This is a genomic window from Tumebacillus algifaecis, assembly GCF_002243515.1.
Classification (GTDB): domain Bacteria; phylum Bacillota; class Bacilli; order Tumebacillales; family Tumebacillaceae; genus Tumebacillus_A; species Tumebacillus_A algifaecis.
Genome location: NZ_CP022657.1, coordinates 1,238,755 through 1,295,816 on the forward strand (window position 1 = coordinate 1,238,755; position 57,062 = coordinate 1,295,816).

Annotated in this window: 54 protein-coding genes, 7 tRNA genes and 1 pseudogene (1 of these 62 running past the window's edge); 46 read left to right on the forward strand and 16 right to left on the reverse strand. The window is 52.7% G+C overall.

Translation table 11 applies throughout. The features are described 5' to 3' along the window. Positions 1-504 precede the first annotated feature (504 nt). The 10 genes from CIG75_RS05590 (at position 505) to CIG75_RS05635 (ending at position 10,318) form a co-directional block, all read left to right on the forward strand. Positions 505-1,434, forward strand: a complete 930-nt coding sequence (locus tag CIG75_RS05590) for an ABC transporter permease (protein WP_094235773.1) — start codon at positions 505-507, stop codon at positions 1,432-1,434. Between the two features lie 3 nt (positions 1,435-1,437). After that, on the forward strand, positions 1,438-2,352 hold the full coding sequence (locus CIG75_RS05595; RefSeq protein ID WP_094235774.1) for an ABC transporter permease: 915 nt from the start codon (positions 1,438-1,440) through the stop codon (positions 2,350-2,352). A 14-nt stretch (positions 2,353-2,366) separates the two neighbouring features. Then, the gene (locus tag CIG75_RS05600) at positions 2,367-3,398 is read left to right on the forward strand and encodes an ABC transporter ATP-binding protein (protein ID WP_094235775.1); all 1,032 of its coding nucleotides are present in this window, start codon (positions 2,367-2,369) and stop codon (positions 3,396-3,398) included. Then, complete coding sequence (locus CIG75_RS05605; RefSeq protein WP_094235776.1) at positions 3,391-4,389, forward strand: ABC transporter ATP-binding protein; 999 nt, start codon at positions 3,391-3,393, stop codon at positions 4,387-4,389. The genes CIG75_RS05600 and CIG75_RS05605 overlap by 8 nt, the downstream gene beginning before the upstream one ends. Positions 4,390-4,483: 94 nt before the next feature. After that, on the forward strand, positions 4,484-7,147 hold the full coding sequence (gene polA / locus CIG75_RS05610) for a DNA polymerase I (protein ID WP_094235777.1): 2,664 nt from the start codon (positions 4,484-4,486) through the stop codon (positions 7,145-7,147). Between the two features lie 79 nt (positions 7,148-7,226). Further along, positions 7,227-8,063: a DNA-formamidopyrimidine glycosylase gene (gene mutM / locus CIG75_RS05615; RefSeq protein WP_094235778.1), complete on the forward strand. Its 837-nt coding sequence runs from the start codon at positions 7,227-7,229 to the stop codon at positions 8,061-8,063. A 75-nt stretch (positions 8,064-8,138) separates the two neighbouring features. Then, positions 8,139-8,819, forward strand: coding sequence for a sporulation membrane protein YtaF (ytaF, locus tag CIG75_RS05620; protein ID WP_094235779.1), 681 nt, complete (start codon positions 8,139-8,141; stop codon positions 8,817-8,819). Between the two features lie 42 nt (positions 8,820-8,861). Beyond that, the gene (coaE, locus tag CIG75_RS05625) at positions 8,862-9,467 is read left to right on the forward strand and encodes a dephospho-CoA kinase (RefSeq protein ID WP_094235780.1); all 606 of its coding nucleotides are present in this window, start codon (positions 8,862-8,864) and stop codon (positions 9,465-9,467) included. After that, a complete protein-coding gene (locus tag CIG75_RS05630) occupies positions 9,464-10,054 on the forward strand; it encodes a lytic transglycosylase domain-containing protein (RefSeq protein ID WP_227874368.1) in 591 nt (196 codons plus the stop codon). Before coaE ends, CIG75_RS05630 begins: the two co-directional genes overlap by 4 nt. A gap of 54 nt (positions 10,055-10,108) precedes the next feature. After that, positions 10,109-10,318 (forward strand): hypothetical protein, encoded by a 210-nt coding sequence (locus CIG75_RS05635; RefSeq protein WP_094235781.1) that lies wholly within the window; start codon positions 10,109-10,111, stop codon positions 10,316-10,318. 71 nt (positions 10,319-10,389) lie between these two features. On the opposite strand, the gene hpt is transcribed toward CIG75_RS05635, so the two are convergent. Beyond that, the gene (hpt, locus tag CIG75_RS05640; RefSeq protein WP_094235782.1) at positions 10,390-10,923 is read right to left on the reverse strand and encodes a hypoxanthine phosphoribosyltransferase; all 534 of its coding nucleotides are present in this window, start codon (positions 10,921-10,923) and stop codon (positions 10,390-10,392) included. A gap of 132 nt (positions 10,924-11,055) precedes the next feature. After that, the gene (locus CIG75_RS05645) at positions 11,056-11,739 is read right to left on the reverse strand and encodes an ADP-heptose synthase (RefSeq protein WP_193791332.1); all 684 of its coding nucleotides are present in this window, start codon (positions 11,737-11,739) and stop codon (positions 11,056-11,058) included. Positions 11,740-11,874: 135 nt separating this feature from the next. Between CIG75_RS05645 and CIG75_RS05650 the strand changes: the two genes are divergently transcribed. After that, on the forward strand, positions 11,875-12,906 hold the full coding sequence (locus tag CIG75_RS05650; RefSeq protein ID WP_094235783.1) for a 23S rRNA (cytidine(2498)-2'-O)-methyltransferase RlmM: 1,032 nt from the start codon (positions 11,875-11,877) through the stop codon (positions 12,904-12,906). Positions 12,907-13,000: 94 nt separating this feature from the next. On the opposite strand, the gene sda is transcribed toward CIG75_RS05650, so the two are convergent. Continuing rightward, the gene (gene sda / locus CIG75_RS21600; RefSeq protein WP_094235784.1) at positions 13,001-13,141 is read right to left on the reverse strand and encodes a sporulation histidine kinase inhibitor Sda; all 141 of its coding nucleotides are present in this window, start codon (positions 13,139-13,141) and stop codon (positions 13,001-13,003) included. Positions 13,142-13,619: 478 nt separating this feature from the next. Here sda and CIG75_RS05660 point away from each other — a divergent pair, with 478 nt between their 5' ends. From CIG75_RS05660 to CIG75_RS05680, 5 genes are all read left to right on the forward strand, one after another. Continuing rightward, complete coding sequence (locus tag CIG75_RS05660) at positions 13,620-14,771, forward strand: citrate/2-methylcitrate synthase (RefSeq protein ID WP_094235785.1); 1,152 nt, start codon at positions 13,620-13,622, stop codon at positions 14,769-14,771. Between the two features lie 80 nt (positions 14,772-14,851). After that, positions 14,852-15,265 carry a hypothetical protein gene (locus CIG75_RS05665; RefSeq protein ID WP_094235786.1) on the forward strand — a complete coding sequence of 138 codons (414 nt, stop codon included), beginning with the start codon at positions 14,852-14,854 and terminating at the stop codon, positions 15,263-15,265. Between the two features lie 79 nt (positions 15,266-15,344). Continuing rightward, the gene (locus tag CIG75_RS05670) at positions 15,345-15,974 is read left to right on the forward strand and encodes a CBS domain-containing protein (protein ID WP_094235787.1); all 630 of its coding nucleotides are present in this window, start codon (positions 15,345-15,347) and stop codon (positions 15,972-15,974) included. Between the two features lie 110 nt (positions 15,975-16,084). Continuing rightward, positions 16,085-16,870 carry an N-acetylmuramoyl-L-alanine amidase gene (locus CIG75_RS05675; protein ID WP_172844417.1) on the forward strand — a complete coding sequence of 262 codons (786 nt, stop codon included), beginning with the start codon at positions 16,085-16,087 and terminating at the stop codon, positions 16,868-16,870. A gap of 8 nt (positions 16,871-16,878) precedes the next feature. Next, positions 16,879-17,268 carry a phage holin family protein gene (locus CIG75_RS05680; RefSeq protein WP_094235789.1) on the forward strand — a complete coding sequence of 130 codons (390 nt, stop codon included), beginning with the start codon at positions 16,879-16,881 and terminating at the stop codon, positions 17,266-17,268. A 27-nt stretch (positions 17,269-17,295) separates the two neighbouring features. Here CIG75_RS05680 and CIG75_RS05685 read toward each other — a convergent pair whose 3' ends face one another. The 4 genes from CIG75_RS05685 to CIG75_RS05700 form a co-directional block, all read right to left on the reverse strand. Next, positions 17,296-17,787 (reverse strand): VanZ family protein, encoded by a 492-nt coding sequence (locus CIG75_RS05685; RefSeq protein WP_094235790.1) that lies wholly within the window; start codon positions 17,785-17,787, stop codon positions 17,296-17,298. Positions 17,788-17,888: 101 nt separating this feature from the next. Continuing rightward, positions 17,889-18,323 (reverse strand): CBS domain-containing protein, encoded by a 435-nt coding sequence (locus tag CIG75_RS05690; protein ID WP_094235791.1) that lies wholly within the window; start codon positions 18,321-18,323, stop codon positions 17,889-17,891. Between the two features lie 93 nt (positions 18,324-18,416). Then, positions 18,417-18,848, reverse strand: a complete 432-nt coding sequence (locus tag CIG75_RS05695) for a CBS domain-containing protein (protein ID WP_094235792.1) — start codon at positions 18,846-18,848, stop codon at positions 18,417-18,419. Between the two features lie 97 nt (positions 18,849-18,945). After that, the gene (locus CIG75_RS05700) at positions 18,946-19,293 is read right to left on the reverse strand and encodes a DUF4383 domain-containing protein (protein ID WP_094235793.1); all 348 of its coding nucleotides are present in this window, start codon (positions 19,291-19,293) and stop codon (positions 18,946-18,948) included. Between the two features lie 164 nt (positions 19,294-19,457). On the opposite strand from CIG75_RS05700, the gene CIG75_RS05705 reads away from it, so the two are divergent. From CIG75_RS05705 to CIG75_RS05725, 4 genes are all read left to right on the forward strand, one after another. Then, a complete protein-coding gene (locus CIG75_RS05705; protein WP_094235794.1) occupies positions 19,458-19,871 on the forward strand; it encodes a hypothetical protein in 414 nt (137 codons plus the stop codon). A gap of 32 nt (positions 19,872-19,903) precedes the next feature. Then, positions 19,904-22,549 (forward strand): 1,4-alpha-glucan branching protein domain-containing protein, encoded by a 2,646-nt coding sequence (locus tag CIG75_RS05710; protein ID WP_407701285.1) that lies wholly within the window; start codon positions 19,904-19,906, stop codon positions 22,547-22,549. A gap of 118 nt (positions 22,550-22,667) precedes the next feature. Then, on the forward strand, positions 22,668-25,097 hold the full coding sequence (locus CIG75_RS05720) for a sugar phosphate nucleotidyltransferase (RefSeq protein WP_094235796.1): 2,430 nt from the start codon (positions 22,668-22,670) through the stop codon (positions 25,095-25,097). Continuing rightward, positions 25,097-27,085 carry a glycoside hydrolase family 15 protein gene (locus tag CIG75_RS05725; RefSeq protein WP_094235797.1) on the forward strand — a complete coding sequence of 663 codons (1,989 nt, stop codon included), beginning with the start codon at positions 25,097-25,099 and terminating at the stop codon, positions 27,083-27,085. The genes CIG75_RS05720 and CIG75_RS05725 overlap by 1 nt, the downstream gene beginning before the upstream one ends. A 42-nt stretch (positions 27,086-27,127) precedes the next feature. Here the strand turns inward: CIG75_RS05725 and CIG75_RS05730 are convergent, their stop codons facing one another. The 3 genes from CIG75_RS05730 to CIG75_RS05740 all read right to left on the reverse strand — a co-directional run bounded on the left by CIG75_RS05730 (position 27,128) and on the right by CIG75_RS05740 (position 32,193). Beyond that, positions 27,128-29,239 (reverse strand): S-layer homology domain-containing protein, encoded by a 2,112-nt coding sequence (locus tag CIG75_RS05730; protein ID WP_094235798.1) that lies wholly within the window; start codon positions 29,237-29,239, stop codon positions 27,128-27,130. 113 nt (positions 29,240-29,352) lie between these two features. Further along, positions 29,353-30,639, reverse strand: a complete 1,287-nt coding sequence (locus tag CIG75_RS05735; protein WP_172844418.1) for a helix-turn-helix domain-containing protein — start codon at positions 30,637-30,639, stop codon at positions 29,353-29,355. A 207-nt stretch (positions 30,640-30,846) separates the two neighbouring features. Further along, the gene (locus CIG75_RS05740) at positions 30,847-32,193 is read right to left on the reverse strand and encodes a PIG-L deacetylase family protein (RefSeq protein ID WP_157729408.1); all 1,347 of its coding nucleotides are present in this window, start codon (positions 32,191-32,193) and stop codon (positions 30,847-30,849) included. 117 nt (positions 32,194-32,310) lie between these two features. Between CIG75_RS05740 and CIG75_RS05745 the strand changes: the two genes are divergently transcribed. Then, positions 32,311-32,595, forward strand: coding sequence for a DUF3905 domain-containing protein (locus CIG75_RS05745; RefSeq protein ID WP_094238349.1), 285 nt, complete (start codon positions 32,311-32,313; stop codon positions 32,593-32,595). Between the two features lie 114 nt (positions 32,596-32,709). Here the strand turns inward: CIG75_RS05745 and CIG75_RS05750 are convergent, their stop codons facing one another. Next, complete coding sequence (locus tag CIG75_RS05750) at positions 32,710-33,738, reverse strand: M23 family metallopeptidase (RefSeq protein ID WP_227874369.1); 1,029 nt, start codon at positions 33,736-33,738, stop codon at positions 32,710-32,712. 292 nt (positions 33,739-34,030) lie between these two features. Here CIG75_RS05750 and CIG75_RS05755 point away from each other — a divergent pair, with 292 nt between their 5' ends. The 5 genes from CIG75_RS05755 to CIG75_RS05775 all read left to right on the forward strand — a co-directional run bounded on the left by CIG75_RS05755 (position 34,031) and on the right by CIG75_RS05775 (position 37,690). Next, positions 34,031-34,654, forward strand: coding sequence for a DUF47 domain-containing protein (locus tag CIG75_RS05755; RefSeq protein WP_157729409.1), 624 nt, complete (start codon positions 34,031-34,033; stop codon positions 34,652-34,654). Beyond that, positions 34,647-35,651 (forward strand): inorganic phosphate transporter, encoded by a 1,005-nt coding sequence (locus tag CIG75_RS05760; RefSeq protein ID WP_094235802.1) that lies wholly within the window; start codon positions 34,647-34,649, stop codon positions 35,649-35,651. Before CIG75_RS05755 ends, CIG75_RS05760 begins: the two co-directional genes overlap by 8 nt. A 137-nt stretch (positions 35,652-35,788) precedes the next feature. After that, complete coding sequence (locus CIG75_RS05765) at positions 35,789-36,961, forward strand: hypothetical protein (protein ID WP_094235803.1); 1,173 nt, start codon at positions 35,789-35,791, stop codon at positions 36,959-36,961. Between the two features lie 117 nt (positions 36,962-37,078). After that, positions 37,079-37,378 carry a hypothetical protein gene (locus CIG75_RS05770; RefSeq protein ID WP_094235804.1) on the forward strand — a complete coding sequence of 100 codons (300 nt, stop codon included), beginning with the start codon at positions 37,079-37,081 and terminating at the stop codon, positions 37,376-37,378. 45 nt (positions 37,379-37,423) lie between these two features. Beyond that, entirely contained in the window at positions 37,424-37,690 is a 267-nt protein-coding gene (locus tag CIG75_RS05775; protein ID WP_094235805.1) for a DUF2621 family protein, read from the forward strand. Positions 37,691-37,744: 54 nt separating this feature from the next. On the opposite strand, the gene CIG75_RS05780 is transcribed toward CIG75_RS05775, so the two are convergent. Further along, entirely contained in the window at positions 37,745-38,371 is a 627-nt protein-coding gene (locus CIG75_RS05780) for a hypothetical protein (RefSeq protein ID WP_094235806.1), read from the reverse strand. A 237-nt stretch (positions 38,372-38,608) separates the two neighbouring features. Between CIG75_RS05780 and CIG75_RS05785 the strand changes: the two genes are divergently transcribed. Further along, positions 38,609-39,805: an iron-containing alcohol dehydrogenase gene (locus CIG75_RS05785; protein ID WP_094235807.1), complete on the forward strand. Its 1,197-nt coding sequence runs from the start codon at positions 38,609-38,611 to the stop codon at positions 39,803-39,805. A 189-nt stretch (positions 39,806-39,994) separates the two neighbouring features. On the opposite strand, the gene CIG75_RS05790 is transcribed toward CIG75_RS05785, so the two are convergent. Both CIG75_RS05790 and CIG75_RS05795 read right to left on the reverse strand, forming a co-directional pair. Further along, positions 39,995-41,206 carry an alanyl-tRNA editing protein gene (locus tag CIG75_RS05790; protein WP_094235808.1) on the reverse strand — a complete coding sequence of 404 codons (1,212 nt, stop codon included), beginning with the start codon at positions 41,204-41,206 and terminating at the stop codon, positions 39,995-39,997. Between the two features lie 21 nt (positions 41,207-41,227). Further along, positions 41,228-42,412, reverse strand: a complete 1,185-nt coding sequence (locus CIG75_RS05795; RefSeq protein ID WP_094235809.1) for an aminotransferase class I/II-fold pyridoxal phosphate-dependent enzyme — start codon at positions 42,410-42,412, stop codon at positions 41,228-41,230. A gap of 199 nt (positions 42,413-42,611) precedes the next feature. Here CIG75_RS05795 and CIG75_RS05800 point away from each other — a divergent pair, with 199 nt between their 5' ends. The 17 genes from CIG75_RS05800 to CIG75_RS05880 all read left to right on the forward strand — a co-directional run bounded on the left by CIG75_RS05800 (position 42,612) and on the right by CIG75_RS05880 (position 52,663). Beyond that, positions 42,612-43,394, forward strand: coding sequence for an enoyl-CoA hydratase/isomerase family protein (locus CIG75_RS05800; RefSeq protein ID WP_094235810.1), 783 nt, complete (start codon positions 42,612-42,614; stop codon positions 43,392-43,394). Between the two features lie 7 nt (positions 43,395-43,401). Continuing rightward, a complete protein-coding gene (locus CIG75_RS05805; RefSeq protein ID WP_157729410.1) occupies positions 43,402-44,463 on the forward strand; it encodes a DNA double-strand break repair nuclease NurA in 1,062 nt (353 codons plus the stop codon). Positions 44,464-44,465: 2 nt separating this feature from the next. Next, a complete protein-coding gene (locus CIG75_RS05810; protein WP_094235812.1) occupies positions 44,466-46,334 on the forward strand; it encodes an ATP-binding protein in 1,869 nt (622 codons plus the stop codon). 18 nt (positions 46,335-46,352) lie between these two features. After that, on the forward strand, positions 46,353-46,907 hold the full coding sequence (locus CIG75_RS05815; protein WP_094235813.1) for a GNAT family N-acetyltransferase: 555 nt from the start codon (positions 46,353-46,355) through the stop codon (positions 46,905-46,907). A gap of 3 nt (positions 46,908-46,910) precedes the next feature. After that, positions 46,911-47,690, forward strand: coding sequence for a TIGR00266 family protein (locus CIG75_RS05820; protein WP_094235814.1), 780 nt, complete (start codon positions 46,911-46,913; stop codon positions 47,688-47,690). A gap of 144 nt (positions 47,691-47,834) precedes the next feature. Continuing rightward, positions 47,835-48,824, forward strand: a complete 990-nt coding sequence (locus tag CIG75_RS05825) for a metallophosphoesterase family protein (protein ID WP_094235815.1) — start codon at positions 47,835-47,837, stop codon at positions 48,822-48,824. Then, positions 48,821-50,443, forward strand: a complete 1,623-nt coding sequence (locus CIG75_RS05830) for an AAA family ATPase (protein WP_094235816.1) — start codon at positions 48,821-48,823, stop codon at positions 50,441-50,443. Before CIG75_RS05825 ends, CIG75_RS05830 begins: the two co-directional genes overlap by 4 nt. Next, positions 50,421-50,678 carry a hypothetical protein gene (locus CIG75_RS05835; RefSeq protein ID WP_094235817.1) on the forward strand — a complete coding sequence of 86 codons (258 nt, stop codon included), beginning with the start codon at positions 50,421-50,423 and terminating at the stop codon, positions 50,676-50,678. The genes CIG75_RS05830 and CIG75_RS05835 overlap by 23 nt, the downstream gene beginning before the upstream one ends. A 10-nt stretch (positions 50,679-50,688) precedes the next feature. Next, a complete protein-coding gene (locus tag CIG75_RS05840; protein ID WP_094235818.1) occupies positions 50,689-51,360 on the forward strand; it encodes an ATPase in 672 nt (223 codons plus the stop codon). 29 nt (positions 51,361-51,389) lie between these two features. Then, a complete protein-coding gene (speD, locus tag CIG75_RS05845) occupies positions 51,390-51,776 on the forward strand; it encodes an adenosylmethionine decarboxylase (RefSeq protein ID WP_094235819.1) in 387 nt (128 codons plus the stop codon). A 159-nt stretch (positions 51,777-51,935) separates the two neighbouring features. After that, positions 51,936-52,010, forward strand: a tRNA-Ala gene (locus tag CIG75_RS05850). 53 nt (positions 52,011-52,063) lie between these two features. Beyond that, positions 52,064-52,139 (forward strand) — tRNA-Val (locus tag CIG75_RS05855). A gap of 5 nt (positions 52,140-52,144) precedes the next feature. After that, positions 52,145-52,221, forward strand: a tRNA-Asp gene (locus CIG75_RS05860). A 15-nt stretch (positions 52,222-52,236) separates the two neighbouring features. Then, positions 52,237-52,312, forward strand: a tRNA-Phe gene (locus CIG75_RS05865). 109 nt (positions 52,313-52,421) lie between these two features. Continuing rightward, positions 52,422-52,496 (forward strand) — tRNA-Gly (locus tag CIG75_RS05870). 15 nt (positions 52,497-52,511) lie between these two features. Beyond that, positions 52,512-52,585 (forward strand) — tRNA-Cys (locus tag CIG75_RS05875). A 3-nt stretch (positions 52,586-52,588) separates the two neighbouring features. Then, a tRNA-Val gene (locus CIG75_RS05880) sits at positions 52,589-52,663 on the forward strand. A 689-nt stretch (positions 52,664-53,352) separates the two neighbouring features. On the opposite strand, the gene CIG75_RS05890 is transcribed toward CIG75_RS05880, so the two are convergent. After that, positions 53,353-54,003, reverse strand: coding sequence for a polymorphic toxin type 44 domain-containing protein (locus tag CIG75_RS05890; protein ID WP_094235821.1), 651 nt, complete (start codon positions 54,001-54,003; stop codon positions 53,353-53,355). Positions 54,004-54,162: 159 nt separating this feature from the next. Between CIG75_RS05890 and CIG75_RS05895 the strand changes: the two genes are divergently transcribed. Continuing rightward, positions 54,163-54,531 carry a DUF5412 domain-containing protein gene (locus CIG75_RS05895; RefSeq protein WP_157729411.1) on the forward strand — a complete coding sequence of 123 codons (369 nt, stop codon included), beginning with the start codon at positions 54,163-54,165 and terminating at the stop codon, positions 54,529-54,531. A 568-nt stretch (positions 54,532-55,099) separates the two neighbouring features. On the opposite strand, the pseudogene CIG75_RS05905 reads toward CIG75_RS05895, so the two are convergent. Next, positions 55,100-56,344: pseudogene (locus CIG75_RS05905) on the reverse strand (helix-turn-helix domain-containing protein); the annotation flags it as partial. Between the two features lie 232 nt (positions 56,345-56,576). Here CIG75_RS05905 and CIG75_RS05910 point away from each other — a divergent pair. Continuing rightward, on the forward strand, positions 56,577-57,062 hold the start of the coding sequence (locus CIG75_RS05910) for a helix-turn-helix domain-containing protein (protein WP_157729412.1). 804 nt of this gene lie beyond the right edge of the window; 486 of the gene's 1,290 nt are visible here — the first part of the coding sequence; its start codon is at positions 56,577-56,579; its stop codon lies beyond the right edge, outside the window.

The window sequence follows — 57,062 nt, forward strand, 5'->3', positions numbered from 1 at the left end:
TAGTCTTACAGCAAAGATTCAGAATCTAGAAGTTATTCCAAAATGACCTCCGAATCTCTTGCATAATCGGCTCGATGCACTCGTAATTTTACTAGTGGACGAGTGAGGCAGATTAGACTATAATTTTTTATGAATAATCTGTCTTTTAAAGTAGTTTGAATAATTCCTTTTGGGTATTAGGCTGGTGCCTTACCATAAATATTACTGCCACTTACATGAAATGACGCAAAGGGGGAACCGGGGAAGTAGGAGTGAGTGAGGCCCTGACCGAACGGATGTTGAGCGCAACATGTACGAAACCGCTTCCATGAAGGCTGGCTCCGCGGGACTGGGAAAATGTAACAAGGTTCTCTGAAAGGCTGAGAGCTCAGGCGCTGGGGGTGCCGAGTCTCGCAATTGCCAGCAAAACGCCACTAGCAAAAAGACAGAGATGCAAGTAGACTAATAGCTGTATCTCAACCAAAACCACAAATATCAAAAAAAATTTCTTTGGGAGGTGTGGTTGTGCTTCGTTTTATCCTCCGTCGTGTTGTTTACGGTTTGATCACCCTTTGGGTAATCGTTTCTCTGACCTTTATCTTGATGCATAACCTTCCGGGCGATCCGTTCGCTGCTTCTGAACGTTTGAATGACGCCACTAAAGCGATCCTGTTGAAACACTATGGTCTGGATGACCCGATTTGGGTTCAATATGGACGCTACCTGCAAAACATCGTGAGTGGTGACTTAGGTGTATCCTTCTTCTATCCAACACGTACAGTTAATGAAATCATTGGACAGACGTTCCCGACGTCAGCTCAACTCGGGCTTTACTCGATCGTTGTCGCGATCACCATCGGTTTGACCCTTGGTATCGTCGCAGCGCTGAACCACAACAAAGGCTTAGACTACTTTGCAATGTTTACAGCGATCGTCGGTGTCTCCGTTCCGGCCTTCGTAATCGGTCCGTTGCTCTCGTACTACATCGGGGTGCAGCTCGGATGGTTGCCGCCGGCACTGTGGAAAGGTCCATCATATGTCATCTTGCCGACTATTACGCTCGCCTTTGGTACATTGGCTACCATGGCACGTATGATGCGTACTTCCATGCTTGATGTCGTCAACCAAGACTACATCAAGACCGCACGTTCGAAAGGTCTTTCCCGCATTACGATCGTTGTCAAGCACACCGTTCGTAACGCAATTCTGCCGATCATCACGATCTTGGGCCCGCTCACCGTCAACATCATGACCGGTACCCTCGTCGTTGAACAGATCTTCGCAGTTCCAGGCATGGGTAAACACTTTGTAAACTCTATCACGACGAATGACTACACGATGATCATGGGTATGACGATCTTCTACTCGGGTCTGCTCATTCTCGCTATCATCGTGACAGATATCCTTTACGGGGTTGTCGATCCGCGTATCCGTCTGGCGAAAGGTGGGAAGTAAACGATGCAACCTGTTACTCAAGACAAGTTTAAACTGGCCAATAAGCAATCGGATGCAGAGCGTGTCGTTCGTCCTTCCGTTTCCTACTGGGCAGATGCATGGCGCCGCCTGAAGAAAAACAAAGTGGCGATGATCGGCTTGGTTCTTTTGACCCTGCTTGCTATATTGGCAATCGCTGGTCCGGAAATCCAACCGTACCATTATCAAGAGCAAGACCTCTCTGTTCGTAACCAATCCCCGACGCTGGATCATTGGTTCGGCACTGACGATTTTGGTCGTGACCAATGGGTTCGCGTATGGTGGGGCGTTCGTATTTCGTTGTTTATCGGTATCGTCGCAGCATCTCTCGACTTTGTAATCGGTATTTTGTATGGCGGTATTTCCGCTTACTTTGGCGGTCGTATCGACGATGTGATGCAGCGTTTTGTTGAGATCGTATACGGTATTCCTTACCTCATCTTGATCATCTTGTTGATCATGGTCATGGGGCCAGGTATATTCACCATCATTTTGGCAATGGCTTCTGTCGGTTGGGTCGGTATGGCCCGTCTTGTACGCGGCCAGATTCTGTCCCTGAAAGAGCAAGAGTACGTGCTTGCCGCTCGTACGCTTGGTGCTAGCCCGTGGCGCATCATCCTGCGTCACTTGATCCCGAACGCACTGGGGATCATCATCGTTCAAATCACGTTTACCGTTCCAGGTGCGATCTTCGCGGAAGCATTCCTGTCCTTCATCGGTCTGGGGATTAAAGTTCCGCTCGCATCTCTCGGTTCTCTGGTAAACGACGGCGTGCAATCGATGCGTAACTTCCCGTTCCGTCTGATCTGCCCGTCCCTCGTCTTCGCGTGCATCATGCTGTCCTTCAACCTGTTGGGTGACGGATTGCGCGACGCTCTCGACCCGAGACTTCGTAAATAAGGAGGGTAATGCCCATGAACAACATCTTGGAAGTCAAAGACTTAAAGGTATCGTTCCACACCTATGCTGGTGAAGTTCAAGCCGTACGTGGCGTTACCTTCAACTTGAAAAAAGGTGAATGCCTTGCGATCGTGGGTGAGTCCGGTTGCGGTAAATCTGTAACCTCGCAAGCGATCATGCGCCTGATTCAAACCCCGCCAGGTGAGATCAAAGCAGATTCGCAGATCTTGTTTGACGGTAAAACTGACATCGTTAAGTTGACCGATAGAGAAATGGAGAACGTTCGTGGTTCGGAGATGGGCATGATCTTCCAAGACCCGATGACTTCTCTGAACCCGACCATGAAAGTTGGCTCTCAGATTGCGGAAGGTCTGATCAAACACCAAGGTCTGTCCCGTCAAGCAGCTCGTGAGCGTGCGATTGAAATGTTGCGCCTCGTTGGGATTCCGAACCCGGAATCTCGCGTGGAGCAATATCCGCATCAATTTTCCGGCGGTATGCGTCAGCGTGTCATGATCGCAATCGCGCTGGCGTGCAACCCGAAGCTTTTGATCGCCGACGAGCCGACCACCGCGCTCGACGTTACGATTCAGGCTCAGATCCTCGACCTGATGCGCGATCTGCAAGAGAAAACCGGTGCTTCGATCATCATCATCACCCATGACTTGGGCGTTGTTGCTGACGTAGCGCAAAAAGTTGTCGTTATGTACGCTGGTAAAGTTGTAGAGAACGGCCTGATCGACGATGTCTTCTACAACCCGCAACATCCGTACACTTGGGGTCTGTTGCGTTCCGTTCCGCGTCTGGACAGCTCGAAAGATGAAGATCTCATCCCGATCGAAGGCACACCGCCCGATTTGATCGCACCGCCGAAAGGATGCGCATTCGCACCGCGCTGCCCGTACGCGATGGAGATCTGCATGGAACAGGATCCGGAAATGACGAAGCTCGACCAAAACCATTCAGCTGCTTGCTGGCTTCTCCACCCGAACGCTCCTAAAGTTGAACGTCCAGTAGAAGTAGGGGGAGGTCACCACAATGGCTAATGCTACAACCACCGCTGCAAACTCGACCCAAACGGGTACGGATACCATTCTTGAGGTCAAAAACCTCTCGAAACATTTTGACTTGGGCCGCGGTACGATTCTGAAGGCTGTTGATAACGTGTCCTTCTCGATCAAGCGTGGTGAAACTTTCGGTCTGGTAGGCGAATCAGGTTGCGGTAAGTCCACCACCGGACGTACGATCATCCGTCTGTATGATGCAACTCAAGGTACCGTTAAGTTCAACGGCAAAGATGTGCACAAAGTGCAAGGTCGCGACTTGAAGCAATTCAACCGCGACATGCAGATGATCTTCCAAGACCCGTATGCATCGCTCAACCCGCGGATGACTGTCGGCGACATCATCGGTGAAGGTATCGACATTCACAAGTTGCTCTCCGGCCGTCAACGCCTGGATCGCATCTACGAACTGTTGCGTACCGTTGGTTTGAACGAAGAACACGCATCTCGTTTCCCGCATGAATTCTCCGGCGGTCAACGTCAGCGTATCGGTATCGCACGCTCTTTGGCGATCGAACCGCAGTTCATCATTGCGGACGAACCGATCTCCGCACTGGACGTGTCGATCCAAGCACAGGTTGTTAACCTGATGAAGAAATTGCAAGAAGAGCGCGGTTTGACCTACCTCTTCATCGCGCATGACTTGGCGATGGTTAAGCACATTTCTGACCGGATCGGCGTTATGTACCTCGGCTCACTCGTCGAAGTGACTGAGGCAACCGAACTGTATCGCAAGCCGATGCATCCGTACACGGAAGCACTGCTTTCTGCAATCCCGATTCCGGACCCGGAAATCGAGCGCACCCGTGAACGCATCATCCTGGAAGGCGACGTTCCGTCTCCGGTTAACCCGCCGTCCGGTTGCCGTTTCCGTACGCGTTGCCCGAAAGCAATGCCGGAATGCGCACAGATCACTCCGGAACTGAAAGAAGTTGAGCCGGGCCACCATGTGGCTTGCCTGCTCTACAGCTAAGTTCCGTTCTCAAGAAGCACACCTTCGGGTGTGCTTTTTTACTTTTCATTATGCTACAATAAACGGAGTACAAACCTTCTGACGAGGTGGAGACATGACCGATAAAAAGAAATTAGTTCTCATCGATGGGAACTCCATTACATACCGAGCTTTTTTTGCCCTGCCGCCGTTGTCGAACAGCAAAGGGCAGTATACGAATGCTGCTTATGGTTTTACGACGATGCTTCTGAAGTTGCTACAGGACGAGCAGCCGACGCATCTGATGGTCGCTTTCGATAAAGGGAAGGCGACCGTCCGTCAACAGATCTACGCGGAATATAAAGGAACGCGCGAGAAGACACCAGGCGAGCTTCGCGAGCAATTCCCGATTGTGCGCGAGATTCTGGACAGTTTTGGTATTCCTTATGTAGAAGTTGAAGGACACGAAGCTGATGATATTATCGGTACGATCACCCAAGAAGCGGAGCAGATCGGGTACGATTCGCTGGTCGTAACAGGAGATAAGGATTTGTTGCAGCTTGTCTCCGATCGGGTAACGACGATGTTGACTCGCAAAGGAATTTCCGAGACCGAGAAGTATACAGAAAAAGAAATTCAGGAGCGTTACGGTCTGACCCCTCTGCAGATCATCGATCTGAAAGGATTGATGGGCGATACGTCCGACAACATTCCAGGCATTCCAGGTGTGGGGGAGAAGACCGCACTGAAACTGCTAGCGCAATATCCGACTGTAGAAGAAGTGCTGGCTCATGTCGATGAGGCACCGGGCAAGAAATTGCAAGAAAAACTGCGGGAGCACGCCGACTCGGCACGACTTTCCAAACAATTAGCGACAATTAACCGTGCTGTCCCTCTCGACATCGACTTTGAGTCCTACCGCTTCGAATCCTATGATGCGGGCAAAGTGCGCGAGATCTTTAAGGCGCTTGAATTCAAGTCTTTGCTCGACCGACTGCCCGAGGGCGGTAGTGAATCGGAACTGGTGGAACAAGAGCCGGCTGTAAAACAAGAAGCGGTGACGACGCAGATCATCGCTGCAGATGAGCTCGCAGGCATCATCGAGAAGCTTCCAGCAACGGTTGGCTTCTATCTCGACTTGGAAGGCAACTACCAGTTCGGTGATCTGCACGGGCTGGCCATTGCGACCCAAGAGGCAGCATGGTATCTTCCGTTTGACAAAACGCTACCAGCCGAGCTTGGCGCACTTTTTCAAGACCAGACCAAAACAAAGGTCTTTTATGACGTGAAGGCAGTTTGCACCGCACTAAAAAAACACGACATCGACTTGGATCACAACGTGTTCTGTACCTTGCTCGGTTCCTATTTGCTTTCGCCGTCTGAAGGTACACCCGATCTGTTTGAGGTGATCGAACACCATAGTGGCTGGAGGCTCTCCCCGCTACCGAAAGGCACCGCGAAAAAGCCGGTGGAGATCAGTCTCGAAGAGCGTGCGAATTTGGCGGGCGCTGTGGCTGCTGCGAATGTGCACATCGCGGAGAAAGTGGGAGAAGCGCTGGAAGCAGGAGACTTAATGGCGCTGTATCGTGACCTTGAACTGCCTTTGTCCTTCGTGTTGGCCGACATGGAGGGGCTGGGTGTCCGAATCGACACCTCAGAATTGAGGGAGATCGGGGAGAATTTAAAAGAGCGCATCGAAGCGTTGCAAAAAGAAATCTATGAGTTGGCTGGTAGCGAGTTCAATCTCAACTCTCCCAAGCAACTTGGTGAAGTGCTATTTGATAAATTGGGGCTACCAGCATCGAAGAAGACCAAAACAGGTTATTCGACCTCGGCAGACGTGTTGGAAAAATTGGCCGAGCATTCCCCAGTTGTGCAGAAAATTCTCGAGTACCGCCATCTGGGCAAGCTCCAGTCTACCTACGTGGAAGGCTTGCTGAATGCTGCTCGTCAAAACGGAGACATCTTCCGTGTCCATACACAATTTAACCAAGCGCTGACGGCGACTGGACGTCTGTCCTCGACCGAACCGAATTTGCAAAACATCCCGATCCGCACAGAAGAAGGACGCCGCCTGCGCCATGTTTTCGTGCCGACCGATCCGGAATGGAAAATCCTTGCGGCCGACTACTCGCAGATCGAGTTGCGCATCTTGGCCCATATTTCGGGTGACGAAAACATGATCGATGCGTTCGTCCACGACGAAGATATCCATACTCGCACGGCGACACAGGTGTTTGAAGTCACGCCTGAAGAGGTTGATTCGAACATGCGGCGAGCAGCGAAAGCGGTCAACTTTGGGATCGTGTACGGGATTTCTGACTTTGGGTTGTCGCAAAACTTGAACATCCCGCGCAAGCAAGCGGGGCAGTTCATTGCCAGCTATTTTGAAAAATTTCCTGGCGTGAAGCGCTATATGGAAGATGTGGTCGATCAGGCGCGCCGGGATGAGTATGTTACCACCTTGCTCGGTCGCAAGCGTCATCTGCCCGACATTAACGCATCCAATTTCAACATGCGAAGCTTTGCTGAGCGCACGGCGATGAATACGCCGATTCAAGGAACGGCTGCCGATGTGATCAAAAAAGCGATGGTCAATATCCACAAAGAAATGCAAGAGCGGAGCCTGCGCGCCAACATGCTGCTGCAGGTGCACGATGAACTGATCTTCGAATGCCCGCCCGAAGAGATCGAGGAACTGAAAGAACTGGTGCGTCGTGAAATGGAGCAGGTGACGGCGCTTTCCGTGCCGCTGAAGGCGGATCTCAACGTCGGTGATACTTGGTATGAAGCGAAATAATGCTGCTCGCGTTCAAGGTCGTGCCCCACGATGGGTCCGATCTGAAACGACAGGGCAGATTGAGAAAGGATGAAACAGTTTGCCGGAATTGCCAGAGGTTGAGACGGTGCGCCGTGGGCTGCAGTCGCTGGTCTTAGGCAAGACGATCGACCATGTGACGGTCAGTCTACCGCGCATCATACGGATGCCCGACGATGTGCAGCAATTTGCCTTGATGATACAAGGGCATACCATCGATGCGGTGGAGCGTCGTGGCAAGTACCTATTGCTCGACATCGGGCCGTACACGTTAGTCTCGCACTTGCGGATGGAAGGCCGCTACGGCGTCTACCGCTCTGAGGAGCCCATAGAAAAGCATACGCACGTCATCTTCCACTTTACCGATGGCATGGAACTGCGCTACAAAGATGTGCGTCAGTTTGGCACGATGGATTTGTTGCCGCGCGGGGAGTACGCCTTGTTGCCAGGGCTTGCTGCGCTCGGACCCGAGCCGCTCGACGCAACGTTTACGGTGGACGTGCTCAGACAGGCTTTGCATAAGCGCCGTAGCGGAAAAATAAAAGTATTGTTGCTCGACCAGACATTTGTTGCGGGGCTTGGCAATATCTATGTAGATGAGGTGCTGTTTCGATCGGGCATCCATCCCGAAGCGAACGGCCCGAGCCTGCAAGAGGAGCAAATTGTCCGCCTGCACGATGCGATCGTAGCGGTGCTCACCCAGTCTGTTGAACTGGGCGGCTCCTCCGTCAAATCGTATGTGAACGGCTATGGACAAGAAGGTGGCATGCAGCATCAACACAAAGTCTACGGTCTCGAAGAAACGCCGTGCCCGAACTGCGGCACCGAGATCGCGAAGTCCCGTGTTGGTGGACGAGGCACGCACTTTTGCCCGTCGTGCCAACCTCTGAACAACTAACAGGACAACTAGCTGAACACCCTTTCCCTCACCTGCGCATATCATGTGGGCAAATTGAGGGAAGGAGGAGTCAGCATGCTTCACTTTTTTTCGCTGCTGGTGCTTGCGTTTGCTGTCTCACTCGACGGCTTTGGCGTAGGCTTGACTTATGGACTTCGCAAAATCCGCTTTCCTTTGTGGTCGTTGCTTGTCGTAACGCTTTGTTCGGCGACGATGATTTTGATTGCAATGCAGTTGGGGGATGTGATCTCCCACTATCTGACCGATTCTTTCGCCAAAAATTTTGGCGCAGTGATTTTGATCGGTGTCGGCAGTTTTGCGATCTATAACATTTTGACCCAAAAGGAAAAGGAGCCTGTGGCGGAGGAGCAGACACCAGACGAGTCGGCCGCACCAGTTGAGGAGAAACAACACAAGACTGTTTTGCATGTGGAACTGAAGAAGGTCGGTCTGGTCATTCAAATTCTGCGTACCCCGTCGTCCGCCGATGTGGATCGTTCCGGCGATATTTCGGTCAAAGAAGCGCTAATTCTCGGTTTGGCCTTGTCGATGGACGGATTCGGGGCTGGCGTGGGAGCATCTTTGATCGGGTTTCACTCGATTTCGACCGCATTGACAATCGCGGGGATGAACCTGATGTTCATCTACTCAGGACTTCGCGTCGGGATGCGCTATGCAGATGCGAGATTGATGCGCAAGATGATGTACATTCCAGGCGCGATGCTGATTTTGATCGGTCTTTCTAAATTCTTTTGATTTCGCAAGGTACGGGGTAAGATTGGGAACAGGAGGCTCATTATGATCGTAGGTCTGACCGGCTCGATAGCAACAGGAAAAAGCACCGTTTCGCAGATGTTCGCCGATTTAGGGGCCGTCATCATCGATGCAGATAAGATCGTGCGCGAGGTACAGCAGCCTGGCAAACCGGCGTTTCAGGAGATCGTCGAGTATTTTGGTGCAGCTGTACTTTTACCAAATGGTGAACTGGATCGCGCCGCACTCGGATCGCTCGTCTTTGGCAATGAAGAGAACAGGCAAAAGCTGAACGCGATCGTGCATCCACGCGTTCGCGAGGAGCGAGACCAACAGACTGAGCGTGCCGTCGCGCTCGACCCGAATCAAGTCATCATCTGGGATATCCCACTTTTGATCGAGACGGGTATCTATCAAGAAGTGGATCGGACGATCGTTGTCTATGTAGATCGGGAGACGCAATATGAGCGTCTTCTGAAACGGGACGAGCTGTCGGCAGAAGCGGCGGAAAAACGCATCGCGGCCCAGATGCCAATCGAGGAGAAGAAGCGCTACGCTGACTTCCTGATCGACAATCGAGGCACGGTCGAGGACACGGCGCGGCAGGTGCGGGCCATCTGGGAGCAATTGAACAAGAGGTTCGATCTGTGATCTGGCCGCGTATCTCTTGGGTGCTCACGCCCAAAGCAAAACGCAAAGTTGCGATCATCCTCGGCTTGATCTTTCTGATCGTGATGGTAGTCGGCAGTGACGGATTTTGGCGCTTGCTCTATCCGATCCACCATGCAGAGACGATCCGACAGGCGGCGGAGAAAAATAACCTCGATCCGCTCCTGATCGCCTCGATCATCCGGGTGGAAAGCAAATTCCGCGCCGAAAATGTATCGAAGGTCGGTGCGGTCGGTCTGATGCAACTGATGCCGGAAACGGCAGACTGGATCGCCAAGGAGAGCGACATCCCGTATCGTGGCACGGTAGATCTTTCCGACCCCGAGACCAACATTCACATGGGTTCGTGGTACATCACCAGTCTGATCAAGCAATTTAAAGGCAATCGAGCTGCGGCGATTGCCGCTTACAACGCCGGACCGGGTCGGGTATCGCGCTGGATCAACGAAGGCGTGTGGGACGGAACGTTTGAAACTTCGGAGAAAATACCGGTCGGAGAAACGCGCCATTATATTCAACGCGTCTTTTTTTCCTACGAAAAGTACCAACAGCTCTATCCAAATTTTTAACGGCATGACTCGCTTCGCCGCGACGGACACTAGTGGCGAAAGGGGGCTGTGACGATGACCGAGCGCGAGACCTATCGGGATCGATTAGGCAATCTGCACAAGCCGTTGACGCTTGAAAACATGAACAACGATCTGCTGTCGGGGGATGCGATTGATGGTACTACTCGCGAGGAACAAGCGGAGTTTGAACGAAACCGCACGCCCGCGGCACATGAGTATCGAGATCTAGTCGAGCCCCTGCCGACGAGAAAACACAAGATTTAGTCGGTCTTGGCATTCGACACAGTGAAGAAGCCCGATCCCCTGAGGGGGATCGGGCTTCTTCAGCTACCTGACTATTCTTCTACCGTTTCACGGACGAAGATGTACGGAAGGTTGCGGGCATAATCGCCCAAGTTGAGGCCGTAGCCTGCCACAAAGAGGTCTTCGATCGTATGGCCGGTATAATCGAGCACCACGTCTGCTTGGCGGCGGGATGGTTTGTCGAGGAAGGTGCAGGTCTTCAAGCTCTTCGGATTTTTCGCGGCGAGATGGTCGAGCACACCGCGCATGGTGATGCCGGTGTCCAAGATATCATCGCAGACCAGGACGTCCTTGCCTGCGATGTCTGTGCGGATGTCGTGCACGATCTCGACGCGCCCGGCGCTCTGTTCACCGTGGCCGTAACTGGATGTAGTCAAGAAGTCTACATTCACAGGCACCGTCAGCTCCCGCACCAGGTCGGCAGTGAAGACAAAGCTACCGCGCAGCAGCGAAATTACGACGACTTCGCCGTCCTTATAATCTTGAGATAATTGTACACCAAGTTCAGCGACGCGAGATTGGATCGCTTCACGGCTAAAGAGAATTCGGTCACGAGTCATTGCCATCAGGTTTGGCCTCCTATTTACGAAGGGTTACTTGTATTTTGGCTAATTGTACCGTAGTGAAATCTTTGTGGCAACACTTCTTCAGCATTCCACAAAAAAAGCTCGGACACACAAGGAAGTGTGCAGAGCTTTTCATTGAATCAAGGAGATGACGAACAACACTAAGATCAGGCCAAATCCACCGAGCACCCACGGTAGCATCCGGTTGGAAGTGGGCTCGATCGCTCGCTCTTCAGAAGCGCTCAAGGCTCCATCCTGCGCTTCAAACGTATTGACAGGCGCCTGTACCAATACAGGATCATCCTCCAAGGCGAGTTCTTCGAGACCGGGCTCATCGACCAAGAAGCCAAAGTCGGCTACATCAAGGACTGTGATGTCGATCCGCGCTTCTACGATCCGTTGCTGAAGCTGCAGTTGATCGGTGATCAAGGGGACCTTCTCACGGCGGGCCACTAAGATGAGCTCCGTTTCCACCGGATCGAACCCTTCCCCAAACTCTGCGTTTTCAAACGCATTGACAACGGTGAAGGTCACATTTTCGTTAAAGAGGATCGGGCGACTTTTCTGCCAAGGCATTCGCAAGGCTTTATCAAGTTTTTTGGCAACGAAGGGCTGTTCAAAAAAGAGAATCACCTTCTCCAAATTGGCCTTGACACGCTCATTTTCCCGCGGGTCGGATATGACCTCATCGCTCTCCCGCAATTCGTACAGTTCCATCACCGTTGAGTAGGGGATGATATATTCGATTGGCTCCGTCGGAAACAACAGTTCGCCAAACATTGCAAACAAGATCGGTTCAACTACAAAACGTTGCATCTAACCCCAACTCCTTTATTAAAAAAAGCATAGCGGACGATACGGTGGAGCGCAACCATTTTTCTAAGGAAAAAGTCACATGTTGTTTGCTATACTGAGAAGAATACCTAGTAGACTTATCTCGTGGAGGACCTTATGAACGTATCGCGTTTTATCGGCTCATCCAACTTTGGATTTGCCCAGTATGCTCAAGAAGAGATCAGAAGGCTGTTTCCTGGCACCAAATTCCGGTATCTCGAGCCCGGTGAAGTGTTCCTGATCGATGTCCCGGCTCGGGCCGATGAAGTGACCGCAGCCTTGCTCGAACAGGAACCGATCTTCCTACGGCACATTCAGCCGGTGCAACATGAAATTCCACTCGACAAGACAGCTGATGACTTGATGCGTCTGATCGAGTTTGTACAGGAACTGCGCCCGTTTGTTGCAGGGGAAAAAGTGGCGGTGCAGGCCCGCAAAGTGAAAGCGGGCAAGTTTGCCTACACGCCATTTGGGGTAAAAGACGCGCTCGACCCGATCTTGCAACAAGAACAAAGCGTGGAGCCAGTGGTGCGCGGCGCCGACAAGATCATCTCCGTGTACTTGTCGGATGGCACGTGCTATCTGGGCATCTCCACGCCTCATGAGAATCTATCCGATTGGAATGGGGGAATGGTGCGGTATCGCAAGGAAGAGGAGCAGGTGTCACGCGCCAAGTTCAAACTGTTGGAGGCGGAAGAAAGGTTCAATCTCGACCTTTCCCAATTTCATAATGCGCTCGACATCGGGGCGGCACCTGGTGGATGGACATCGCTGCTTTTGGAGCGGAATCTAAGCGTCACCGCGGTCGATCCAGGGCACATGCACGCCTCCCTCCTCGGTCATCCGAATCTCACGTTTCTGCAAAAGAACGCAGGGGACGTGAAGTTCGAAGAGCGGGCGTTCGATCTGCTGGTCTGCGATATGAGTTGGAGCCCGAAGCAGATGAGCAAATTGGTGGCCGAACTGTTACCTGCTGTCGAGACGGGCGGGGTTGCTGTGATCACCGTCAAACTGATGCATAAGAAGCCGTTCCAAACGGTCAAAGAAACGTTGCAAAACCTCGAACCGCAAGTGGTGCTTTTACAGGCCAAACAACTGTTTCATAACCGTGAAGAGCTGACATTATATTTAATGAAAGAAGAGCTGTAGCGAGAGCGACTTGATCATGAGAAAGGCCCATTCCCCGGTAGAACAGGCCTGCTCACCATATACGATACGTCGTTTTACTTTCGGGAACGGTAGGTTACGAAGCGATGCCGACAGAGACTGTAAGACCCCGTGCTTGGACTTCCCTGTACAAAAGGTCGATAAACTGTCGGTCCAACTTCTGTTTCACTGCATTCGTGTAAGCTTCAACAAGGTACTCATCACTCAGCAAATGCATGGTGGTTCACCTCACAGTTCTGGACTCGTACTCTACCAAACCCCGCGCGCGAGTTGGTTGTGGTTTGACTATAACATGGAAAATTGGAGCGAACAAGCGTTCCGCTTATCCACAGAACCCTGTGTACAATATGTGGGCAAGCTGTGGATTGACTGTGGAAAAGGGTGGATTTCCCATTGCATGGAAGCAGGAAAACTGTGCACAAACTTATCCACAAAATCCAATGATCACCAATTGTGCGCCAAAAATTTTTTTGGACAAATATCTCGCTTTGGAACGGGAACTCTAAGGGTGGAAAAACCAAGCAAGTAAACGCTTTCGCAAGTTTACCTGCTTCCTGAGTCGGAGAAATGAATGAAAGCCCATTCACAAAGTTAGACCAACCAGACTAATTCCTGTATAATAATTAGCATCGGATTGTTCTGGATATGTTTTGAACATATGGATTTAGCGTTATTTTTCAGGAGGTGTTTCGTCAATGTCTGAAGCAAAAGCGAAAGCTGGTCTACAAGACGTTGTTGCAGGTGATTCTTCCATCTGCCTCGTTGACGGGAAAGAAGGCCGTCTCGTCTATCAAGGATATGATATTAACGATCTTGCAGGGAAAGCTTCTTTTGAAGAAGTGGTATACCTGCTGTGGTACGGCAAGCTACCGAACGTGAGTGAGCTCTCAGCGCTCGATGCCGCGCTGAAGCAAAACCGTGAGATCCCATCCGATGTGTTGGAGCTGGTGAAGTCGCTGAGCAACTCGGCTGCCAACCCGTCCGGCATGGAGATCCTGCGCACCGCTGCTTCGTACCTGGGCGCGGTGGATCCGAACAAGGCGATGGATCGTGAAACCCACATTCAACAGGCGACCAAGCTCGTTTCGATGCTCGCTTCGATCACAGCAGCTGTCGGTCGTTTCAAACAGGGCAAAGAGTATGTTGCACCGCGCAACGACCTCGGTCATGCGGCGAACTTCCTCTACATGCTGACCGGTCAAGAAGCGGACGAACTGTCTGTTGAAGCGTTCGACGTGGCGCTCATCTTGCATGCTGACCACGAGTTTAACGCTTCGACCTTTACCGCTCGTTGTACCGTCGCTACATTGTCCGATATGTACTCCGGTGTCACTTCGGCGATTGGCGCATTGAAAGGACCGCTGCACGGAGGCGCCAACGAAGATGTGCTCCGCATGCTGATGGAGATCGATTCGGTGGAAAACGCAGCAACAGAAGTTGCGAATAAACTGGAAAACGGCGTGAAAGTGCCGGGCTTCGGTCATCGCGTCTACCGTTCCTACGACCCGCGCGGTCTGGTGCTCAAGCGTTACGCGAAGCAACTGACCGAGAAAGTGAACAACACCAAGTGGTTTGAAATGACCGAAATCACAGAAGGTGTTGTGCTGGAACACTTCGCGAAGAAGGGCAAAGACCTGAAGTACAACGTCGATCTGTACTCCGGTTCGCTCTACAACGCGATGGGCATTCCGGTAGAACTGTTCACACCGCTGTTCGTCATCTCCCGCGTGTCGGGGTGGACAGCTCATATCCTTGAGCAATATGCGAACAACCGCATCATCCGTCCGGTGGCCGATTATGTCGGTCCGGTCGATCAAAAATTCGTGCCGATTGCAGAGCGTAACTAGCCCTGTTGACCCAAGAGGCTCTCGTTGAATCGGGAGCCTTTTTATTTTTCTATTTCCTGATGAGAGGTATGAACCTACGAATGAAAAACGTATTTGATATGCTGCAAAACGATTCCAGCTTTGCCTTGCTCTTTTTCATCTACTACGCGCTTCTCCCGCTGTTCGTACAGCTCTTGATCGTATTTTTGGCGAAGCAAAAAATCTCTGTGTTGCGCTTTCTGTACGGCATCCCTGTCTTTTTGATCGGTCATCTCTATCTGGCCAATCTGTTGATCGGATTGATGACAGCAGATCCTGATGTCGTGCGCGAAGGGATGGAGTCGCTCCAGCTGCTTCTGTTTGCCGTCTCGTTTACGGCGATGATTCTGACCAGCGTCATTTTGCGGATCTTTTACAAATTGGAAGGCAAAGCTTATCTGCGCGGACTGCTCCAGTATCTCGTGGGGCTGATCGTGTTGGCGCTCGGTTTCTGGTTGATCGTTCTTCAGTTTTAATTTATTTCCATAGTTGAGAGGAAAGTTTGCAGGGCCGCCGAATAGGATAGGAGAAGAGAGAAGAAAGGGGATGTCATAGGTGTTTGTACAACAACTGAAAGTAGAAGCACATAAAGTTGTGACCATCGAACCGCAGGCGAGTCTGAAAGAGTTGCTGGCAACGCTTGATTCCTGCGGCTTCCAACATATTCCGGTTGTAGCTGACGGTGTGTTTCACGGGATGGTCGGCTACGCAGAAGTACACAAATCCTTTTTTGAAAGCGGTTACGATAAGGAGCAATTCCTGAGCGAAACGAAAGTGGAAACGATTACGGTTAACAAAAACGCGACGATCCACGAAGAGGGCAGCATCGAAGACCTGCTGAGCGCGATCGACCGTGTTCCGTTTATCGCCGTGCTCAACGATGACAACAGCTTCGCAGGCATCGTGACGCACAGCGCTAACTTTGAAATGCTGCGCGACGCGCTCGGCATGCACAAACCGGGGATTCGTTTGACCGTCTCCATGCCGGAAATGCAAGGCTCACTGCTCAAGTTTGCAGATGTCGTTCGCAAATACTCCAACATTTTCGGTCTGCTCGTCCTCGATGATGATGCGGACTTCGGATACCGCCGCGTGTCGTTCAAGGTCGCACCTGACGCTGATGTCGATGCGATCACGGAAGATCTGCGTGGCATCGGTGTGCGCGTGTTCCACGTAACTAAATAACGATGAGTAACTATCAGGCGCCCGCATTCTTCTTTGCGGGCGCTTTTTCACACCAGCAGCGCCGTTCACATATGCTAGCACGAAAATGTCCTGAAAAGGGAGTGAGGGCAGTGCCGTTAGTCGTGATTGATCCAGGGCATGGAGGCAGTGATCCAGGGGCTGTAGCAAATGGGTTTCAAGAGAAGGACCTCGTCTTGCCGGTTGCGATTTTGCTTTGCGAGGCGTTGCAACGATGCAGCATTCGCGTGATCATGACGCGAACAACAGACACCTTGCCCAATCCTAATGGGACGATCGGGCAGGATTTGGCGTATCGCGCCCGCGTGGCCAATGAGGCGAAAGCTGACTTGTTTGTGTCTTGGCACACCGACGCAGCCACCTCGGCCAGCGTGAATGGTGTCGCAGTATGGATTCATCCGGCCACACGCGGAACGACGACCCAGCAGTGGGCCGAGCGGATCGTCAACTCGATCGCACCGGCCACCGGGCAGAACAACCGGGGGGTGTATTACGGCGATTTTCAAGTGCTGCGCGATACGTCGATGAATGCGGTGCTCGTAGAATCGGGCTTCATTACCAATGCGGACGAAGCGCGCCGTATGGCGACCCGCGACCATCAGGTGGCAGCAGCAGAAAGCGCGGCGCGGGCCATTTGCGGTATCTTCAATCTACCCTATAACGCCCCCGGCAAGCCGACGCCACAGCCGCCAACTCCCGCGCCCAATCTGCCGGAAGAGTGGCCCGCGTGGGCGGATCAAGCGATTCGGCAAGTGATCGACTGGGGCGTGATGACAGGCTACGAGGATGGAACTTGGCGTCCGAATCAGCCGGTGACGCGAGCAGAGCTGGCGACGGTGCTGGTACGCTTTTACAACTTAATGCGAAGCGGGAGGTAGTAGAAGCAATGACAGAACAGATCTTAGGGATGTTGCAAGACGGCGCGTCGATCGTGCTACAAATTGCTGTCCTCGTCGGTCTGTTCCTGCTTCGAGGCTTGAAACAACGCATGGACCAATTCTATGAGGCAAAGACTTTGTTGCAGAACCGACAATTGCTTGCACAACTCGGACAGGAAGCATTCTCCTACGCGGAGACGGTGCACCAAACGGAAGATGGGCCGGCCAAGATGAATGAGGCGGTCAAATACTTGCTGAACAAATGTGATGCCCATGGAATGCAAGACGTTCCGATGAAAGACATGCTCGCTGTGATCGAAACGGCGTGGCTGGCTGACCGACGCGTCACGCGGGCAACCGTGCCTTCTGTCCGCTTGATGACCGATGAAGAACGCTGATACGAGAAACGGAAAAACTCTCTCAAACTATCTTGAGAGAGTTTTTTGTTTGGTCAGAATGACCCAGAGCACGAGCAACAACGCACCGATCGAGTCCACATACACATCGATGGCGTGCCCGGTGCGCTCTGGCACAAAGGACTGATGCAACTCGTCGGACGCAGCATAGCCTACCGCCAACAGCGCAGTCCAAAGCAAGGCGCTCCATCGCCGCATCGTCGTGGCGGCAAGCGTGCGCCAATAGAAGAGAGCAAGGATCAAGAACTCGGTCACATGCGCAGCTTTACGAATGATAAACTCGAGCATCGAGTAGGGATCTTTGTAGGAGACAAGCGCACCGTCATAATAAAATTCGAGGTTGGGCAGCAGAAAGAGCAACGTATCCTCGCTGATCAATTTTCGCAACAGCGGACGTAGATCCTGTTCGCCGTAAGCTTGTCCTGATTTGTAAAAAATGAGTGCCATCCACGCGAGGCTGAGGAAAAGCCAGAATGTGAACTTTTTGCGGTCCATCGTCATACGCCATTCCCTCCTTTAGGTAAGTGTACCTATGGATATGCAAATGGACAAGACCCAACGCTTGGGCCTTGTCCATTTTGACAGACGAGTGGAGGCTTTGATCAGTGTATTCCAGAGTGCGTCGATTCGGAGATTTCGCTCAGTGCAAAGCCCGCTGCTTCGTCCGATGCTCCTTGCACCGCAAGATCCCCGATCGCAACGATGCCGATCAGACGACCCTCTTCGACGACAGGCAGACGGCGCACCTGATGATCGGCCATCAGTTGTGCAGCCTCTTGTGCAGTTTGCTCGGGTGAGCAGGAGATCACCCCTGACGTCATGCACTCCTCGACGTGGGTCGAGTTGATATCCATGCCTTTTGCGACCGCCCGGATGACGATGTCACGGTCGGTGATGCAACCTTGGAGGTACCCGCCGTCGCGAACGATCGGCACGATCCCAACGTCGATGTCTGCCATCACTTGTGCGGCTTGTTGCAACGAATCCTCCGGCGAACAGGATTCAACGTCAGAGGTCATGAGTTCACGGATCTTCATGGAATCGCCCTCCTCATGAGTTGGAATGAAAAAGACTGCGGGAGGCATCTCCCAACAGCGTTTAGTATGCCGAAAACGCTGTGGGTTATGCCTTTACAGCTGTGGCTGGGACGGTGTGGAAATCTCGGACAGCGCAAAGCCCGCTTCATTTTCATGGATGCCAACCACCGACAAGTCGCCGATGGAGACAATGCCGACCATGTGTCCTTCCTTCACGACCGGCAGACGGCGGATTTGGTGTTCCGCCATCAGTTTAGCCGCTTCCTGTGCCGTTTCGGACGGGTTGATCGACACCAGTTTGGGGCTCATGTAGTCATTGATCTTGGCGCTTTTGATATCGACGCCTTTGGCGACCGCACGCACAACGATGTCGCGGTCGGTGATGAGGCCGCGCAGTTTGTCCCCTTCTTCCGCAATCGGGATCACACCAACGTTGAGGTCACACATCAACTTCGCTGCCTCCTGCAAGGTGTGAATTGGCTTCAAGGTGATCACTTCTTTGGTCATGAGATCACAGATCTTCATCGAGCAGCCGCCTCCTTTTTGAGTGGGATGCAAGCAAATACAAAAAGACTGCCCTAGGAGTACCGGACAGCCTTTAGTATGCGTTGCCAGCCAGCCGCTATTCGCTGGCTTTTTCTGTTGCTCCCAGCACGGCGTAAAGTCCCCATGCTCCCAAGATGACGTGAACCAAGTTTTCGGTCACCTCTAAATGATGGTAACCGAGCAGGTCGGGCAGGAAGAAGCCCAGGATCCCGAGCAACACATAGATCGTACCGAACACTTGCGCGTACAGCCGCGACCAGGTCACACTTTGACCGGCAGCGATCCCGAGCACCCCGAGGACCAAGTGAACAATGTTGTGTGTCGTATCAAATTGGATAAGTCCGAAGAGGTCATTCATGAAGAACCCGAGAAGCCCGATGAGCAGGAAAATCCAACCGGCTACACGAGCATACACCTTCGTCATTCTCGATCGTCCTCCTTGTGATAAGGTTTTGCGCAATTTCCCTCTGCGCTTACTTCACATTATGGAGGCACGCTTGACAATATACCGTTCTTTTTCAAAAGGGCCGTTCATAAAAAAATAGAGATTCATTGTCCAATCGCAGGAAGCAAAAGGAGTGGATCTCGTTGTTGCAGCAGGATCGTGATCACCTGCAAGAGCGATACCGCGATGATCGGTTGATCGCGCTTGCCCTCGACAAAAATCGTATTTGGGTGCATTGGGCGGAAGGACCAGCGGTGGAGACGATCGCTTTGCGCCAGTTTCCGAGCGACTGGAAAGCGGCTCCGCGACGGTTGCGGATCTGTGACGGCTCGAAAGTGGCGCGCATGACCACGTGCAGTGCGGACTACGGCACTGCTTTTCTGGAGGTGCTCATGCCTGGCGCGCAGGTTCGAGTGGAGTATGGAATCGAACTGAGCGGCGCGTTTCTACCACTTTATGAGACCCAGCTGCGCATGCCGGGGGCAACAGGTAGAGCCGCGTCGCGCGCGGAGCGTCCAGACTGCATCAGCTCCTATTCGATCTACCGTGTGACGTAAGGAGGTTGGGAATGAAAAAAGGATATTTGACGATGATTCTGCATGCCCATCTGCCTTATGTGCGTCATGAGGAGCGAGCGAATGCGCTGGAGGAACGATGGTTGTTTGAAGCGTTGTCAGAAACGTATTTGCCACTGCTCGCCATGTTCGAACGGTTGCGGGAGAGCGATGTGCCGTTTGCCTTTGCGCTGACTATGTCGCCGACGCTCCTTACGCTGCTCACCGATGTGGAGATGGCCGAACGGTATGTAAAACACATGAAAAAGACGATTGAGCTGACCGAAAAAGAGTTGGTGCGCACGGTGCATCAGCCGGAGATGCAAAATCTGGCTCGGATGTACTACGCCAGATACCGTGGGCTGCTCGATCAATTTGAAAGCTGTGGACGCAATGTGGTACAGCGCTTGGCCGATTTAGAAGCCAGTGGTCAGCTTGAACTGTTGACTTGCGGAGCGACACATGGGTTTCTGCCGGTCATCGGGCGTGGCGAGTTGCGCCGCGCGCAAATTGCGATCGCCTGTGCGACGCATGAGGCGATCATCGGCCGCAGACCGCGTGGGATCTGGTTGCCGGAGTGCGGGTATCTGCCCGGCATTGAACAGATGCTGGCGGAGCAGGGGCTGACCTATTTTTGCGTGGATGCGCACGCATTTGGTGAGCACTCGCTCGATCGACCATTGTTGCTAAAGGAGGCTCAAGTCTATGCGCTGGGGCGCGACCCGGAAGCGACGCAGCAGGTATGGAGCTCCATCACAGGCTATCCGGGCGACCCCGACTATCGAGAATACTACCGTGATATTGGATTTGACCTTTCCTTTGACTATGTTCGCGATTACATTCATCCCGAAGGCATCCGCGTCAACACCGGGATCAAATACCACCGGGTCACAGGCGCGGGCGAACAAAAAGAATTTTACAAACCAGAATGGGCGGCGCAAAAATGCAAGGAGCATGCGCTACATTTTATCTCCTCCAGGCTACAGCGCGTGCGCTCCAGCATAGCGAGCGCAGGAGACGAGAGACCGCCGCTGATCACAGCTCCCTATGATGCGGAGCTGTTCGGCCACTGGTGGTTTGAAGGGCCGCAGTGGCTGGAGCGAGTGGCGATCGAAATGATCGATATGGAGCTTGGGCTGATCACGCCAAGCGCCTATTTGGAACAGTTTCCAGAGGCGCTTCGGGCAACGCTTGAGATGTCCTCTTGGGGGCGGGGCGGTTATGCTGATGTGTGGCTGAATGAGACGAACGACTGGATTTATCCGCATTTACACCGCTTGGAAGAGCGATTTGCGGCGATGTTGCGCAAGGCGAAACGGATGGAAGGCGCTCCGGAGGAGTCAGGCTTTCGTCGTGCGCTCTGGCAACTGGCGCGCGAAATCTTGTTAGCCGAAGCGAGCGACTGGGCGTTCATGATGACGATGGGCACGACGACCGAATACGGGGTGCGCCGTACGACCGAGCATTTGGCACGAGCAGAACGGTTAGCCGATCTGATCGGGGCAGGTACAGTGCCAGAGCGAGTGCTTGCCGAGTGGGAAGCGGCGACCCCAATTTTCCCGGAGCTGAAACTGGGCCACTTTTTACCGGAAGAAAGCGGAGCCGTTCAGCCCAAACGGCGCGTGTTGATGCTGTCTTGGGAGTTTCCACCGCGCACCGTTGGCGGGTTGGCGCGACATGTCTATGATCTATCGCGAGCGATGGCGGCCGAAAACATCGAGGTGCATGTCGTGACGTGCCACGGGGAGGGGACGCCAGAGTATGCAGAAGTGGGAGGGGTGCATGTGCATCGCGTGCAAGCGCCCGATTATGAGCCTGACCAGTTTGTGCGATGGGCCGCCTTGCTCAACATTCGGATGGGGGCGCTGGGCGGCCGGGTCTTGGCGGAGTACGGCCCGTTCGATCTGATTCATGCCCATGATTGGTTGGCCGCCGAGTGTGCACATTTTCTGTCAGAACGGTCCGAATTGCCGCTGGTGGCCACGATTCACGCGACAGAATATGGGCGCAACGAGGGAATCCATGATCCGCTCCAAGGCCAGATTTTTGAGATTGAACGCCGTCTGGTGCAGGAGTCGGCTGTGGTGATCGTCTGCTCCGTTTACATGTTGACCGAACTTAGCGAAATCTATGGCGTGGGAGCTGACAAATTGCATGTGTTGCCAAACGGCGTTGACTTAGTCGAACTGTCGCGCGGAGTTGAGCTGTTGGCGCAAGTGAAAAACAGCACAGCGAAAACGGTGTTCTTCGTCGGGCGGCTGGTGCCGGAAAAAGGTGTACAGGTGCTGTTGGCGAGCGCGCCAGAAGTGCTCAAGCGACATCAAGAGACGAGATTTGTGATCGCAGGCAAAGGGCCGATGCTTCAGGCGCTTCGAGAGCAGGCCGAGTTTTTAGGGATCGCGGGACATGTGGACTTTCTGGGATTCGTGACAGATGAGGAGCGCAACCGACTGATTCGCGCGGCCGATGTGGCCGTTTTTCCCAGCCTCTATGAGCCGTTTGGCATCGTGGCACTGGAGGCGATGGGGTGGGAACACCGACCGTTGTTTCGCGCACGGGAGGCTTGGCGGAAATCGTGGAGCCCGGTCGCGACGGCTGGCTGGTCGAGCCAGGTGACCCAGAAAGTTTGTGCGACACGCTGTTGCAGATCTTCGCAGCTCCCAAACACTCAGCAGAGGTAGCGGCGCGGGGAAGGCAGAAGGTGATCGATTCGTACAGTTGGCCTGCCATCGCGCGGGGGACGCTTCTTGTCTATGAACAGGCCCTGCAACAGCAGGTGCAGGAAGTGAGGGAGATCGGATGAAAGCTGTCATTCTCGCGGGTGGGAAAGGAAGTAGGTTGAGGCCGTTGACCTGCAACAAACCAAAGCCGATGGTGCCTTTGCTCGGATTGCCTTGTATGGCCTATACGATCGACCTTTTGCGGCGAAGCGGCGTCGCGGAGATCGCGGTGACACTGCAATATATGCCCGATCAAATCCGCGACTATTTTGGCGATGGATCGGAGCACGGTGTGCGCATGGTCTATTTTGAAGAGACATCGCCGCTTGGCACAGCCGGGTCGGTCAAAAATGCGCAGGAATTTCTCGACGAGACGTTTCTCGTCATCTCTGGCGACGCGCTGACCGATTTTCATCTGCTCGATGCGTTGCGCGTCCATCGTGAAAAAGAGGCTTTGGCGACGATCATTTTGACCCGAGTCGAGTCCCCGCTGGAATTTGGCGTGGCGATCACCGCGGAAGACGGGCGAATTGTTCGCTTTCTTGAAAAACCGTCATGGGGGGAAGTGTTCTCCGATACGGTGAACACCGGGATCTACCTGTTTGAAAAAGAGGTGCTGGACATGATTCCGGAGGGACAGGAGTTCGATTTTTCCAAAGACCTGTTCCACAAACTTCTGCAAGAGGGGCATGACCTGTACGGCTATGTGGCCGATGGGTACTGGTCGGACATCGGCAATCTGGCGCAGTATCGCCAGACGCAGTTTGATATGCTCGACGGAAAGGTGAACTGTACGATTCCAGGTGCACAGGTTGCACCACAAGTGTGGGTCGGACAGGATGCACAACTGGCAGAAGGTGTTACGCTGGAAGGACCCTGCTATATCGGTGACGATACGACGATCGAATCGGGCGCGCACATCGGCCCCTATACGGTGCTCGGTGTTGGCAACGTGGTGAAGACAGGTGCGTCGCTGAAGCGCTCGGTGTTGTGGGATAGGGATTACATTGGCGAGGGAGTCGAACTGCGCGGGGCCACGTTGTGCTCACGAGCCAAGCTACAAAGCCATGTTGCCTGTTTCGAAGGATCGGTGATCGGGGACGCCTGCTCGCTTGGCGCCAAATCGGTCGTCAAGCCACAGGTCAAGCTGTGGCCGGGCAAAAGCGTACAGGAAGGCACGACGGCGCACACCTCGCTGATCTGGGGCGAAAAGTTGGAGAAAAGCCTGTTTGGCTTACATGGCGTGCAAGGGATTGGCAATGTGGAGATGACGCCCGATTTTGCGGGACGATTGGCGGCCGCGCTTGGTGCGACCTTGCCGTTTGGCGCACTGATCGCGATCTCGTGTGACCACGACCCGTTTTCCAGTCTGATCAAAGGCGCCCTGACGGCAGGTCTGCATTCGGCTGGGGTGAACACGGTGGGCTGTGGGATGGCGACGACGCCGATGATGCGCTATGCGGTGCGGTCGCTCAAAGCGCATGGAGGGATCCATGTCAGACGCTATGGGCCATCGACCGATGATCGCGTGTTGATCGAGATGTTCGACCAAAACGGATTGAACATCGACAAAGGCCTGGAGCGCAAAATTGAGAACGCCTATTGGCAGGAAGATTTTCGCCGGGCCAACCTGACGCAGATCGGGCGCGGTGAGATGTGGGCAGGACTGCAAGATGCTTATCTTGCCGAACTGATCAAGCAGGTCGATGCTGATCGGATAGGGCGAGAGCGGTTTCGCGTGGCGATACAGGCTGACTTGCATCCTTGGGCTAAGCTCGTGCCCGCTCTGTTGGAGCGGTTGAGTTGCCAAGTTGAGTGGATCGACACTTTCGAAGCGTCGCAGGGAGAACTGCAAAACGTCGTATCCACAGGCGGCTTCCACCTAGGCGTGCGCCTGGACGACAACGGCGAAGCGATCGCGTTGATCACCGACCGCATTCAAGTGATCGAAGCGGATCGATTGCTTGCTCTGCAAACGTTGCTACAACTGATCGCCGGCAGTAAGAAGGTGGCGGTGCCAATCACGGCCCCGACCATCGTCGAGACGCTCGCCGCAAAATTTGGCGCTCAGGCTGTGCGGACGAAAGCGAATCGGCGCGCTTTGCTGGAGCCACAGCAAGATCAACCGTTCCCGCTCCAGTTCGATGCGCTCTACACGCTGCTCAAAGTGCTTGAGACGCTCGCTTTGAGCAAATTGACGCTGTCCGAACTGGTCGCGTCGATTCCGCATTTTCATATGCTCCGTCGCGATGTGCCTTGCCCGTGGGAGGACAAAGGCCGAGTGATGCGCCTGCTGATCGAGGAGATGAAAGCGGAGACGGTGGAACTGGTCGATGGGATCAAAGTGTACAAAGAAGGGGGCTGGACCTTGATTTTGCCCGATTCGGATGAGCCGTTGTTTCGAGTGTTCGCGCAAGGCGTGACCGAACAGCGCGCTGAAGAGTTGGCCTTTTTTTATGCGAAAAAGATTCATGACTTTCAAAAGGTAAGCGTAAGGGGGCGGGAGTAATGCCACGCTCGCTGGTGATCGGCAATGGGCACATGTTTATCGGATTTGATGCTAGAACGAACATGCGCGACCTGTACTATCCGTATGTCGGACAGCTCAACCACATCGGAGGCAACCGCAATTCGCTCGGCGTCTATGTGGACGGACAATTCACTTGGTGTGACGAACCAGACTGGGTGATCACGAACTCGTATCGCTCCGGCACTTTGGTGACAGACGTGCTTGCGCATAATGAGCGACTGGGCGTGGAGCTATACATCGAGGATGCTGTACATTTTCAGAAAAACGCCTATTTAAAAAAAGTTCGGGTGCGCAACACACAGGATCGCGAGCGCGAAATACGCGTTTTTTTCACGCATGACTATAGCATCGATGAGACGGAGATCGGAGATACGGCCGTCTATGATCCGGTGCAAAACGCGGTCTATCACTACAAGCGCAATCGCTATCTGTTGATCAACGGTTTTACCCATCTGGGCGGGCTGTTCGAATATTCGACCGGGATCAAGCGTTTTCAATCGTTGCAGGGGACATGGAAGGATGCGGAGGACGGGACGCTGGAAGGAAACCCGATCGCACAAGGCTCGGTGGACAGTACGGTCTCGTTTAAGATGTTTGTGCCAGGCGGTGGGCAAGAGACGCTGTATTACTGGATCTGTGTGGGGCGCACATTTCCCGAGGTCAAGGAATTAAACGGATGGGTGCTACAGCGCTCGCCTGCGCAACTTTTTTCGGAGATCGATGCGTATTGGCGGGAGTGGTTGCGGCAAGCGGAGCAGGAGTTTGGCGATCTCGACCAAGATGTGATCGACCAGTACCAGTTGTCACTGATGCTGGTGCAGACGCTGTCAGATGCGAACGGCGCGATCATCGCCGCCAATGATACGGACATTTTGCAGTACAACCGCGACCATTATTCCTACATGTGGCCGCGCGATGGAGCGCTGATCGCTCATGCGATGAGCGAGGCAGGGTATGAGCGGATCGCCAATCGCTTTTTCCGTTTCTGTGAAGACTCGCTGACGGCAGGTGGCTTTCTGCTGCACAAATACAATCCGGACGGTTCGGTCGGTTCATCGTGGCATCCCTACTTGCAAGGAAACGAGCCACAACTGCCGATTCAGGAGGATGAGACGGGACTTGTGATCTGGGCGCTGTGGGAGCATTACCAGCGCTATGGCGATGTGGAGTTCGCTCAGTCGCTGTACACGACGCTCATTGAGCCTGCGGGCGATTTTCTGGCGGAGTATCAGTATGAGCATCTGGGACTGCCGCTCGAAAGCTATGATTTGTGGGAAGAGCGGCGCGGCATCTTTACGTTTACAGTATCGACGGTGATCGCCGGGCTACGCGCGGTGCGCAATTTTGCTCAGGTATTTGGCGATCCCAAGCGAGCGCTGAAGATGCAACAGACTGCCGAACGATTGCTCGAAGGCTTGGATCGCTATTTGTACGATCCGACGATCGGACGTTTTTTGCGCGGGGTCTATCTAGGGGAAAACGGAGAGATCATCAAAGACAAGACACTGGAATCGAGCTTGTGCGGGCTGTTTCAATTTGACATTCTCTCGCCGGACGACCCGCGCTTGCAAGCGACGATGGAGCGGGTCTGGGCAGGTCTGCGCGTCAAAACGGAGATTGGTGGGGTGGCTCGCTACACGGACGATCAGTATTTTAAGAAGTCGGATGAGATCGAAAAAGTACCGGGCAATCCGTGGGTGATTTGTACACTGTGGCAGGCGGCATGGGAGATCGAACGAGCGGAGACGGTAGAAGATTTGCACAAGGCGAAAGCGTGGTTCGATTGGGCGCTCCGTCACCGGATCGACAGCGGAGTGCTTCCCGAGCAGTTGCATCCTTTCGACGGCACACCGCTTTCGGTAGCGCCACTGACTTGGTCGCACGCGACCTTCGTGCAGGAGGTCGTGCGATATGGGCGGCGCTATAAGCAACTGACTAACAAAGCGCTCCATCACATGCAGGAGTAGAGGAATGAGAAACGTGCCGCCCCGCGATGGGACGGCACGTTTTTATTCATGGTCCAACTTGTAGAGAACGCTCACCGCTTCAGCGAGGGTGAGGTGATCTTGTGGACGGAAGCGATTGTCGTAGCCTCGCATCCAGCCCTGTTTGTCACTGAGCGCGACCGCTCCGTAAGACCAGGAAGCGATGCGGTTACGATCAGCATAGGGCAGAACGTCCTGTTGATGCGCTTTGGCATCGAGACCGGCCGCTTTGCTGATCAGGACGGCCAACTCTTCGCGCGTGATGAGATCGTCGGGGCGGAAATTCTTGTCCTTGGCAATCCAGCCGAGATGTGCGGCTGCGTTGATCGCAAAGAAGTTGGGATGATCGGTGGTCACATCCGCATACCACTCGGTCTGATCGGTGAAGGCGTTTGGTTGCAGATGACCGATCAGCAGTTCGATCAGGGTGCTGCGCTGAATGGGTGCATCGGGATGGACGTACAGCTGATCGCTTGGAAGCAGTCCTTGTTCTGCAAACCGAGTCAACGCCGCTTCCGCCCAATGGCCTGGAATATCGGCAGCGAGGCGGGCGCCATTTTTGCTCATCAGCCCGACCAGAGCACCATTTTGCGCATTGACATAGACGTACTCAGGCGTATTCTGTGCAAAGCGATAGCGCAGGCTGGGCTTGCCAATTCGCTCTCCAGCTTCGTTTTCTTCGTATCCATAATAGAGCAGAAGCGGCAGTTTCGAATAGTGAAGTTTAGCTTCTGTGGCTGTCAGAACTGGCTGTGCCGAAGAATAGGACTGCGCTTCGGAGAAGTATTGCATCACTTCGAGCACGCGCCCGGTTTCAGGGTGCAAAGTCAGTTGTAAAGAGGTGTCAGAAGCGGGCAATCCATTGACGAGATAGAGGAACTCGAACATCGTAGAATCGCGATTCGTTTGCAAGGCCAGCGCACCTGTGCGGTGCGGAAAAAGCGTTTTGGCATAGCTGACAGCCAGTTCGAGCAGGCGTTCTGACTCGATCAGGTTGAGGTCGGGCTGCTCCGTGTCGCTTGCTTCTTCCTCTTCCGATTCAGCACCAGATTCAGCGCTGGAGGCATACTGGTAATATTCGACCAATTCTGCGGTGGAGGCGTTCAAACGGATCATGTGGGTGACGATCGATTGCTCTTGCTCGCCATCTTTTGATTCGTATTTGAGGAACCACTCGCCATCCTCGTACTCCGCATATTCTGCTGGGATGTAGGTAGCGCTGGCCGGAAGCAAGTCGAGTTCGTCTACGATCGACAGCGCCTGTTCGTGGCTCAGTTCTGTTGTGAGCTGCGGTGGTGCTGTCGGGCCGCTCTTGACCAGCGGTTCGATGTTCGGAGGCACGTTGGCTGGCCAAAAGAACAGCGGTTCATTCACTAGGTCACCACTGTTGGCGTCGATGGCAAAACGATCGGTAAAGTATGGGCGGTACATCAGTTCCGGGCGGCCTTCATAATGGCTGCTGTATTCCAAGTGCATTTGGAGATTGTCGAGAAAGATCTGACGCGCTTTGTCTTCGGAGATCACACCGTCTGCACGCGGAAATTGCATGCTGGGTTCCCAACTTTTTAGATAGGAAACGACCGAACCATCCCAAGCGACCGAAACGGACAGGCCCTGATCATGAACGGGAAGGCCGTTCACCGTCCGGACAAACGTAAATTCGTATTCATAGCCCCAAGCGTAGTCTCCGTTTGCTTCAACCGTCTGCTCGAATTCGTGCGGTGCTGTAGCTTGCAAAAATTGAACGGCAGCTTGACGCGCAGCCTTGGGCGAATGGAAAGATACCTCCTCCGCAGGCTCAGGTGCCGATGCATGATAAACGATCAATTCCTCGGTCTTCGCATCGAGCGCGACGTAGATCGACTTTTCCTCCTGCATGAAGGTGAGCAACCAGACTTTCCGTGCAGGCAGATCGGAGAAGACGTCAAACTCATGCAACTCGGCCAACTCCAATTGGACATCCCGCTCGGACAGTTTCAACAGGGAGCGCGCTTTCAGGACGGCATCCGCTTCGCTCAGTTCAGCCGCTTGCTCAGCCGTTTGCGCGCTGACTGGCTGAGGTTGGAGCGGAGACGTACCGGCTAAGAGCAGGCAGGCGGCGGTGAAAACAGACAGACTCTTCAGGGGAAGGGACATCGAGGTGAACTCCTTTAAATAAAAAAATTTGGGCTGTTCTGGTTTGCAGAATCAAGCCCAATTTATCACAAAATTTTGTCGGGTGGCAATTGTTAGATTAAAAAATAATCAAGTTACAAAATGATGCCCCGCTCTTTCAAGTTTTCATTCAGCGCGTTTTTCATGTTCAACAGGCACTCATTCGCTTTGACGAAATTGTCAGCCTTCTGGTAGAGATCGGCGAGCAGGGAGTAGGTTTCTGCCAGTTCGCTGAGCAATTGGTTGTTCGAGAAGATCGCGATGGCGCGCTCCGTCGCTTGGATCGCTCGCTCTCGGTGGCCGAGCAGATCTTCGGCAACGGCGAGCGTGCGCAGGATCGGGGCTGCTTCTATCGTGGTCGCAGGCATCGTTGCCAGCGCTTTTTGACAAGTCAGTTTACATTCGTCAAGACGTTGCTCTTTCAAATATAAGCGGGCAATCTCGCCAAGTACGGAAGCCGCATCGAGCATGTAATTATGTTTTTCATACTCTTCGATGCATGCCAAAAACAGCTCGCGGGCTGTTTCGATCTGTCCTTCTTCACTTTTGAGAATGCCGTAGTTTTTCTTCACATCGATCGAAAGCTTGATATTTTTCAGCGATTCAAAGATCGCGATCGCATATTGTGAATACTCGGATGCTTTTTCATATTCTTTCATTCGTTTGTACGAAAGCCCGAGGCCGATGTAGGTAAAGCCGATCTGTTCAAAGTGGCTGCTCTTTGCCAGAAACTGATAGGCGGTTTCATAGTAGCTGAGCGCTTCTTGGAATTCCCCCAATTGATAATGAATTGTCCCCAGATTGGTCAGCACCTGCGACTGCAAGAACGGCTCCGGCTGCAACAGCAGATCGAACTGCTCAAAAGCTGTGCGCCAGTGGTAGATCGCCAGATGGTACTTCTGGCGACGCTGTTCGATCACTCCCAGTTTATTTAAAGCTTGTAGCGCCGCTGTCGGGTTCTCCTTGCTTTTGGCGATCTCCAGCACTTTGTCGAACTGTGCGACCGCCTCATCGTATCGCTCTAAATTCAAGTAGCATTCGCCAAGGTCGGACATGACTTCGACGATGTTCAAGTTGGAGGAAGGTTTTTGCAACAAGGACTCTAACAGACCGACGGCTCGTTCGAAGTTGTGGGAGGAAAGTAGCGCTTTGGCTACTTTATGGGCGCTGGTCTGCTCAAGTTGTGTTTGGATGTCGGTTAGAAAAAATTCGAGTGGCGTCTCCAATTTCTCTGCTATTGCTTCGAGCACTTTGTAAGACGGATTGGCTTTATCTGACTCGATTTGGGAGATCATGCTGGGGGTGACCAGCCCCGAACCGAGATCACTTTGCGTCAGTCCTTTCACTATGCGAAGTTCGCGAATTTTCTGCCCTAAAGACATGAAAAATACCCCCATCTGTGCTGTTTTCTAGACACATTTTACTACTTTAGGGGAGGCGAATAAAGGGCAAAGTAAACTTTATATCAATTTTTCTTATTATATAAGCAAAAAGTTTCTGAGAATAAGTAATGGTTGTGTAGGTTAGTTGTGAATGGTAATTGATGTAAAACAAATACCCAAGTTGATCATGTTTTTGACGAGAAACGCTTATAAATAAAGGCGTTGCCAAGCGGTGCGATCTACCGACTTCCCGAGGTTTACTTCCGTTTCTGTCAGCAGGCTATGATTCTTTTGGAAGGGGTAGATTGGGATTTGGAGCAGAAGTTGGTTGTGATGACTGTGCCAAGTGATACTCTGATCAATCTGACCCTTTAACTCGGGATAATTGCTAAGGCTTAATTTCTGATGTTCGAATTTAACTTCGATTTGAGACGGATCTTCCGCTTCGGCATCGGGCAGGCGCAAGCGAACGGTGAAGCGGTGTTGAGCCGTTATCGCCCGAGTTAGATCGATGCGGATTCGCAATTGCTCGGCGGTGCGAGCGAACGTCACTTTACGAATGTCAACCGCATCCTCCCCCGATTGGTCGCCCATCGGATCGACAAGTTCAACCTGTTTGCCCACATCGAGCAGCTCCGGAATTGTCGAGTCTCCGATCAAATCGTTTTTGCGGATGAAAGAGCTGAGCAGGTTTTTCATCACATCGACCTGCGAGCGGTGGGCGAAGATGGCGGAGCGCTTCTGCTCGATTTCCTCATTCTGGAGCGGTAGATGATGCCAGCGGATGCCGACATCTTGCAATCGGTCCGGTGGGCGCAACGAGCGGTACGGACGGTAGCGCCGCGGCTTGGGAAACTGGGGGTAGTGGATCAGGTAGGTCCACTCGTTTGGCTGGATGGGCAGTCCGGCCAGCGCATATTGGGTGAAGGCGGATGTCGCCCAGTGGTCGCCGTGCACGTCGTGCGGGTCAGGGTAGAGCAGGTCGGTCGGATGGAACTCGGTCAAGATGCGCCGCAAGTCATCTGTCACCGCTTGGCCGCTGTAGGGACTTCCTTTACTGTAGGAGCGTGGATACGGCACCTGTCTGTACCCGTTTAGCCCAGCATAAGGCGTCTGCCTGCTCCAATGTGTGCTCCACAGGTGTCGCAACCCGGCATCAGGATAGCCGAGAAACAAAACCTGCTGCTCCTGTAACCCGATCCGCTTGATCGCATCCAATTCCTCCGCTTGACGAACCAGCCCCAGTCGATACAGATCGGACGCTTGGGGGTGGGAGACGCGAAAGCGTTTCGCAGCAGCGCGGCGAAATCCATCGCCATTGGTCATGACGGCGATTTGCACGATACCGCCTTCTCGTAGCGTTTTTTGGATCAGAGCAACGCCCGCCAGCGACTCGTCATCAGGATGGGGGGCGATCACAAGCAGACGCTTTTGTGGGTGCGCTGGGAGCGGGGTCTGCGGTGGTGCGGCAAGTCCGGGCAGATCGAGCAGATAAAGGGAGCCCGTCAAGACGAGCAGTGGTGCCAAGCAGCGCATGATTGGCATGTTGCGCATGGGAAATCCCCCTTTCATCGCACCGAATCGAGTATTGTCAGTGTTTGAGCCTGACTGGCTTCTTATTCGGAGTAGGGAGCTTCCCTTTGGAGACACTAAGCACGGAGGTGATCCTGCATGGAGAAGGATAAGGCAATCTTGCGACGCGCCCAGGCGACCAATCGCCGCACGATCGATAATGATGCAACCAAAGCACCGTGGCGAAATACTGCGCTCGACAATTGGAGCCGTGATGTCGATCCTGCGATCATGTCCGGGGATCAATATGTCGATAACGATCATGACCTTGGCACAACGCGCCGTGAGAATCTCGAACTGCAAAATGGGACGTGGAGCCCTGTGGCGGCGCCCTTTATGCATCCGACGCACGATGCGTCGATGCGCAACGGGGAAGATGAGTAGACGATCGACCGATTAAGGTGGGGCAGCCTCTCTCTGCACGTATGGGGAGAGGCTTTTTTGCGCCCTTTTGAGCCCACAAAAAACAGCCACCAGATCGAAGGTGGCTGTTTCACATCACCGTTTCTTCTTGCGCATTTCGCGCTCCCATTTGCGCAGGTGCGGCGTCGGGTCGAACGCCCACTCGCGGGCCCCGGTATCACGGTACATCCCGTAATGCAGATGCGGAGGGAATTTGCCCGACGTGCCAGGACGACCGTATCCGCTGGCGCCGACATAGCCGATCACTTGGCCCGGCTTCACGATCGAACCGCGTTTGATCCCTTTGTCAAAACCGGCGAGGTGTGCATAGTAATGATAGATGTTGTTCAGATCGCGGATGCCGATGCGCCAGCCGCCGAAACGGTTCCAGCCGATCACCTCCACAACACCTGTGGCGGTGGACAGCACCGGGGTGCCTTGGTTGGCAAAGATGTCACAGCCTTCATGAATCCGCCGTCCACCCCAACCGCGCGGATCGCCCCATGTTGAGCGGTAGGAGTAGTTGTAGCGCTTAGGAATCGGAAACGAATTGCCATGAATATCGGTGGTGCCAGCTTCACGGAAGATGCGAGCATAGCCTGTGATTCGGTCCACGACGATGCCGTCTTGGTAATAGTCCCAGATTTTGCGACGGATCGCCTCTTCATGGGTGCCATCTGCCCCCAGCCATTTGGCCATGGCAAACAGCGCATCTTCCGGGTTGGTGCGGTCGGCCGCTTTGTCTTTGTTGCCATCCAAACCCATCCCGCCGAAAATTTTGATCGTCACCGGGTTGTTGTCTTCCTGCTTCGGATTGACCGGCCCGCTCCATTTTTCGGTCGGGACCTCAATTTGAATGGCAGATTTGTTCGGGATGTCTTTGTTTTTCTTCCAATGAATTCCCATTTCGTACTGGTTGACCGCAGCGAGGTAGTACCAGGGTACCTTCGTCACTTTTTCCACATGATGAAGCACAGGCATTTCATCTTGTAATTGGGCGGACGTTGCGAGTTCCAATGTCTGTTCAGCCGTCGGGTCTTCCTGGACAGCGCCTGCTCCCGGCACGGGGAGCAGAGCAAGCGACAGTAGCAATCCTGCGAACAATCGGGTTCGCTTTCTGATCATGGGATGCTCACCTCGAATGTGGGAGTTCATGCACAGTTTTTATGGTCGCAGGTAGTGTTTCCAAGAATGCAGGCAGGCATCACAGGGAACTCTTTCCGTAGAGGCTTTTCGTTTTCGTCGAAATGGTGACCTAAATGTTAAGATTGTGTAAAAGTCTCGTTTTTCGTTCGTTCTTGTCTTGTCAAACGTCTGGGACAGGATGATAATGAGAAAGGTTTTACGAAGGCGTTACATTCTCTCTATCAAATTTGCGAAAACTAACTTGACCTTTTTACAAGGAGGCATCTTCGTTATGTTGCGTTTTGGACCGAAAAACGATGTTTTTTTCGACCTGCTGGAACAGGAAGCGAACAACTTGTACAGCGGCGCGAAGGCATTTCTCGAGCTGATGGAAAATTACACCGATGTGGAAAAGAAATTTGATGCCATTCAAGAAATCGAGCACAAAGGCGATGCGATCACCCGTCAAATCATGGAAAAGTTAAACTCTTCCTTCATCACGCCGATAGAGCGCGATGACATTTCGGCATTGGCCTTTACGATCGACGAAGTGCTCGACATCATCACCGGTGTAGCAGACCGCTGCGTGCTCTATCGAATCGGTTCGGTAACGCCCGAAATGCTCGCGCTCTCCAAAGCGATGGAAGGTGCAACCTCCGTACTCGTCAAGCTGATTCACGCGTTGCGTGAACTAAAATATGAGCGGATTAAAGAACTGACCAAGCGCATGAAACAATGGGAGTTGGAGTCTGACCAGATCTACCGCCGCGCGGTGGCGAAACTGCTCAACGATGAACAGGTGAACCCGATCCACGTGATCAAATGGAAAGAGATCTACGAGAAGTTGGAAGACGGTGTGGATTTCTGTGAAGACGTGTCCAATTTGGTAGAAGGAGTCGTCTTGAAAAATGCTTGACGGCAGCCTGTTACTGATCATTACCGTTGTGATTCTGGCTTTGGCGTTCGATTATATCAACGGGTTTCACGATACGGCAAACGCCATCGCCACCTCGATCTCGACCAGAGCGTTGACTCCGCGCATGGCGATCGTGCTCGCTGCATCGATGAACTTGATTGGTGCCCTGACCTTTACCGGGGTGGCGAAGACGATCGGGAAAGGGATTGCTGACCCGTTTGTGCTCAACAACGGGATGTGGATCGTCGTGGCCGCGATGTTGTCGGCGATCATCTGGAACTTGGCGACGTGGTGGTTTGCGATTCCGTCTTCTTCCTCTCACGCCTTGATCGGATCGCTTGTCGGCGCGGTCATCGCAGCAGCCGGATTCTCGGCCGTCAATGTAGACGGATTTCTGCAGATCATCAAGTCGCTGATCTTCTCCCCGATTATCGCATTGGTGCTCGGTTTTCTGATCATGCTGTCGATGCTTTGGCTGTTCCGCAATTTTGCTCCGGCGAAAATGACGCGCAATTTCCGCACGTTCCAAATTTTCTCGGCAGCCTTCCAAGCGTTTATGCACGGCACCAACGATGCACAAAAAGCGATGGGCGTCATCACGTTTGCGCTGATCGCAGGTGATTTCCAAACGACTAACGACATTCCGCTGTGGGTCAAAATTGCGGCGGCGCTGGCGATGGCAGCAGGTACCGCTTCCGGCGGTTGGCGGATCATCCGCACGGTGGGACGCGGAATTATCAAGATTCAGCCGGTCAACGGTTTCGCGGCCGATTTCACCTCTTCGATCGTCATCTTGGTCGCCACTTTGTTCAAATTGCCCGTTTCGACAACACACGTCATCTCCTCTGCGATCATGGGGGTCGGTGCTGCGAAAGGCTTTAACAAAGTGAAATGGGACGTGGCGGGCAAAATCGTCATGACCTGGATCATCACCTTGCCGATCACAGCGGTGTTGTCAGCTCTGACCTATTGGTTTTTAAGCCTGTTTTTCTTCTAAGCCTTGCAAGCACCTCGGTAATTTCCGGGGTGCTTTTTCTGTTCGATTTATGAATATGACGATTCGCCTTGTACATACTGAGTGATGGAAGCATCGCATGGTACATATTTGGAGCATCAGACATGGAGGGTGATAACATGTATACGAATCAACCGCAAGGCGGTCAGCAAGGCTTTTCCCAAGGCTATAGCAATCAAGGTTTTGGTGGGATGCAGCAAGGAGTGAACCAAGCTCATCTGAATCAAATCCATCAAAACTCGCTCTTTTCTGGCAACTCTCAGTTGGAAAATGCACATGTACAGCGCATTCAGCAAGCGACCATCTCCGGTGAAGAAGCCAATCCGCTGCGTGGTGCGATGGGGATGCACGCGGGCGGCTACGGGGGTCAGCAATATGCCTACCCAAGCGCAAGCAACCAAGCGTTTTCCAATCAAAGCTATCAAAGCTATGGCAATCCGTCATATGGCGGTATGCAGCAATCGGTAAGCCCAGCACAGCTTGAGCGCATCCAGCAAAACTCAATCTTTGGCGGACAATCGCAGATGAGCAACGCGTACCCGCAAGACCTGCAACGCGTCCAGCAAGCGTCATTCTTCAACGGACGGGCTGCACAAAGCGAAGCGGGCTATGGCGGGCCATCTGGCATGCAGCAATCGTACAACCAAAGTGGCTATAGCGAGCAAGGGTACGGGTTGCAACAAGGGGTGAGCCCAGCGCAATTGAATCAAATCCACCAAAATTCGATCTACGGTGGTCAATCGCAGAGCAGTTTCCCGCAAGAGTTGCAGCGCATTCAGCAGGCATCGCTTTCCCAAGGACGCTCGCAAGGGGAACTGCAAAGCTATGGCGGCGCATATGGCGCACAGCAGATGTACAACCAAGGCTATAGCAACCAAAGCGCGTATGGCGGGATGCAGGGCGTGAACCAAGCGCAACTCGAGCGCATTCATCAAAACTCGCTCTATCAGGGCGGCGAGTCGCAAATGAGCAGTTTCCCGCAAGAAACACATCGCATCCATCAAAACTCCCTGTTTAACGGACGCTCGCAAGGCGGCTATGGTGGGGCGAACATGATGAATCAAGGGTTCGCAAGCCAAGGTATGATGAGCCAGCCCAATCAAGGCCAGGTGAACCAAGGTGCATTCCGACAAGTGATGCAGGCAGATGCGGGCATCTATGAGCAAGAAGGTCCGAGCAGCTATCCGTCTACGATGTATCGTGGCAACCAATATGATAATGTGAACCAATCGGTGATGAACCAGATGTCGAACTTGCACGGCATGGGCGGTGCATACGGTCGCCAGTTCTAAGCGATGTGACAGCCACAAAGACCAGAGGACGATCCTCTGGTCTTTTTTTGATGTAGGCCTCTTTCTTGACGCTGGCTGATCGGCAGGAGTACGATGAAAGAGAGAGGGGGAAGCGAGATGAACGAAACACTTGTGCACGTGGAGGGAATCTTGGTAAGCGACCCGCTGTCCTACCAGAGCGTCGAAGAAGCGGGCGAAGTCTATCTGGCCAAAATCGATCTTCGCACACCGCTATCGGTGGGCGAAGTTGAACTGACGGAGCTATTTCTCAATCTGGGGCCGAATTCCCGCGGTTTGACAAACGGTGATCGGGTGTCGGTGACAGGTGTTGTGGCCTTGCGCAACCTGATTACTCGCTCGGGAAAAATTCGCCGTGGCGGCGTATATCAACTTCTTGTGCAGGATGTAAGGTGGTAATTTGTGTTACACTAGGAGGGAATCAATTAGTAGGAGGAATTCCTTTTGAATTACACAGACCAGTCGAAACAATTGCTCGATGAACTTTTGAGCCCGATTCCGTTTTTTGCTCGCCCGATGGCAAAGAAGATGATCGAGAAACAAATCTTTGCGGAAGCGCAGCAAGCAGGCCATGAAACGGTTACCGAAGAGGACGTTTTGCGCGGCTACATCATCGCGGGTGCGAAAAAAGAAGCGGACCGCGACCGCATCAAAAAGTTTTTGACCGAAAAAGGGTACGATCTTTCGAAATATGAGGATCTGCTGGCGTAGGCGGGCAGACAGCAAAAGAGCACCAGTCCATGTGGACAGGTGCTCTTTTTTCGTTTACCGCGTGTCGATCTCCCAGTACGGTGTTCCGTTGGTCGAGTAGCCGCGCACTTGGACGAAGCGCGTGTCGAACGCTTTGCGCACCGCGATGAAACCGCGCTTGTGCGAAACATCGATGCGCTCTCGATGACCGTCGCGGTAGTTGATTTCCACCGTTTCGATAAACGGATTGTGGACGCGCCCGGCCAAGACACCATAAGGAGCGTTGATCCCGTTGTTCGGAGGAATGGCGCGCACGACGATCAAATCTTGACTGGGATCGGTGACGGCGAGCGGCCAGCGCGCCTGATGCACGACGATCGAGCCGTCAGCTTGGCGTCCGGCAAAGGCCAGTCCGTCATTGCGTGGCAGGGAGTAGAGTACGTAGGTCCCGGCTGCCGAGTTTTTCGTTTCCAAGATGCGAAATTGATTTTTCGTGTCGGCCGGCAAGTTCAACTGCTGAAACAGTTTTTCTTGGAACGCTTTGTAATCGCTTTTTCTAAGCGATGTGGTTGCAGCAGTGTCTACCTGTTGAATACCGGCCCGTCCGCTCTGAGACGCATCACTTTTTCCGCAACCGGAAAGCAGGGCGGATGCGGCAAAGAGAGCTGAGCACGTGAAGAGTGCCATCCGTGAAACTGCCATCGAACTTCCTCCTTCTGGAACAGTAGCCAAACCTTTATCGCTAGTGTGTCCAAGCGGAGGAAAACCACTCTTTTTCGCTGACGGTTCGCAGTGGAGTTTGTCAAGCGTTATGGAGGTAGGGACGGAGCGATTTATCGGGGTCTTCGTAAAACGATTACTGCACGTTATAGCGTAGTGATCGGAATAGCTGGCCTGCTTTGTTTGTATGATATACTTAATAGGACAGGAGGAGATTCTATGCTGAACTTTCAGTTGAGTATGCCGACGCGCATCCTTTTCGGGCGCGGCGAAGTCGAAAAAGCTGGAGCGGAAGCGGCCAAAATGGCAGGCAAAGTGCTGTTGGTCACCGGGCGCACGGCGACGCGCAAGACGGGCGTCTTGCAGCGAGTGATCAATTCGCTGGAAACGGCGGGCGTGGAAGTGGTGGTTTTTGATAAAATCGAGCCCAACCCGCGCACGCACACCGTTGATGAAGGCGGCCGGATCGCTCGTGAGGAAGGGTGCGAGCTGATCATCGGACTGGGTGGCGGTTCGCCGATGGACGCGGCCAAAGCGATCGCGGCTGTGGCGCTGAGCGGCCATCCGAGCCATGAATACATAGCGGGCAACCAGACAGGTCGTTGGCGTGAACTGCTTCCCGTCCAAGAGGCGTTGCCGATCATGACGATCCCGACGCTTGCGGCGACCGGGTCGGAAGCGAACAACGGCGGCGTGTTGACGCATGAAGAGACGAAGGAAAAGGGTGGATTTTCCGGCCCTGCGTTGTTCCCAAAAGTGACGATCATCGATCCGGAGTTGACCTTTACCGTCTCTCCTGAATACACGGCGGACGGTGCGGTCGATATGTTTACCCACCTGTACGAAGCCTATCTGACTGGTGCGGATGACGCGTTGGTGCAGGATCACCTGACCGAAGGGCTGATTCGCGCCGCTGTGGAAAACGGTCCGATTGCCGTACAAGAGCCGACCCATTATGAGGCGCGCGCCGCCTTGATGTGGGCTTCGACGCTGGCGCTGATCGGCCTGACAGGGGCAGGGCGCGGCGGTTCGTTCCCCATGCATCAGATGGAGCATACGCTGTCGGCTTTTTATGATATTTCGCATGGGCGCGGTCTGGCGATTTTGGCACCGGCCTACTTTAAACGCGTGGCTGTCGATCGACCGGATCGCCTGGCGCGCATGGGGCGAAACTGCTTTGGCGTGACGGAGCTGGATGACAAGGTTGCAGCAGAAAAGACGATCGACGCGGTGATCGCTTGGTTTAAGTCGATGAACGTCTATCTGAAGCTCAGCGACCTTGGTATCGAACGTGAGATGCTGGCGACGATGGCCGAAGAGTCGGTGCGCGTCGGCGGTCGCGGGCAAGCGTTTATCCCTGCTACCCGTGAGCTCGATGTCAAAGAAGTGCTGGCGATTTACGAAGAAAGTTTCTAAACCAACGACTTAGAGCCGCTCGTTTATCGGGCGGCTTTTTTGTTGTATCGTCCTAGATGTGCGTGATTCGTCAAGGGGCTGATGTAAACGACCGAAGGGCCGAAGGGGGACTGGGTGGCAGTTCACAGGAGGGTCGGTGGTCAGGCGGTCTAATAAAAAATCCGATGCCTGTGCGGCACCGGATTTTTCTTATACCAAGGTCAATTTTGCTTGGAGCAGTTCCAACGCGTGTTGCAACACGTCTGCGGTCGCCACGTTCGCTGAACCACCGCCTTGTGCGGTGTCAGGGTTGCCGCCGCCTTTGCCTTCGATGAGGGGCAGCGTTTCTTTGAGCAGTTCGTTCATCTTCACAGGTACTTGGGCACCGCGGGCGAAGACGAGCTGCGTCTTGTCACCAGAGGTGACGAGGAGCGCGATGGCGTTCGGCTCTTGGGCTGTGATGTGCTGACCGAGCTTTTGCAGTTCGGGAATCGTGCGGCCATCAAGCGTCAGCGCTACGATCTTCAGCGTGTCTTGAACAATCGCATGTTGCAACGCTTCCTGCGCTTCTGTCGTGAGCAGTTTGTCCTTGCTCTCTTGCAACTGTTTGTCCAGTTCCTTTTTCTCCTGCAACAGTCGTTCGACGTTGCTAGGCAGGTCCGCTTCGGATGAAGTCAGCTGGCGGGAGAGATTTTTCAAGATCAACTGCTTGTCGGTCATCGCTTGCAGGGTGCGCCAGCCACAGACCAGTTCGAGGCGAGTGTTGCCTTTATATTTGCTCCAGGACAGCACTTTGATCGGGCCGACTTCGCCCGTGTGTGCGAAGTGCGTGCCGCCGCAGGGCGAGTAGTCGAAGTCTTGTACCGACACGATGCGCACGTTTTCGGTCACGGTCGGCGGTTTGCGAAGCGGCATTGCGGCCAGCTCTTCGGCTGTGACAAAGCGTGCTTCGATCGGGCGGTTTTCGAAGATGATGCGGTTGGCAACCGCTTCGGCTTGCTCGACCATCTCTTGCGTCAGCTCAGCTACGGTCAGATCGATCGTCGTCACTTCGCGGCCCAGGTGGAAGCCGACCGTCTCGGCTGCGAACAGGTCTTCAAACGCGGCCGACAGGATGTGCTGTCCGGTGTGCTGTTGCATCAGGTCGCGACGGCGCGACCAGTCCAGTTCGGCCGAGATGACATTTCCATCGGGAAGCGGTGCGGCGAGGCGATGCAGGATGCGGTCGTCCACTTCCTCAACATCGACTACCGCCACACCGTTGATGGTGCCGAGGTCACACGGTTGGCCGCCGCCGACCGGATAAAAAGCGGTCTGGTCGAGCACGACATACGGTGTGCCATTTTCTTCGACGCCGTGTTCGACGACAGCGGCGGTGAAGGATTTCAAATACGCGTCTTCATAATACAGCTTGCGAGACATGACGGGCCTCCTTTAAACGAATCAGGCTAGCGGTTTTGAGTTCAGAATACCAGATTCTGCAATCCGGCGCACCGTTTCGCGCAGGCGATCGGCCGGCTGCACCATCGCGATGCGCACATAGCCGTGACCGTACTGGCCAAACGCTTCGCCCGGAATGACGACCACGCCCGCCTCTTCGACCAAGCGCAGGGCAAATTCTTTGGACGGCATGTCAAACGGGAGTTTGGCCCAGATGAACATGGTGGCTTTGGGGCGCTCGATCTGCCAACCGAGTGCGCTCAGCCCGTCGATGAGGATGTCGCGGCGCTCTTGGTAGACGGCCGACATCTCACGGGTGTACGATTGGTCGCCGCGCAATGCGGCAGTGGCTGCGTGTTGCACCGAGCCGAACACGCCATAGTCGATGTTCGACTTCAGGCGGGACAGCGCTTCGACCGCTTCGGAGTTGCCGGCGATAAACCCGATGCGACAACCTGCCATCGAGTAGCTCTTGGACAGCGAATGGAACTCGACCGCTACGTCTTTCGCACCTGGGATCTCCAGAATCGACATCGGGCGGTAATCGTCAAAAGTCAGTTCGGAGTAGGCGAGGTCATGGACGAGCACGATCTCATTTTCTCGGCAGAAGTCGATCGCTTTTTTGTAAAAAGCGGCGTCGGCCACGGCTGGCACCGGGTTGCCCGGATAGTTTAAGATCATCATTTTCGCGCGTTTGACGACGTCTTTATCGAGCGCATCGAAGTCGGGCAAAAATTTGTTTTCAGCCAACAGCGGAAGCGGTGCCACTTCGGCTGAAGCGAGATGGATGCCCGATGCGAAGACCGGGTAGGAAGGGTCGGGCACCAGCGCAACATCGCCTGGATCAAGCAGGGCCAGCGGTAGATGAGCAAGGCCGTCTTGGGAGCCCATCAGGGTCAGGACTTCCTTTACCGGGTCGAGTTGGACGCCGTTGAAGCGCTGTTCAAACCATTCAACAAACGCTTGACGCAACGTCGGAAAGCCTTGTTGATGCGCATAGCCGTAGACATTGCCTTGCATGACAGACTCTTTTAATGCATCCATCACATGAGCTGGCGGCGGCAGGTCGGGTGAACCGATCCCAAGGTCGATGATGTCGCGCCCTTGTGCCATCAAGCGGTGTTTATGGTTGGCCATCTCTGTAAAGATGGAGGATGTAAGGTGTTCAAGTTTTTTTGCTCGGATCACGATAGTTCCCCCTGCATTTGTTGTTTCGATACGGGTCTCATTTTATGGTAGGATGAGAGAAAGACAAGCTGTCATCGCTAAGCGTACCCTACCGTGTGAAGCAAGTAAATACAGACTGTCGTTTTTCTGGCGGATAACGTGTAGATCCCACTTTTGAAGTGAACCATTTTATATTTTAACATAAAGGAGTATATCGGCAATGAACGATGCAGTTCGTTTTGAAATAGATCGCGATTATCATCTGGCCATTCTGACCATCGATCGACCGCAGGCGAGCAATGCGGTGAACACGGAAGTGATGGAAGGATTGGCGGCCAATTTAGAACTTGCGAAACAAGATCCTAACGTGCGGGCGGTGATCTTGACCGGATCGGGCAACCGCGTATTTGTGGCGGGCGGTGATCTGAAAGAATTTCATGCGGAGTTGAAGTCGACCGAACAGGTGTATTCGAAAATGTCGCAGATGCGCAACGTGCTGGAGACGTTGGCGCGCTTTCCCAAGCCTGTGATCGCCGCTGTGAACGGAGCGGCGCGCGGCGGTGGCGGTGAGGTGGCAGCGGCGTGCCATTTTCGTGTGGCGGCGGAGACGGCGAGCATCGGTTTTGTTCAGGTGACGCTCGGCATCTCGCCCGGCTGGGGCGGCGGTGCTTTGTTGACCCGCATCGTGGGCCGTCAAAAGGCGCTTCGCCTGCTGTTGAGCGGAGAAGTATTGGCGGCGCGGGCGGCGGAAGAAATCGGTCTGGTGGACCGCGTCGTTCCAGCTGCCGAGTTGCTGGTGGCGGCAAAAGAGTTTGCCGCAGCGTTTACCGCACAGCATCCGCAGGCGGTGCAAAGCTTGCTGAAGCTGATCGACGAAGGGGAGAGCCTGCCATTGGAAGAGGCGATGGAACGAGAGAGCAAACTCGTCGCACAGCTGTGGGGCTCACCTGCCCATGAGCAGGCGGTGGAGGCGTTTTTGTCCCGCAAAGGGCGGAAGGAGTGAACGGTCGATGAGCGGGTTGTTCACTCTCGCCAAGGAGTTGCAGGGGTTGAATGTGACGCTCCAAGAGAAGAGAAATGAGCGGGCAGATCAAAGCGCGGTACGGGCAGCGCTGGAGACGAACGTCGGTGAGTTTGTGCGGGCCAAGCGGCTGTCTGAGCAGCAGATTCGCGAACTGTTCCAAGGCCGCTCGCTGGTCGGCGTAGACGGTTCGATCCATCAGTTTGGCAGTGCCTATCCCTATACGATTCATCTGTACAAAGCGCTGGCTAAATCGACAATTCCCAGCCGCGACGGGTCGAGTTCGGTGGAGCAGGTGAGCATGTTCTCGCCGCTGCAGGCGGATGATCATGCGGCGGTGCGGCAGTTTGTGCAGGAGCGCAGAGCAGAGCTGCGCGTCGAGCCGCAGGAAGATCGCCTGACCGAGCGCGATCTCGCCGAGCAGCAGGCCTATCAGATCTTGGCCGATCAAAAGCTCGTAGAGCTGGAATTGCAAGTTGCGATCGATGCGATCGATCGCTTTCGCCCGTTTTTGATGCTGATGGACGGCGGCTTTTCACGTTTGAAAGGCAAAGGCGGTGAACGCTGGGAACAATTTGAGGAAAAAGTGACCGATTCGGACACGATCGTCGTCGGGGTGATCGAAGAGGTCGGTTCCTATCGCTTGAAATCACGGCTCGACGATGTGGACGAGCGTTTGCTGAACGGCTATATCAGAGGGCATGACCGAGAAGTGATGTTCAACTTGTTGGAAGAGGGCGAGTGGCTGAAAACGAGCTTGGAGCGTCCGATCAAGAACGAATTTTACACCGTGTTTCACCGACTGTCCGATCAACCGCAGGCTGGAGCTTGCGATTTTTTGCGCGAACAGGCGCAGCGGGTCGATGAGGTGATCGACTTTTTGTACACGATCACGCCGCGCAAATCGAGGGGCATTCCGCTGTGGCTCGATCTTGTCGATGCCGAGGCGAGGCTGACGAAAAAGCAGGTCGAAATGATCGTGCGCACCAATCTGGATCAGGAGATTGTCGAGTCGTTTTTGCGGCCGCAACGGGAACGGAGGGACTTTTGAGGATGATGCAAATCGTCGGGCAAACAACGCAGTTGGAAGCATGGGTCGCTTCGCGGACGCGGAAGTTTTCGATCAATGAGATCTTGATCATCGAGGATCGGGAACAGGGCCAACCAAAGGCGGAAGTGGTAGAGACGATGACGTTCAACCGCTACATTCCGCTCGCCTCTGAGCAGAACAATTTTGTGGACGAAGGTGTGCTCAGCGGGCTGCGTCAAGTTGGTTATGACATTGAAGATGAAGAGATCAACCTGGCCAAATTGCGCTTGATCGAGGAGTTGGCCATCCCGATTCGCGTCGGGGCTTTGGTGCGGGTGCCGCTCTTTTCAGAAGTGGAAGCGTTGCTGGTCAGACGTCGGCCTGCACAAGGGTTGACGCTTGGCGTGATTCAAGGGACTGCTGAAATTGCGCAGGAAATGCCAGCAGACCTACAGGGCGTAGCGCCGCTGTTCGACAAGGAGAACGGGGTGCGCGAACAGGTTGGGGTGCCGTTCGTCTTCGATTATCGCTCGATGGATCAGTATCCGCATATCGGAATTTTTGGCGGATCGGGTTCAGGGAAGTCGTTTGGGACGCGCGTTTTGTTGGAAGAGATCATGATGAAACAAGTCCCGGCGGTGGTGTTCGATCCCCACTTCGAATTGACGTTCGATCAGGAGTTTCCCGGACTGCCAGACTCATTTAGACAGTCGTTCAAAAAGCGATTCGTCGTGCTCGATGCAGGTGTGGACATCGGCATTGAGTTTTCGGAACTGCAAGGCGATGACATCGTGTCGTTGCTACGTGCTTCCTCAGGCTCGATCACAGATGCGATGGAAACGGCGATCAAGGCGGTTCATAAAAACCGGGATAGCTATCTCTCCTATTCGACCCGCCTCTCCAATCTGGCCGAAGCGCTGGACAATGAAGCGGACATCCGCAAGCAGCACGGGGAGATGGAGTACCTCAACCCGGATGAAAAAGAGCGCGTGCAGACGCTGTACACCTTGCTGAAGACCTACAAGGACAAAGTGGGCGGTTTTGCTGGCACGTTGCGTTCGGTCATGCGCCGGATGCACCGCTTGGAAATGGAAGGCGTCTTTACCTCGGCGGGGACGAAGAAGGTCGAAGAGGCATTTCTCAAACGCCAGCTTGTCGTCATTCGCGGGTCGATGTACTTTTTGAACGTGTTTGCCTTTTACGTGGTCCGCAAATTGTATCGCAAGCGCCGCGAGTATCGCGATTCGATTCAAAAGGGCAGACCGGTCGAGGAAAAATTCCCGCCTTTTATCATCATCACCGACGAAGCGCACAATTTCGCGCCGAAAGGGGATGTGCCCGCCCCCGCAAAAGGCGTGCTGAAAGAGATCGCGCAAGAGGGTCGGAAATACGGGGTGTTCCTCGTGTTTGCAACACAGCGTCCGGCGCTTTTGGACGATACGATCACAGCACAGCTCTCGACCAAGATGGTGTTTCGAACCGTGCGTTCTGTCGATATTGCGGTGATCAAAGAAGAGACGGACATCACGCCAGAAGAAGCGTCACGACTGCCCTATCTGCCGTCTGGCACCGCCTTTATTTCCTCGGCAATTACGGGTCGTACCAATGCGGTGCGGATTCGAGTCTCGAAGACCACATCGCCGCACTTTAAGAATCCGTTTGAAGAGTTGGAGGAAGCATTTGCTGAGCAGGATGCGAAGATTTGGGAAGCGATCGAACCGATCCTCCCGATCGACGCGTTCAACCTTAACGCCTACCTCACCGATATTTCGCGCAAGGCGGGGCGGACGCTCGGACATGACGAACTGGCGCATGCGTTGGAGGAGTTGTGCGAGCAAGGGAAAGTGGTGCAGGAGAACACGCCGTTTGGATCACGCTATCGGAAGGCATAACAAAGGGAGGTAGGACCGATGAAAGGACAGCGCGTACAGCTTCGCGCGATACGACGCGAAGATACGGAACACATCTTGCGGTTGGAGCAGGAATTTGAATCTCGTCTGTTGCAACGACCTGGGGTGCCATACCCGGTGGTGGAGCAGGATGTGGAGAAGTTTGTCAGCGAAATCAGTTCACAGAACGACCGTTACACATTCGGCATCGAAACGCTGGACGACCAAGTTTTTATTGGGACTTGTTCGATTTTTCGTGTAGAATTAGGACATGGAAACTGTTGGGTAAGCATCATGATCGGTGGACCGGAGCATCGGGGCAAAGGGTATGGAACGGAGGCGATGGAGTTGTTGATCGACTTCATCTTCCGCTATATCAATGTCCATAAGATTAAACTTGGCGTGTTTTCTTTTAATGAACAGGCCATCCGCTCTTATGAGAAAAATGGCTTTCAAGTTGAAGGACGGATGCGTGAGGAACTGTTCCGAGAAGGTAAGTATCATGACATGATCTACATGGGACTCTTGCGCCGCGAGTATGAGGCGATAAAAGAGCGAAAAAAGAGGGGAGTCTGACAAATGGCAGCACATGAGATTGATTACAAAGTGTTTGGCGATGATATGCAATTTGTGGAGATCGAGCTTGATCCGCACGAAAGCGTAGTCGCAGAGGCAGGCAGTTTGATGATGATGGAAGATGCGATTCAGATGGAGACGATCTTTGGCGACGGTTCCCAAAGCAGCGGTGGACTGATGGGCAAACTGTTCGGTGCCGGTAAGCGACTGCTCACCGGAGAAAGCTTGTTCATGACCGTTTTCACCAACGTCGGACATGGAAAAAAGCACGTCTCCTTCGCAGCTCCCTATCCGGGTAAGATCATCCCGATGGACTTAGCTCGCCTCGGAGGCAAAGTGATCTGTCAAAAAGACGCATTTCTTTGCGCAGCAAAAGGCGTATCGGTCGGCATCGACTTTCAGCGCAAACTGGGCACCGGCTTCTTCGGCGGTGAAGGTTTCATCATGCAGAAGCTGGAAGGTGATGGCCTCGCCTTCGTCCACGCAGGCGGAACGATCTATGAACGCCAATTGCAACCGGGCGAAGTGCTGAAGATCGACACGGGATGTCTTGTGGCGATGACGCGCGACGTCAATTATGACATCCAGTTTGTCGGTGGGGTGAAAACGGCGCTGTTCGGCGGCGAAGGTCTCTTTTTTGCAACGCTGAAGGGACCGGGTAAAGTGTGGATTCAATCGTTGCCGTTCTCTCGCCTCGCCTCTCGCGTGTTTGCAGCAGCAGGCAACGGGAAGAAAGACGAAGGAAGCGTGCTTGGCGGATTGGCCAACATCTTTGAAAAATAAGTGGTTAAGCGACAGGAGCGCCTTCCTTGGGGGAGGCGCTTTTTGGTATGCCACTATTTTCTGGTTCCGAACAGGCAGGAACGATCGGCTAGGCGTCGAAATCATAAGTTAACATAATGCCATAGAGGAAGGGTGCCGACCCCTGTGAAATTGTTATATTTGACCGATACGCACATCCGGGCGAGTTCACCACAGAACCGCACGGACGATTTTGTAGAGACGTTGAAAAATAAGTTTCGCGAAGTGAACGAAATCGTCAGGCGCGAGCAGGTGGACGCCATTCTGCACGGGGGCGATTTTTTTGACATTCCAAGCCCGTCGCTTGCAGTCTGTGCCGATTTTATCGCCTTGATGCGCGGTGCAGGCGTGCCGATCTACGGCATCGCCGGCAATCATGATGTGTTCGGGCATAATCCCGATACGTTGCCGCGCACCATGCTCGGCTTTATGGATCGCATTGGGCTCGTGCAACTGATTCATCCGGGCGAGCCGTTGATCCTTGAGCAGAATGGCTTGAAGGTACAGGTGACCGGACAGCATTACCATTATGATTTAGACCGCCGCGATCCACGGCTCGATTATGTGATTGACGAAGTGAACGCAGATATCGGGATTCACCTCGTCCACGGCATGTTGATGGACCGCGCATTTATTGAAGGTGTGGCGCACACCCGCGTCGATCAGATTCTGGGTACGAAAGCTGATCTCACCCTCTGCGGCCACAACCATATGGGGTGGCAGGAAGTGCGGCATGAGGGCAAGATTTTCTACAACCCAGGTGGATTTGTCCGCCTGTCCAATCATCCGGCCGATGCGGGGCGCACGCCGCAGGTGTTGATTTTAGATATGACGAGCGGCGAATTGGTGATCAAAAAGGTCAAGCTGACGACCGCACCGCCTGGTGACGAATGCCTGGACCGCACGAAAAATGAGGAGGCGGCGTTCACACAGCAGCGTCTCGCCGATTTTGTGCAAGGGATCAAAGCGGCCGGGGAGTACAAAGTGATCGACATCGGTGCGATCATCGATGAGATCGCTTCCCGTGATGGCTTGCAGCCAGAGGTGCGGGAAGAGGCGATGAAGCGGATCGCCTCCGCGCAGGAACGCTTATCGACTGGGGAGAGTGCCTCATGAACCTGAAGACGATTCGCAACGTACGCATCGAAAACTTTCAATCGCACGAACTGACCGAAATGTCATTTGACGACGGGTTGAACGTGATCGTCGGCGCGTCTGACAACGGCAAATCGGCAGTGATTCGCGCACTACGCTGGCTGCTTTACAATGAACCGCGCGGCTCCGATTTCATGCGCGTGGGTGCCACACAGTGCCGGGTCACCGTCGAGTTGGCCGACGGGGCGCGCGTGACGCGTGAACGCACACCCTCGAAAAACCGCTACATCGTTGTGCAGGCAAGCGGCGAGGAGCAGATATACGAAGGATTTGGCAACAGCGTACCACTGGAAGTGAGTGAATTGACCGGGGTGCGCAAAGTGCCGTTCGATGAGGACCATGAAACGGCGTTGCACCTTGGGACGCAGCTCGAACCCCCTTTTTTACTGTCCGAACCGGGCTCGATCAAAGCGAAAGCGATCGGGCGCTTAAACGGTGTCCACATCATCGACGCGGCCAGTCGCGATACGAATCGTGACCTGACGCGGGCCAATTCGGATGAACGCGGGTACCGCGAGCAGTTGGCTGAGGTGCAGGAAGAGTTGGAGCAGTTCTCCGACCTGCCCTATTTGGAGAACATCCTGTTGCTGGTGGAAGAGAAGCAGGCTGCGTTAAAAGAACGCTCCGCCCGCTTGGAGCGACTGAACGTGTTGGTGAAAAAATACCAGACCGTGCAGCGCGATCTCGGGGTCGCCGAGCAGGTGCTTATGCAAACGGCAGACCTCGACCGCGCTGAACTCCAGGCTGAGCGGGCGATCACCCTGCAAAGCAAGGCGATTCGTCTGCACCAAGCCCGCAACAGGCGAGATAGCGTGACAGAAGGTATCGCTCGCACCGAACATGTTTTGCACAAAACGGCGGGGCTTGCTACTGCCGAAATGGGGCTCACGCGCAGTGAAACGTTGCTCGCCCGTTGCCAGCGGCTGAGCAAGCTGGCCGAGTCCAACGCGCAGCTCAGCCACTTGCGAGGGCGTGTCGAGGCTGTGTTGCAGAAGACGGAAGGCCTGCAAGGGGCAGAACGCAGCGTTGGCCGTCTCGAAGCGGCAAAAGGCCGCCTGAACAATTTGCAGGCGTTGCGAGCCAAACGATTCGATACGGTGCAACTGCTTGCCAAGTTGGAACGCGTGCTGCAACGTACTGCAGACACGCCGCAGCTTGGCGAGCGCCTCGAGCTTTTGGAACACAAGCGAGTCCAGGCGCTGAAGCTCCGCGATCTCGTCTTGAAAAAAGCGGATCTGTCGCACAAACTCGGCTCCTTGCAGCAGATGCTCACCGCCCTCGCTGACACGGAGCGGGCCGAGTGGGCGTTGCAACAACTGATGATGCTGACAGAACGGCAAAAAATGCTGGCCAAAATCAATGCCGACCTCTTCGATCTCGGCGACCGCTTGAACAAGGCGGACGTGTATCTGAACACGAACGCGCTGGAGATCACCGAGAAGTTGGAAGCGTACAGTCAGGCTTTGAAACAATCGGGGTCGTGTCCGGTCTGCTTTGCGCCGATCGATGAACATACGACCGAACGACTGCTAGATGAATTTAAAGGAGGGCTCCCAGATGAGCACAGCCATCGATCATAAATTGTCCACATTGAAAGACGGTCTCGCCAAAGCGAAAGACATGCGCTACAAAGCTGAGTTGCGCAAAGATGCACTGTTGAAACAGCAAGAAGAAATCCTTGAGCAGATCCGCGCCGAACAGGTCGATCCGGAGATGTTGGAGCAGGAGATCGACAAGCTGGAGCGCGAAATCGCGCAGTTGGCAGATGAAGTGGAATCGTTGATTCCTTGGGATTTGATCAAGGGACAGGCATAGGTGATCGGAGATGACGATCGAGACTGGAAACTTGGACGCAGCGATCGCACAACTTCGCGATCACTACAACCGCCGCTTGGGCGAGCAGGAAGCGCTACTTCGTAAAAAGCGGCAGGTGGAAGAGAAGGTGACCGAGAAACGAGCGGAGATCGCCAAGCTTGAGCAGGTCAAAATCCTGCTGCAGGAATCGAGCGCCTTTGCTCGCGAACAGGCCCGCCGTCAGATTGAGACGATGGTCACCAATGCACTGCAGTTTATTTTTGGCGATCAGGATCTCGAATTTCGCGTGGAGATCGACGAAGTGCGGGGCAGAGCGGAGGGCGAATTTTTGGTCGTCTCCACCTATGGCGGGGAGATTCCGGTACAGACACGCCCGCAGGATGCACGCGGCGGCGGGGTGGTTGACGTGATCTCGCTGGCGTTGCGCGCCGCACTCTTGCATGCCAACCGTCCGCGATTGGATGGGCCGATCATCCTCGACGAGCCGGCGAAACACGTATCAGAAGAATATAGCCGCCAAGTGGCAGAGTTCTTAAAACAGTTGTCCACCGCGTTCGGACGGCAGATCATCATGGTCACCCACAACCAACACTTGGCAAACACGGGGGATACTGCCTACATGGTGGAGATGCGTTCCGGGAAAAGCTATGTGCGAGTCTATCAGAGCATAGAACAAGCGTAACTCGCATCCGCATAGAGGAGGCTGAACGCATGGACACGATGGGACGACACGTCATTGCGGAACTTTGGGAATGTGACGGGCAGATTCTGAACAACCAGGAAGAAGTGGAAAAGATCATGGTCAACGCCGCACTCGAATCGGGGGCGGAAGTGCGCGAAGTGGTGTTCCACAAGTTCACTCCGCAAGGGGTGAGCGGTGTTGTGGTCATCTCCGAATCGCACTTGACCATTCACTCCTTTCCGGAGCACGGGTATGCCAGCATCGACGTCTACACGTGCGGAGATCGAATCGATCCGACGGTGGCGACCGATTATATCACCAAACGCCTGCGTGCCGGACGCAAGGAAGAGATTTTCATCCCGCGCGGCGTGGGTTCGTTTGAAAATGTGAAGCAAAACGTCGAGATTCTGCGTTAGTCGTACCTAGGGTTAGCCAATTGCCAACAAAGAGAGGACTTCCTGTCGGAGTTCTCTTTTTTGTTTGGTTTTGGGGATTGATTTTCAGGTACACCCCACTATATAATAAGTCTTGTCGCCGCGAGCGAGCGTCGCTTCGGTAACTTCGAGAACAGCCATGGGGAATTAGCTCAGTGGTAGAGCACTGCGCTGGCAGCGCAGGGGTCAGGGGTTCAAGTCCCCTATTCTCCACCAATTTCACTTCTTGACTCTCACATGAGAGTGTGATATATTAGTACATGTCTTTTGGAGGTTTAGCTCAGCTGGGAGAGCATCTGCCTTACAAGCAGAGGGTCGGCGGTTCGATCCCGTCAACCTCCACCATCAATGGAGCTGTGGTGTAGTGGCCTAACATGCCCGCCTGTCACGCGGGAGACCGCGGGTTCGAATCCCGTCAGCTCCGCCATTTTTATACGAATACGGCTCGGTAGCTCAGTCGGTAGAGCAGAGGACTGAAAATCCTCGTGTCGGCGGTTCGATTCCGTCCCGAGCCACCATTTTTTCAAAGGTAGTCCAACTAAGGACGCGACGTCCTGTCGCAACGTTGGATACGGAACATCCTGTTCGTAACGTCCTGTCGCAACGCGGGACGCATATGTCCTGTATGCGGAAGTGGCTCAGGGGTAGAGCATCGCCTTGCCAAGGCGAGGGTCGCGGGTTCGAATCCCGTCTTCCGCTCCATTTTTAAATTCATCTGGTGGCATAGCCAAGTGGTAAGGCGTGGGACTGCAAATCCTTGACCCCCGGTTCAAATCCGGGTGCCACCTCCATATGGAATCGTAGCTCAGAGGGAGAGCACCACCTTGACACGGTGGGGGTCGGAGGTTCGATTCCTCTCGATTCCACCATACGATGAAAGACCCGATCTTCGGATCGGGTCTTTTTTTGCCTAAAATCCGTATGAAGTGTTTATTTTGACGACAAGGTGCAGGTAGGACTGTTGCAAGGTGCGCGATTTTTTCTTTCATTTCTAGATCAACGTAAACGCTCATCATTCGAACAATGAATCGAATGGTGAACGTTTTTTGTATGGATAAACGAATCGGCGCGCGAGTCAAAATGAATCACGTCCGTGTCGTGCAGAATGTTTCATTATCGATAATGACTAATTTCTGCTATGTATTAGAGTTTCAGATTCAATGCACCCAGTCCACCCTTTCAATTCAAAAACGTAATACAGGGCAAATACGAGGCTCTGAGAAAGGGGATGAGGGACAGTTCTACTGGTATCAAATGAAATGGCGATGTTATTACACAATAAAGCACCACGAAGGGTGCGAGAATAAAATCAAGTTCCAAAATTAGGGATAATTCCTTGTGACTTCTGGTGAGGTCAGCGGATAAGCGGCGCGTTGAAGCGAAAATCAGCTAAACATAGTCAGTCATGACAGGGAAAGCAAGGCAGATCGCAATCATAAATCATTATTGTGAAATCCCCAAAATTGATTTGTAAAATTCAAAACAATAAATTCAAGAAAAAGCCAACTTCCAGAAGGAGGTTGGCTTATCACACAATTTGCGATTATCGTTTTTGTTTTTACTTTAATTTTTCAGCGTCTTTAATAACTTTATTTCTAATTTCTTTTTTCTCTTGATCGCTCAAAAGGTTGAACAATGAAGTATCGATTTGTGTGCTGTTGAAGCTAATGGTTCTAGGCCAACTGTTGTTGTTGTACATGCCGATACCATAATTGATCCAATATTGGTCTCTCGGATCATCAAAGTAACTAGAGTACCAACCGATATACCACGTGCCCGAATAAATTTGGTAGGCACCTGCCGCAGTCTTTAATAGAGTATCTGGGAAGCCTGCTCCTCTTCCAACAAAACCATAATGCATGTTGCCTACGTCTGCACCAGTCACATATAGACCGTTGTACATATACTGAACCGTGCCACCGTAATATTGCTTGTAGTCCCAGACTCCGCCAGTTCGTACTTTACTGGCAAATTCTTGTCCAGTTAATACAGGATAAGTACCTTGGTAGTTTTGTTCGTTCATTGCGTAGTAAGCCATATACGCGGCATTTTTACGCATGGTGGTTGTGAAGCTATTTGTTAAATCTTCTCCAATTGGAACCTGGGCTTCTGGTGTGACCAGATTGGTTGCAGCAAAGGAACTAGTCGTGGTGACTGACAAGACAGTTGCAACAGCTAGAGTGGTCAGTAAAAGATACTTGGAATTCATGTTATACCTCCTTCTTGTATTTATGTAAAATAATATCATATTATTTATTTATTTGTGATAGTTAATAGAAAAAATGCTTTCCTTTCTTTCATGCGATAGTTTCAATTCAACATGGTATAATTATGGTGTCCTAAAATAATGATATGGGGGTATGCTAACTTGAAGAAGAAAATTCTTATGGGTTGTATGACATTTTTTATTTTGGTTGTGGGATTACTTGTGTTTACAGTGTATTATTTCTTCTATTCGATGCATCGTTTGCCGGAGGGAGACTACATGAGCCAAACAAGTTCTCCTAACAATACGTACACAATAGAGTTTTACTTGGTTAATGGTGGAGCAACTACTGATTATAGTATCAGGGGAGAATTGGTGGATACCGAAACAAATGATAGAGAAAATATTTATTGGGAGTATCGTAAAGAAAATGTAAAAGCCATATGGATTGATGAACATACAGTCATAATCAATGGGCATAAGCTCGATGTCAGAAAAGATAAGTATGACTGGCGACAAGAAATGGAGTGAGAGATAATATAATCGCTCGATAATTCTGATTTCTAAGAATATCCGTGTTTGGTTGGGGATAATTTGATGTAATCGTTTAGAGAGAACTAGATTGATGGAGTAGCAAATTGCTACTCCTTTTTCTTTACTGTGATGTGAGGTTATTTAGATCGACAGTAGTGGTCAGCATCGACAGCAGACGGACAACACGACCATCAGAAGATCGGAATAAAAATGACTAATTTTTGCGCTGTATTAGATTTTCAGATTCAATGCACCCAGTCCTCACCCTTTCAATTCAAAAACGCGATACAGGGCAAATATGAGTCTCTGAGTGGGGAGAGAATTGGGTACTCGATTGTGCCAGCTGCTTATGATGCGTATCAAATGAAATGGAGAATTCATGAGAAACAAAAAAGCACCCATGCGGGCGCTGAAGTCCAAATAATCTAATATTTAGGTTTCGCAATTACTCCAAGGGGGCCGGGGTCGAGATCGGATGATACCTTTGTGACATGAGGATTGCTTGTGGAAATCCCCGTGATTACAACTAAGAACACGGAAAGTAGTAAAAGTCTTCTCATTTTGTTCACTCCTTCTGGAGGTTTTCTAGTAAGTCGTTACGGAGGGTTTGATACTCGAAAGCTTTCTTGAAATCACCCATTTCTTTGTAGCACTCCACAACAATTTTGAGGGAGTCGATTTCGTCACGAAACATCCCCAGCATATCATAAATCCGTGAGGATTTTAAAGCGTATTTCTTTGCGTGATCATATTGTTTCATTTTTATTAGATAATTAGAAAAAGTCCTGAAGAAGTCAGCTATTTCGTGACTATGTTGGTTATTTTGATCTTTGATAATTTTCAAAGCACGATTCAGATGATCATCACACAGGTGTAGTTCATTGATACTCACCAGTATTGTAACAATCTTAGAAATCACGAAAACTACCTTAAGACAATCATTTTTATTTTCGAAATATTGAAGGCTGTTTTCAAGCTCTGTCAAGGCTTTATTAGGATCTTGTTCAGCAAGAACTGAGGAAGCCAATGTCACCGCTACAGAATGACATAATGTGTAGTGTTGCATTGTCTGATAAATTTTAGTCGACTGCTCCAGAAGATCGGTTGCCCTGATATGGTCACCTATATTCTTATATGCGATTCCTTGTACAAAAAGTGTATGAGCTAAACTTTTCATGTCCTTAGTTTGTTCAAAATAATGCCCTGCTCTTTCAAGGTACCCAGCAGCTTCCATATTTCGACCTTTTCTTCTGAGTGTCAGTCCTACGTTATATGTAATATAAGCAGCTAGACTGTCGAATACGGGGAACCGCGATGCTAGATCTAACGCTTTCTTGTAATTGTAGTATGCATTTACAGTATCCTGCATCTGGGTATAAGCGTTTCCGATTTTGTTTCGTATCCAAGCAAGAGTGTGAACGTCGTGGTAATTTATGATTTCAAGACTGTCAACCAATGGTTGCAGGATAGACAATACCTCATCGTGGCGACTTTGTTGGTATCTACATTCTGACAGGTTCAAAGTTAAGGAAATTCGATCCTTTTCTGATAACTCTGGATGGTTTTCTAGATCTTTTATCATGGACTCAGCATCCGATGAATGAGCATTTTCCAGTAGAATCTCGATAATCTTTAATCTACTGACCAGTTCCATATGTTGATCTTCATCTTGCAGTAGCTCTCGGATAGGAATTTTATATGCATCGGCAAATTTGCTCAAGAGTTCTGCAGATGGCATAGCTCGATCCTGTTCAATTGTACTAATCCAAGATATAGTGACTCCTACCAGATTACCAAGGTCGGTTTGTGATAAGTTTCGTTCTTATCTAAGTCTTCGAATTCTTTGACCTAATGATTCATTCATCTATATCACCCGATTTACTGGACTTTATTGAATATTATACAGATCTTGTCATAAATCAGCAATGAAACAAACAAATTTCTGTAATTACTTATAGATTAATACTTTACATCGAGAATTGATGTAATCAAACAAACGCTCCTATAATCAAATCGAAACGACGAAGAAGGGAGAGTTGACATTGAATCGTTCGTCTCTTGGGCAAAGAGTTCGTGAAACACGCTTAAAGAAGGGTATCACCCAAATAGAGCTTGCTTCGGGCTTATGCACACCATCTTTGATCTCGCAAATTGAAAGTGACAGGGCACGTCCTTCCTACAAAACACTGGTTGCTTTAGCAGCTCGACTTGATGTTCCACTTGAACAACTCTTAAATGGAGTGAATTTCGATTTGGAGTCGTCGAGTAAATATAAGATGGCGAAAAGTATGGTTCGAGCGAGAGAGTATCAACCTGCCATCCCGCTGTTGAATGATCTCTTGGAAATCCAACAGCGCCGGATTCCGAAAGAGGGGTTGTTTTTGGAACTCGTGCAATGTCACATTGAGTTGGGAAATGCGCTAGAAGCAGAAAGCTTGCTGAACCAGTTGTATCAAATTTGCAACACGGAACGGAACAATCATTTGCTGGCTGAAGTGCTGTATTATCTTGGAAAGGTCGCTGAGTTG

Excerpts from the sequence above, each read along its gene's own strand:
- CIG75_RS05650 (WP_094235783.1), top strand. The coding sequence starts at position 11,875 with ATGAACGTATCGCGTTTTATCGGCTCATCCAACTTTGGATTTGCCCAG.
- CIG75_RS05755 (WP_157729409.1), top strand. The coding sequence starts at position 34,031 with ATGTTGCGTTTTGGACCGAAAAACGATGTTTTTTTCGACCTGCTGGAA.
- CIG75_RS05595 (WP_094235774.1), top strand. The coding sequence starts at position 1,438 with ATGCAACCTGTTACTCAAGACAAGTTTAAACTGGCCAATAAGCAATCG.
- hpt (WP_094235782.1), bottom strand. The coding sequence starts at position 10,923 with ATGGCAATGACTCGTGACCGAATTCTCTTTAGCCGTGAAGCGATCCAA.
- CIG75_RS05830 (WP_094235816.1), top strand. The coding sequence starts at position 48,821 with ATGAACCTGAAGACGATTCGCAACGTACGCATCGAAAACTTTCAATCG.
- CIG75_RS05760 (WP_094235802.1), top strand. The coding sequence starts at position 34,647 with ATGCTTGACGGCAGCCTGTTACTGATCATTACCGTTGTGATTCTGGCT.
- CIG75_RS05700 (WP_094235793.1), bottom strand. The coding sequence starts at position 19,293 with ATGACGAAGGTGTATGCTCGTGTAGCCGGTTGGATTTTCCTGCTCATC.
- CIG75_RS05840 (WP_094235818.1), top strand. The coding sequence starts at position 50,689 with ATGACGATCGAGACTGGAAACTTGGACGCAGCGATCGCACAACTTCGC.
- sda (WP_094235784.1), bottom strand. The coding sequence starts at position 13,141 with ATGCATTTGCTGAGTGATGAGTACCTTGTTGAAGCTTACACGAATGCA.
- CIG75_RS05750 (WP_227874369.1), bottom strand. The coding sequence starts at position 33,738 with ATGATCAGAAAGCGAACCCGATTGTTCGCAGGATTGCTACTGTCGCTT.
- CIG75_RS05890 (WP_094235821.1), bottom strand. The coding sequence starts at position 54,003 with ATGAATTCCAAGTATCTTTTACTGACCACTCTAGCTGTTGCAACTGTC.
- CIG75_RS05785 (WP_094235807.1), top strand. The coding sequence starts at position 38,609 with ATGCTGAACTTTCAGTTGAGTATGCCGACGCGCATCCTTTTCGGGCGC.
- CIG75_RS05685 (WP_094235790.1), bottom strand. The coding sequence starts at position 17,787 with ATGACGATGGACCGCAAAAAGTTCACATTCTGGCTTTTCCTCAGCCTC.
- CIG75_RS05720 (WP_094235796.1), top strand. The coding sequence starts at position 22,668 with ATGAAAGCTGTCATTCTCGCGGGTGGGAAAGGAAGTAGGTTGAGGCCG.
- CIG75_RS05815 (WP_094235813.1), top strand. The coding sequence starts at position 46,353 with ATGAAAGGACAGCGCGTACAGCTTCGCGCGATACGACGCGAAGATACG.
- CIG75_RS05605 (WP_094235776.1), top strand. The coding sequence starts at position 3,391 with ATGGCTAATGCTACAACCACCGCTGCAAACTCGACCCAAACGGGTACG.
- CIG75_RS05765 (WP_094235803.1), top strand. The coding sequence starts at position 35,789 with ATGTATACGAATCAACCGCAAGGCGGTCAGCAAGGCTTTTCCCAAGGC.
- CIG75_RS05645 (WP_193791332.1), bottom strand. The coding sequence starts at position 11,739 with ATGCAACGTTTTGTAGTTGAACCGATCTTGTTTGCAATGTTTGGCGAA.
- CIG75_RS05725 (WP_094235797.1), top strand. The coding sequence starts at position 25,097 with ATGCCACGCTCGCTGGTGATCGGCAATGGGCACATGTTTATCGGATTT.
- CIG75_RS05695 (WP_094235792.1), bottom strand. The coding sequence starts at position 18,848 with ATGAAGATCTGTGATCTCATGACCAAAGAAGTGATCACCTTGAAGCCA.
- CIG75_RS05740 (WP_157729408.1), bottom strand. The coding sequence starts at position 32,193 with ATGCGCAACATGCCAATCATGCGCTGCTTGGCACCACTGCTCGTCTTG.
- speD (WP_094235819.1), top strand. The coding sequence starts at position 51,390 with ATGGACACGATGGGACGACACGTCATTGCGGAACTTTGGGAATGTGAC.
- coaE (WP_094235780.1), top strand. The coding sequence starts at position 8,862 with ATGATCGTAGGTCTGACCGGCTCGATAGCAACAGGAAAAAGCACCGTT.
- CIG75_RS05680 (WP_094235789.1), top strand. The coding sequence starts at position 16,879 with ATGACAGAACAGATCTTAGGGATGTTGCAAGACGGCGCGTCGATCGTG.
- CIG75_RS05805 (WP_157729410.1), top strand. The coding sequence starts at position 43,402 with ATGAGCGGGTTGTTCACTCTCGCCAAGGAGTTGCAGGGGTTGAATGTG.
- CIG75_RS05810 (WP_094235812.1), top strand. The coding sequence starts at position 44,466 with ATGATGCAAATCGTCGGGCAAACAACGCAGTTGGAAGCATGGGTCGCT.
- CIG75_RS05635 (WP_094235781.1), top strand. The coding sequence starts at position 10,109 with ATGACCGAGCGCGAGACCTATCGGGATCGATTAGGCAATCTGCACAAG.
- CIG75_RS05710 (WP_407701285.1), top strand. The coding sequence starts at position 19,904 with ATGATTCTGCATGCCCATCTGCCTTATGTGCGTCATGAGGAGCGAGCG.
- CIG75_RS05820 (WP_094235814.1), top strand. The coding sequence starts at position 46,911 with ATGGCAGCACATGAGATTGATTACAAAGTGTTTGGCGATGATATGCAA.
- CIG75_RS05780 (WP_094235806.1), bottom strand. The coding sequence starts at position 38,371 with ATGGCAGTTTCACGGATGGCACTCTTCACGTGCTCAGCTCTCTTTGCC.
- CIG75_RS05800 (WP_094235810.1), top strand. The coding sequence starts at position 42,612 with ATGAACGATGCAGTTCGTTTTGAAATAGATCGCGATTATCATCTGGCC.
- CIG75_RS05660 (WP_094235785.1), top strand. The coding sequence starts at position 13,620 with ATGTCTGAAGCAAAAGCGAAAGCTGGTCTACAAGACGTTGTTGCAGGT.
- CIG75_RS05745 (WP_094238349.1), top strand. The coding sequence starts at position 32,311 with ATGGAGAAGGATAAGGCAATCTTGCGACGCGCCCAGGCGACCAATCGC.
- CIG75_RS05690 (WP_094235791.1), bottom strand. The coding sequence starts at position 18,323 with ATGAAGATCCGTGAACTCATGACCTCTGACGTTGAATCCTGTTCGCCG.
- CIG75_RS05730 (WP_094235798.1), bottom strand. The coding sequence starts at position 29,239 with ATGTCCCTTCCCCTGAAGAGTCTGTCTGTTTTCACCGCCGCCTGCCTG.
- CIG75_RS05770 (WP_094235804.1), top strand. The coding sequence starts at position 37,079 with ATGAACGAAACACTTGTGCACGTGGAGGGAATCTTGGTAAGCGACCCG.
- CIG75_RS05835 (WP_094235817.1), top strand. The coding sequence starts at position 50,421 with ATGAGCACAGCCATCGATCATAAATTGTCCACATTGAAAGACGGTCTC.
- polA (WP_094235777.1), top strand. The coding sequence starts at position 4,484 with ATGACCGATAAAAAGAAATTAGTTCTCATCGATGGGAACTCCATTACA.
- CIG75_RS05665 (WP_094235786.1), top strand. The coding sequence starts at position 14,852 with ATGAAAAACGTATTTGATATGCTGCAAAACGATTCCAGCTTTGCCTTG.
- CIG75_RS05735 (WP_172844418.1), bottom strand. The coding sequence starts at position 30,639 with ATGTCTTTAGGGCAGAAAATTCGCGAACTTCGCATAGTGAAAGGACTG.
- ytaF (WP_094235779.1), top strand. The coding sequence starts at position 8,139 with ATGCTTCACTTTTTTTCGCTGCTGGTGCTTGCGTTTGCTGTCTCACTC.
- CIG75_RS05790 (WP_094235808.1), bottom strand. The coding sequence starts at position 41,206 with ATGTCTCGCAAGCTGTATTATGAAGACGCGTATTTGAAATCCTTCACC.
- CIG75_RS05600 (WP_094235775.1), top strand. The coding sequence starts at position 2,367 with ATGAACAACATCTTGGAAGTCAAAGACTTAAAGGTATCGTTCCACACC.